Below are 57,671 nucleotides of genomic sequence, written 5' to 3'. Positions count from 1 at the left end.
TGTGTTGATAATCTAAATAAGGCTGAACGCGTATATACCCAAAGAAAAATGCTAACAAAATACTCATCTCTATGAATAATAATAAGAGCCATTTTGAGTAAACTTTCTGACCTCTAAAAAGAACGCTACCAAAAGCAAGGAGTGGGTAAACCATATTGGAACGATTGCTACTTAATATGCCCACCGTTGCAAGAAATAGCCATAGAGCAACATGAAAGGGACTGGATTTTGTTGTGACTCCATGAGAGGTTTGAGACCATATTAACATAATCCCAAATGGCCAAAATCGCTGCCCAATATTGGCCACAAAGCCAATAATAGAACCAGCTTGCTGCTCTAAAGTTTCTTGAGTAACATACGAAAAAATAGCACCTTCTACGTATTGCTGAATAGAGCCGTAGAGTGTTAGCAATGATATAAATGCAATACTGATATAAGCAAATGGCAAGATGCGACCATAATGGGAAGTAGTATAATGATTAGTAGTTGTTTTTCTATCTAAAATTAACCAACCAAGTAGAAAAGCCCCAAAAGATATAAGATAGATAAGGATTTCGGTCAAAATAGTTTGATTATCATAATATTCTGGTAAAATTTTATTGCCGACAGTAAGTATTTCGAGTGGAATGATAATCAGCTTGTGAAACCATATAAGTAGCATCATGTTTTTGGGAGTAATAACAACATCGTCGCTATCTAAGAAGTAAAAATTTCCCTTGATACAGCCCCATATCAAGGGTAGAAGGAGTAAGAGAGGTGTGGGAGAAGGATTGAAAGTAGGATCAAACGCCCATACAATCCAGATAACTGTACCCATCAAACCAATGACGGCTGACTGTCCCCACCAAGTTCGTTTTAGTGTAATTTTCAAAAGATAACAAAATTTGTAGTACCATTTGCCCCTTTTTTTGACCAGAAAATAAAAGAAAGTCACCATTTGATGAAACGGGGTTGCGAATGGGGCTAGAGCTGTATATTTTCGTAAAAAAATTTGAACGATATGACAAAGAAAAAAACAACCCCTCCGGAGAGCGCCGAAAAACCGCGCGTTCACAAAGACTTGGACGGTTTTGATATTCGTATCAATTCATTTGGTGAAATCACTTCAACTATCGATATCGATAAAATCAATCAATTTTTGAACAAACACGTTGACGACAAAAAACTGCGTTCGCGTGATGATCTTAACGAAAATCCTGAAGAATAATCAAATTATGAACTCTCACGAAATTGACTACAAAATCATCGGCGAGGATATTCAAATCGTCGAAATCGAACTTGACCCTAACGAAACCGTAATCGCCGAGGCGGGTTCCATGCTTTTTATGGAAGAAGGCATACAGTTTGAAACCAAAATGGGTGACGGCTCCAATGCCAATCAGAGCATCATGGGTAAGATTTTTCAAGCCGGTAGCCGCCTGCTTACTGGGGAGTCTTTGTTTATGACCCACTTTACCAATCGTGGCTATGGCAAGCGTAAGGTAGCTTTTGCAGCGCCTTATCCGGGTACGGTAATGCCTATCAATTTGTCCAATATTTACGGAAATTCGTTGATTGTCCAAAAAGACGGTTTTTTGTGCGCCGCCATGGGTACCAAACTTAATATACACTTCAACCAACGTCTAGGTAGTGGTCTGTTTGGGGGAGAAGGTTTTATTTTACAAAAACTTCAAGGAGACGGTCTGGCATTCGTTCATGCAGGTGGAGTCGTGATTGAGCGTCAACTAAACAACGAAACGCTTCGAGTAGATACGGGTTGTGTGGTAGCGTTTGAGCCCAGCATCAATTTCAGCGTGCAACGCTCTGGAAGCCTTAAATCAATGATTTTTGGGGGAGAAGGTATTTTCTTAGCTACTTTACAAGGAACAGGTAAATGTTGGATACAATCTATGCCAATCTCCAAACTCGTAGATAGGCTTTCGGTACATAGCCCACAAGCTCGCAAAGAAAGTGGGTCAGTATTGGGAGGATTGGGTAATTTGTTTGAAGATTAGTACTTATACCAAAAGCTTATCTTTAACCTTGACAAGGATGTAAAGCCTTGTCAAGGTTTTTTGTGAGAAAGAGTTAGTTTTTGCCCCCTCCGAGCGACGACGCAGTCCCGCCAAGTTGTTGGTTTAAGCTTACAATCTTATTATTTAAGTTTTCAATTGCTTTGGCATGACGAGCTTCAATATCGGCCAAATTTGCCGTGGATTTAAGTGAAGCTTCATACTGAAACGCCGGCAGCATCCAAGAAGCATAGCCACTATAAGGATCAGATGAAGCATACAGAGAGCGGTACCACGACCCATACGCCATGCCTTTGGGGTCGATGAAGGCTTTTTCGAGATTTCGTAATTCTTGGTTGATGGCTTTTAGTTTGCTTTTGTCCAATTTATCTTCACTCAAAAGGGCTTTTGCTTTAGCCTCAAATTGTTCGGCGTTTTGCTTCAGTGTTTCGACTTGTGCAAGCAACTTTTCAATAGAGTAGGAAGGAGAATACGCTTTTATAGCTTTTTCGGCGGTTTTGAGGTGAGTGGTAAGGTCGGTGGCATATCGGCTCACATCATAAGGCAAGATATCGGCATTGGCAAGTCGCAGTGACATGGTGCCTACTACCTGCTCTACCATAGGCCCCATTTTGTAGGTCGAATCCACAAACTTATGATAGAAAAATAAATCATCATAAAGAGAGTGATAAAGCGTAGGGCCGCCTACACCAGCACTTAGAGAAGGAATACCCACGTGCATATAGAAAGCAATATGGTCAGAGCCGCCGCCAAGGTTACCAATAGTGGGTTCGTTTTCGTGGGCAACAGGTGCCGAGCCACCGATTCCAACAGTGCTGGATTTTTTGGCTCCTTTTTGTGCTACCCAATGTTCATAAACAGTTTTGTTGGAATCTGGGTATTCGACAGATTGGGCAGCTTCAATGATTAATTTTTTGAGAGAAGGCGATGCACTACCACCAAACATTTTTCCTGATACGGCCGCGTCAAAATTCATGTAGGCAATGGCTTTGGCAGATAGCTCATCGCGCATTTGTTCTACCCATTCGGTAGAGCCTAATACCCCGTGCTCTTCAGCATCCCAATGACAAATTTTAATGGTACGTTTGGGTTTTTGGGGTAGTTTTCCCAAAGACTCGGCCAAAGTCAATAGCATGGCAGTACCACTATTGGGGTCGGTTGAGCCATATCCCCAAGCGTCATAATGACAGCCTGCGAGTATCCACTCGTCGGGGAGTTCACTTCCGGTCAATGTACCCACTACCTGATATACTCTTACAAACTCTTTATCTTGTTTTACTTTCAAACGGACTTTGAGCGTAGGCCCTCCTTCTAAGCGATAAGCCAGAGGTAGCCCTCCCTGCCAACCTGCCGGAACGGCTTTGTTGCCAGTCATTTTTTTGAATATCTCTACCGCCGACCCCCACGGTAGGGGCGTTACTGGGATTTTGTGGAAAGCAGCATCTTTAGGGTCAACTCGTTTGATTTTTTTGGGGCCATCGAGAGGCAAAGCAGGTTCAAAAGGAGTAAGAGGGTCGCCCGTGAAATCGACTGTGAGCAATGACCCTCTCTGGATGGTATTGTCGCTGGGCTGAGTACCTTCAGGAAAAGTAATGCCTTTCATATATCCACTATCTGAAGGGTCGGTGTAGATGATTACGCCCGCCGCGCCCGCTGCTTCGGCGTGTTTGGCTTTGTATCCTCTAAAGTTGCCCCCATAACGTGCCAAAACGATTTTCCCTTTTACCGAAATCCCTAAGGCTTTTAGCTGTTCGAAGTCTTCTTTGCGACCATAGTTGGCATAAACCACCTCTGCCGTCACATCTCCCGAACCTGAGTAAGCATTCCAGCCAGGGGTGAGGCGTGGGTCGCTTGAGTATTTGTCTTCGGGTAAGATAAACTCCCGATTGTTGAGTGGCATTCTGATGGGTTCTACCAACTCCACTATACTTTCTCCGGGAGATTTGGACATATAAATATCATGAGGAAATATCTCTACTTGTAAACCAGCTTTGCGCATCACGTCGGCGATATAGTCTCTCACTTTCTCGTTTTCGGGCGTTCCAGCCAAGTGAGGTTCACTGGTGAGTTTGTGAAGATGAAGCTTATAACGCTCTGCTGATTGTTTGGTGCGGTACTCTTGTTCTGTTTTTTGTTGTTTGGCCTGACTGGAAGGGGCAAATCCACTGAGGTTTTGCTGGGCTTGCGCACCCATGACAATCCCTAAAAGGCTGACAGTAAATAAAGAAATTTTCATTGAGGTGTTGGTTGATGATTATGGTTTTTTACCGATATAAATGAATAAAAAGCCCGAATACAGGCTCAGAAACAAGTTTTGAAGGATAGTTTAGGTTGATGTAGCAATTTAATAAAATCTTTTAAAATGTTGTTAACAATCATTAACCAAGCCATTATAAACCTTTCCAGTTTTTAGCGTTCTAAGAGTAAAAATCAGGAAATAAGTTTTAAACCAAAACAAACAAATAGCCATGAAAAATTTAGTTTTTGCCGCAGCCATGATTCTTGTCGCTTTCAGCAGTGCCAATGCCCAATGGGGTAACAACAACCGCGACCGTAGGTATGACGACCGCTATGACAACCGAGGCAATTATGACCCTCGTTATGGTAGAGGAAATTTAGGAGATAGAATTGATGATTTTCAGCGGGAAGCTCGTCGTCGTATTGCAGACGGTATTGCGCAAGGCTCGTTGAGTTCGAGAGAGGCAAAAGGTTTGATGAGAGATGCGGAGCGAATTGAGCGTAAGGAGCAGATTTTTTGGCGCGATCGTGTGCTTGACCCTCGTGAGCGTCGTGAATTGACGGATGACTTGTACGCTTTGAATCGCGAGATTACGAAAGAAAAAAGAGATAGAGAACGTTCAACCTACGACGATTATGGTCGTTATGGACGGAATAGAGGATGGTGATTAGCAACAAAGGGCCGAATTTTTCGGCCCTTTGTGTTTTAATGCTATTGAGTCTCAGTCTTTGGGCTTTCCCCATATGGAGCGAATGGCAGGTAAATATAGGTTCTGAGTCAGGCTGTCTTCGACAATAGGTGAGAGGCAAAATAGTAGGGGCGGGGCTTGCCTCCGCCTTGCCTCCGCCCCTACGGGGATTTTTTTTCGGTCATGCGGGATAATAATCTTTCTAAATTGTCTGAATCTTGTGACCATCTTTCAGGATTGCTGATAATGTAATTTTGAATATTATTATATTCTTGATGATTCCTGATAATCCTCTCCCAATAATTCCTCTGCCAACATTTGGCAATTTCATCTAAATGATTGTTTCTAATCAAATCATAATGCCTTTTGAATACCAATGATTTAAAGGCACATACGATATCTCCTAATGTTGAAGTAGGAGGGGTAGGGCCAATTTGTTCAGGTTTAAATTGGGGTGCTTCAAGTTGGGCAGACTCAAGGGCAGACGCAAGGCCTGCCCCTACTGCAATATGAATAATGCCGTGAAAATGATTAGGCATAACCACATATTCATCTAGGTCTGTGTGCGGAAAGCGGTGAGGGAGCGCTAGCCATTCCTGTTCAACCAATTGCCCCAAATGGCTCAAAATGGTTTTACCTTCTTTAATCTCTCCAAAAATACATTCTCTTTCTCTAGCGCAGATTGTGATAAAATAAGAACCTGATTGACTATAGTCGTAACCTTTCAAGCGAATGGACTGGCGATGATGCAACTTTGGATTGAACTTCATATGTATGTCGTTAATCTCAAAAAGGATTTTTAGAGATTGGACTGAAGTAGCACATAAGTGGTCACATAGTATGAGAATTCTGTAGAAAACAGGCCAATCCTGTATCGTTCGAAAAAGAGAAAATTTGTATCCGTAGGGGTAGGCCTTGCGTCTACCCCTATTGCGCGAATGAGTGCTAGTTGTTGCGTCTACCCCTATTGTGCGAATAAGTGCTAGTTCTTGCGTCTACCCCTATTGCGCGAATGAATCATGGACCCGATATGTATTGTACAAAAAACTTTTGGGTGGGAGATAAAGGTGTCAGAGGTAGAAGATAAATGGGCAGTGGCAAAAGAAAGACAAACGGAGCAGGGACAAAGAGGGCAGGGGGCAAAAGATAAATGGTCAGAGGCCAAAGATAAAAGGGGCAGAGGTAGAAGATAAATGGGCAGTGGCAAAAGATAAAGGGGCAGAGGTAGAAGATAAATGGGAGTGGCAAAAGATAAATGTGTCAGGGTAGAAGATAAAAGGGCAGGGGCCAAAGATAAAATGGGCAGTGGGAAAAGATAAAGGAGGTCAGGGGTAGAAGATAAATGGACAGGGCAGAAAGTAAGGAGGTCAGGGCAAAAGATAAATGTGTCAGGGTAGAAGATAAAAGGGCAGGGGCCAAAGATAAATGGGCAGGGGCCAAAGATAAAATGGGCAGTGGGAAAAGATAAAGGAGGTCAGGGGTAGAAGATAAATGGACAGGGCAGAAAGTAAGGAGGGCAGGGTAGAAGATAAAGGTGTCAGGGTAGAAGATAAAAGGGGCAGAGTTAGAAGATAAATGGGCAGTGGCAAAAGAAAGACAAACGGAGCAGGGACAAAGAGGGCAGTGGCAAAAGATAAAGGGTCAGAGGCAAGATAAAAAGAGGGCAGGGATAAATGGGCAGGGGCAAGCCCTGCCCCTACGATGATAATTCCAATTTTAAAAATTTGCCTGTAAAACTATCTTTTGCTTTGGCAACTTTTTCGGGTGAGCCTTCCGCTACGATACGCCCACCGGCATTGCCTCCTTCTGGCCCTAAATCTATTACATAATCTGATACTTTGATAACATCAAGATTGTGTTCGATGATTAAAACCGTATTGCCTTTATCGGCGAGCTTGTTGAGCACATCAAGCAAATGCTGAATATCCTGAAAATGAAGTCCAGTCGTGGGTTCATCTAAAATGTAAAGTGTTTGACCTGTATCTTTTTTTGAAAGTTCTTCGGCGAGTTTTACACGTTGGGCTTCTCCTCCCGAAAGCGTAGTGGCATGTTGACCCAAAGTAATATAGCCCAGACCTACGTCATTGAGAGTAGATACCTTTCGGTATATTTTGGGGATACTTTCAAAAAACTCCAGCGCTTGCTCTACCGTCATATCCAGTACATCGGCGATAGACTTGCCTTTGTAGCGAACTTCAAGGGTTTCGCGGTTGAAGCGTTTGCCTTTACAAGTATCACAGTCTACATACACATCAGGCAAAAACTCCATTTCTATTTTTTTCATTCCTGCTCCTTCGCAATCTTCACAACGCCCCCCTTTGACATTGAATGAGAACCGTCCAGGCTTATAACCCCTAATTTTAGCTTCGGGCAGTTCAGCAAAAAGGGTACGGATTTCTGAAAAAAGATTGGTATAAGTAGCGGGATTGGAACGCGGAGTACGACCAATAGGCGACTGGTCTACTTCGATTACTTTGTCAATATGTTCTAGTCCTTCTACACTTTTATAAGGAAGAGGTTCGCGTTTGGAGTTATAAAAATGGCGATTCAGAATCGGAAACAACGTTTCGTGAATCAAGGAAGATTTTCCACTGCCACTTACACCCGTAACGCACACCATTTTGCCTAAGGGCAGGTTTAACGTTACATTTTTGAGATTGTGCCCCGTCGTTCCTTTCAAGATGATACTCTTTCCGTTTCCTTCGCGGCGTTTTTTAGGAACTTCAATGGCCTTTCGTCCACTTAAAAAATCTGCAGTAAGTGAGCCATTTTTTAAGAATTCATCAGGAGTGCCTTTGCCTACTACCTGTCCACCATGCCGGCCTGCACCGGGGCCGATGTCGAGAATATAGTCAGATTCAAGCATCATATCTTTGTCATGCTCCACTACCAAAACGGTATTTCCTAAATCCCGTAGTTTTTTCAGGGAATCAATCAGACGCACATTATCGCGTTGGTGTAGTCCAATGCTTGGTTCATCCATGATATAAAGCACACCCGTGAGCTGTGTGCCGATTTGTGTAGCCAAACGAATGCGCTGAGCTTCACCCCCAGAGAGGGTTTTCAAAGGGCGATTTAGGGTCAAATAATCCAGCCCAACATCGAGCAAAAAACCAACCCGCTTTCGGATTTCCTTCAGTACTTCTTTTCCAATCAATTGCTGGCGTGGTGTGGCACGATCTTCTAGGCCGTTGAGCCAATTGGACAACTCTCTGATGTCCATTTCGGCCAACTCGGCGATGTTTCGACCGTCTATTTTAAACCAAAGTGCTTCTTTTTTGAGCCTTGCTCCTTGACAATCGGGGCAAGTATTGATGGTCATAAAGTCTTTGAGCCAATCCTGAATTTTTTCCGAACCATTTTCTTGTTGACGTCTCAAAAACGTAATGATTCCTTCGTACTTAGTATTCCACTCGGTACCTTCATATTTTTTGGAGGGGACGGGTACAGGCTCGTCGGTACCATTAAGCATGATGTCGATGGCCTCGGCTGGAAATTTCTCAATAGGCGTGCTGAGGGTGACCTTGAAAGGTTTAAGGATAATTTCAAGTTGTTTGAAAATCCATAAGTCGCGGTATTCGCCAATAGGAGCAATGGCTCCTCGGCTCAGACTCAGGCTTTTATCAGGAATGACACTTTCTTCAGTAATTTCTTCTACTACGCCTAAACCCTGACAAGTAGGACACCAGCCATAAGGTGAGTTGAAAGAAAAACTATTGGGTGCAGGGTCGTCATAGCTGATACCCGATTCGGGATCCATTAAGTTTTGAGAAAAATAATGTACCTCGTTTTTGGAGTCGAGCATCATCATCACCCCTTTTCCTTGTTTAAGAGTAGTTCCCACTGATTGACTCAGGCGAAAGCGGTCGTCTTTTTTAGGAATAAGGCGGTCTATTACAATCTCAATATCGTGGATTTTATAGCGGTCAAGTTGCATTTTGGGCGTTATGTCTTGAACTTCGCCGTCAACCCGCACTTTAGTATAACCTAATTTTGAAATTTGGACGAACAAATCACGATAGTGCCCTTTCCGACCTTTTACAACAGGGGCAAGGAGGGTTGCTTTTTGATTTTCAAATTGAGCTAAAATTTGGTCGATGATTTGGTCTTGCGATTGTTTGACCATCGGGCGGCCCGTAGCATAGCTAAAAGCATCGCCTGCCCTAGCATACAGCAGACGTAAAAAATCATAAATCTCAGTGACCGTGCCGACGGTAGAGCGCGGATTGCGAGAGGTAGTTTTTTGTTCAATACTAATTACAGGACTCAAGCCCTCGATTTTATCAACATCAGGACGCTCCATGTCTCCCAAAAAACCACGTGCATAAGCCGAAAAGCTTTCCATGTATCGGCGTTGGCCCTCGGCATAAATAGTATCAAAAGCGAGCGAAGATTTGCCACTGCCGCTGATACCAGTCACTACTACGAGCTTATTGCGTGGAATAGTGACGTCAATATTTTTAAGGTTGTGTTCACGGGCTCCCATGACTTCTATTTGGTCGTGGCCCGTGAGTTCGATGTCTGTTAGAATAGGTTTGTGATTGTCCATGAATTGGTAACGCAAAAGGGGAGCGTAAAGTTACCAATTCTATTGAGAACACCCCCGCCAAAGTTTTGTTAAACCTTGACGGGGGTTGTTTATTATTTTACTTCTTTCATCAGTTCCTCTACTGCGCGTTCGAGTTGTTGGTCTTTGCCTTTAATCACCACTTCATAGTCATTCCATACTTTGATGTTAGGCTCTGTTTGGGCATTTTCAAGATAGGTACCTGCCATGGTTTTTACGCCTACCGGAGGCACTCCCCAACGAATACTAGGGTCTTGGAGCATTTCCCAACCCGCAAAAGTACAAGTGCCTGGTACAGGCTGCCCCACGAGCTTGTTGAGACTGACGGCCTGCGTCATGTGTGCATAGCAGTGGCCATCAGAGTAATTGGCCTCATTGGCGAGCGAGATACTTGGTCTGCTCCAGCGGTAGCTAGGCTCAGAGTAAATGACTCGTTTGTCGGTGGCATTATACATGTAAGTTTTACCCGAAAAGAAGGTTGCTAGGTCGGATACCAAATCGCCTCCGCTATTGAAGCGCGTATCTACTACGATTCCTTTTTTGGTGGCAAATTTTCCCATCACTTCGTCGTAAGTTACTCGGAAAGGCCCATCAGCCATACCCGGAATATGAATATAACCCAAGGCTCCCTTGCTGAGTTTTTCTACTTCGTCTTGATTGCGACGAACCCAACGCTTGTAAAGTAATTGATTTTCTTCGCCGATACTGATGGGTTTAAGCACTACTTCGCGCCGAGTAGTACCTTCCAAAAGTGAAAGAAGTACATTTTTGCCTGCTTTACGATTGAGATATTGAGCCAAATCACGGTCGTTAGAGATAGTTTCGCCGTCGATAGCTTCGATGATAGTACCTTGCTTGAGATTCAAGCCTGCTTTGTCGGCGGGACCGTCTTTGATTACTTCTTCTATCCTAATGCCGGGGCCTGCAAAATTCCAGTCAAAAAATATTCCGAGCGAGGCCGTGGCATCGCCATTGGTAGAAGGTGGATTGTATGCCGCGCCACTATGCGATACATTGAGTTCGCCGAGTAGCTCACTTAGCATCTCCGCAAACTCATAGTTGTTGCTGATATGAGGCAACTGTTGTAGATAATCAGGTTTATAACTATCCCAATTTACCCCGTGGAAGGTGGCGGTATAAAATGTTTTTTTTGTGCGACGCCATACGTGTTCAAACATAAAGGCACGTTCGGCGGCGATGTCGAGATTCATGTCGCCACTTGTGCTAATGCTTTCTTGTTTTCCGGTTGCAGCGTCTATTTTATAAATTTTACCATCGGCATTCAAAAAGATATTTTTTTGCTCTTTGTCCCATACCATACTACCGCCGCCATTGGCATTGAGTGCGGTGAGTTGTTTGGTTTCTTTAGTGCGTAGATTGGTACTCCAGAGGTTGTAGCCTTTTTCAAAGCGCGTCAAATAATACAGCATATCACCGTCTTTGTTGATAAGAGCATCCGAAAGGTTGGAAGAGTGAATGGTCAATTTGGCCTTGCGCAATTCTAGCCCCTCCATTTCAATCACCACAGTGGTATCTTTTTTATTGTCTTTTTTCTTGGTAGTATCGGCTTTGGTGGCTTTTTCGTCAAGCTCTTTTGCTAAGGCAGCTTCATCTTTAGTGAGTTTGAATTTGTCGTAAGCCGCTTGCGTCAAAAACAAAGCATATACATCAGATTGGGTGTTGCCGCTTTGAGACAAGCTTTTGAGCCCTTCACGATTGCTAAACCACAGCATAGCCTTACCATTCAGTACCCATTTGGCGCGGTTGTCTTCAAAACCACTTTGAGTGAGGTTCGTGATTTTGCCTTTGCCATCGGTTGAAATAAGCCCGATTTCTCCTTCCCTCACATTGGGAAGATTATAATCCAACAAAAACCATTTGCCGTCGGGACTCCATTGGAAGTATTGGTCGTTGTCGCCCCAAGAAAACAATTCTTGGTCGGTTAGGATCGTCCGCGTTTGTTTAGTAGAAAGGTTAAGGATTTTGAGAGTAGCGCGGTTTTCGATAAAGGCGATTTCTTTGCCGTCGGGAGCGTAGGAAGGCTGATAACTTTCGTTGTCATTGACAATCAGCGGCGTTTCTTTCAAAACCGTAGAAGCATAAAAATAGGGCTCTTCTTTTCGACTGATGCGTGTCTCAAAAATTTTCCAACTATTGCCCCGCTCAGACGAATACAACAGGGCTTTGCCATCAGGCGAAAAGCTTACGCTACGCTCTTGCTCGGGAGTATTGGTGATACGTTTGGTGAGATTTCCCTCTACCGAGCTTACAAATACTTCTCCTCTAAAAATATAAGCGATTTCTTTGCCATTGGGGGATACAGCCATATCGCGTACGCTACCACTGACATTCACAACGCGCTCGTTGTTGACACGCGTATCAGCAGCGATGTTAATAGTGACTTTTTGGGGCTGAGCACCTGGTTTTAAAGTATAAATTTCGCCATCGAAGCTAAAACAAAGCGTACCATCAGTAGCCATGCTCAAAAACCGAACGGGATGTTTTTTGAAAGAAGTAAGAACTTGGGGCTGATTGGGCGAAGCTAAAGAAAGCTTGTGGACGTTGAAAGAGCCGTTGCTTTCGCTCAGATAATAAATGCTTTTATCTTCTTCGGCAAAAATAGGATTCCGGTCTTCGCCTGCAAAAGTAGTCAGTTTGGTGTGTTTTTGGGTTTTGGTATCATATGTCCAAATATCTCTTGCAATAGAGGAGGTATGATGTTTACGCCAAGGGTTTTCGCCACCTTTTTTGTCGTGATAGACCAGTTTACTGCCGTCTTTGCTGAATTTTACATCTTCGGCTGGTGTACTCAATACTTGCTGCACACGACCACCTTTGAGCGCAACGCTATAAAGCTCAGGTTGTGAACCAGTAGGATATTGGCGATTAGTAGCTAAATCCATCCGTAGGCCTCCAAAAACAACGCGCTGATTGTCAGGCGAAAAGTCGTAAGGGTACTCATTGGTCGAGTGGAAAGTGAGGCGTTTGGCTTCTCCCCCTTCAGCAGGAATCGTAAAGACATCAAAATTTCCAAAACGGTCGGATGCGAAAGCGATAGTTTTGCTATCACGAGACCATACGGGCATGAAATCGTGCGCTTCATGAAAAGTCAGCGGAATGGCACTGCCTCCCACAGCAGGGACTTTCCAAAGGTCTCCTTTGTAAGTAAATACGATGGTTTTACCATCAGGCGAGATACTCGGATACCGAAGCCATTTGGGAGACGACTGCGCAAAAGAAGTAATCGCAAAAAGGGTAGCAATGAAGATTTTAAGAGTAATTTTCACAATGATGATTGGGATTTAGCATGAATAAATGAAGTGAGAAACTCTCCCAAAGTTATCTAAAAACAATAGAAACCTACAAGCACCGTCTTTTAGAGTTGGAAAAGAAATGTTAGCTTGCTACTACTATAAAGCCTTCTAGGGTTAGCGCAAGAAGGTTTTCAGGCTGGTATATATGAAACAAAACAGGGTAACAAATTACCCTATCAATTTTTATAATGGATGTTTCACAGAAAAGGGGAAAAATAATATACTTATGCACAATTTATCCACAATGAGAGTCTTCGTTGGTGTATTTCTAGTAATGGCAGTTACTTTAACTGGTAAAGCTCAAAAAATTCCGGTCAATTATGACGAAACAAAAATGCCGCCTTATACCTTGCCCGACCCTTTGGTGGTAAAGGGAAAGCGCATTTCGACCAAAACAGCTTGGGAAAAGCAAGGACGCCCGGCAGTTTTGAAAGTGTTTGCAGAAGAGGTATATGGCATCAATCCTTTCCCGGCTTCCGTACAAATAGCCACTGAGGTAAAAACTATCAACGAAAATGCCCTTGGGGGAAAAGCCATTTCCAAACAAATTACGCTACGTTTTCCCGAAATTTCTCCCAATTTGGCCCTTCATGTATTGCTGTATTTACCCAAAAATGCGCAGAAAGTGCCGGCTTTTGTTAGTCTCAATTTTACCGGTAATCATACCACTACCAAAGAACAAGACATCTTTGTGACCGAAAATTGGGTAAATGCTGGCTTTGATAAATCTTACGTAAATAACCGCGCTACCGAAGCCTCGCGGGGGATAGCTGAGCGCCGATGGCCTATGGAAGCAATAATAGCCAGAGGCTATGCCGTGGCTACAGCTTACTATGGTGACCTCGAACCAGACCATGCCGAAGGTTGGAAAACAGGCCTGCGCTCGGTGCTTACGCCACAGCAGCGCGACAAATGGGGTGCATTGGGAGTATGGGCATGGAGTATGAGCCGTATGATAGACTATTTGATTCAAAACGAGACCCAAATTGATAAAAATAAAATCATTGGCGTAGGGCATTCGCGGATTGGAAAGGCTACCCTGTGGGCAGGTGCCGAAGACCCGCGTTTTGCCATTGTAGTTTCCAACGACTCCGGGGAAGGCGGAGCGGCTTTGGCGCGGCGATGGATTGGCGAAACCGTGGAGCATCTTAATACTCAATTTCCTCACTGGTTTTGTGCCAACTACAAAAAGTATAATAAAGCCGTAAACAACCTACCTATTGACCAACACGCTTTATTGGGATTGATGGCTCCGCGACCGCTCTACGTAGCAAGCGCTACCGAAGATACTTGGGCCGACCCCAAAGGTGAGTTTATGAGTGCATTGGAAGCCCAAAATGTGTATAGTTTGTACAAAAAAACGGGTTTAGGCACTGAAAAAATGCCTCTTCCCAATACCTCAATAGGACAAACTATAGGATACCATATAAGAGAAGGAAAGCATGATATTCTGATTTATGATTGGGAACAATACATGAACTTTGCCGATAAGCACTTTAAAATCAAATAAACCCACTATTTTTGCAAAGTAAATCACTAAAAAAGCTCCGTCTGTCGTGAACGATTCTGAAAAAAGTCCTATTCAGGCATGGGTACTATTGCTTCTAGTAGCACTTACTTGGGGGACGTCGTTCATTTTAATAAAGAAAAGCTTAAATACATTTAGTGTCATAGAAGTAGCAGCAGGGCGGTTATTTTTAGCTTCCTTGTTTTTTTTGCCTTTTATGTATCGTTCTTGGCAAAAAATACCCTCCGCCAAATATCGTTATTTATTGATTTCGGCAGTGACAGGCTATATACTTCCTGCGTTTTTGTTAGCCAAAGCAGGCACCAAACTCAATAGTTCTTTGGCGGGGATGCTCAATTCCCTTAGTCCGTTATTTACTCTTGTGATAGGTATTGTCTTTTTTGCGCAGCCTCGGCACATATTAAAAATCGCGGGCGTATTATTGGGGTTATTGGGTTCTTCTTTTTTGATTTTTAGCAAAAGTACAGGCGCGCTTAATATCGCCAATCCATACGCGTTTTTGGTGCTAATGGCTACCCTTGTCTATGGAATCAACGTCAACACGATTGCTCGGCATTTGAGCAAGCTACCCTCGTTGGCAATGACCGCCGTTACATTTATGTTTATTGGCCCTATTGCACTTACGACACTTTTGACCACCGATTTTTTTTCAAAAATTGTGGATTCTAGCCATGCCCAATCAAGTTTTTGCCTGATAAGCCTAGGAATGCTAAGTTCGGGGGTAGCAGCGGTACTTTTCAATCGTATCGTTCAGATTGCCTCGGGTTTGTTTGCTATCTCAGTGACTTATTTGATTCCCATTGTAGCAATAGGCTGGGGGCTTGCAGACGGAGAGCGCATCAGTTTTCAGCAATATTTAGGAATGGGAATTATCTTAACGGGGATTTATTTGGTCAATCGCCGTGAAGCTTCTCGCTCAAATGTAGCCCGCAATTAGTACTTTTTTCATTTTATCAACAAAGTATCATGCTCAAGGTAATCATCAACGAACAACAAACATTTGAGGTGCAAACCCAGCCAAAGCAAACCCTACTCAATGGGGAGTCTTTTGAGTGGGATTTGGTAGCTCTCAACAATGGTCATTTTCATATTATACAAAACAATCGCTCCTATAATGTAGAAGTGCTGGAAGCTGACTATACAGAGAAGAGCTTTAAGGTGAAGATCAACCAAAATATATATAACCTAGCGGCCAAAGACCGTTTTGACTTGCTGTTGGAACAGATGGGGATGTCGAGTACTGCCAAAAATAAAGTGAATAACATCAAAGCTCCAATGCCTGGTCTGATTTGGGATATCAAAGTCCAAGTAGGAGATACCGTGAAGGCCGGAGATGTGGTACTAGTGTTGGTGGCCATGAAAATGGAAAATGCCCTCAAATCCCAAGGAGAAGGGACCGTAAAAAATATTAAAGTAGCCAAAGGAGATAGCGTTGAGAAAAATCAAATTTTAATAGAATTTGAATAAAGGTAGTTATGCTTTTGGAAGATTTCATCAAACGCCACTCACTCATAAAATTGTAACTAATAAATACATTATGTCACAACCTAAATATAAACGTATCCTGCTCAAACTTAGTGGCGAAGCCCTAAGCGGCTCTGATAAGAAACAAGTGATTGATTTTGACATTCTTGAGCAATTTGCTAAGGAAGTAAAAAGTGTCGTAGATGCGGGAGTACAAGTGGCTATCGTAATTGGCGGAGGCAATATTTTCCGTGGGGCTTCGGTCGAAAAATCAGGAATCGACCGCGTCCAAGGGGATTATATGGGAATGCTTGCAACAGTCATCAATAGCATGGCGATTCAGAGTTCTCTCGAAAAACAAGGAATGTATACACGCTTGCTATCGGCTATAAAAATGGAGCAGGTGGCAGAGCCGATGATTCGGCGCCGGGCCGTACGGCATCTCGAAAAAGGCCGTGTTGTGATTTTTGGAGCAGGTACAGGAAACCCCTATTTTACTACCGACTCGGCGGGTGCGCTACGCGCTATCGAAATCAACGCTGATGCGGTCTTGAAAGGTACACGCGTAGATGGCGTATACACAGCCGACCCCGAAAAAGACCCAACCGCTACGCGTTATGAGAAATTGTCTTTTGATGAAGCACTTGCAAAAAATCTCAAAATCATGGATTTGACAGCTTTTGCGCTTTGCAAAGAAAATAGCTTGCCTATCGTGGTATTTGATATGAACAAAGAGGGCAATTTGCTTAAACTAATCATGGGAGAGTCGGTAGGTACTTTAGTGACCAATTTATAAATTTTGAAAAATTTGTTTTTTGACAACACAGGCGGATAAAACAAGGGTTATCCGACGAGATCTACGAATAACAATTAACACATTAACAATGGAAGAAATTGAGTTTTATCTAGAAGATGCTAAAGAAACAATGGAGCGTGCCATGAAGCACCTTTCTATTGAACTTTCGAAAATTCGTGCGGGAAAAGCTTCTCCGCAAATGTTAGATGGAATCCAAGTAGAATATTATGGCGTGATGTCGCCATTAAATAATGTGGCTTCGATTACGACTCCCGATGCTCGTACGATTGCTATCAAGCCTTTTGAAAAAAAGATGATAGGCGAGATCGAAAAGGCGATTCGTAATAGCAATGTAGGTCTTTCACCTAACAACGACGGAGAGAATATCCGCCTCAACATTCCAATGCTTACCGAAGAGCGTCGTCGTGATTTATTGAAAAGAGTAAAACAAGAGATAGAAACGGCAAAGGTCAACATTCGCAATATTCGCCAAAATACCAACGGAGATATTCGTAAATTGACCAAAGAAGGTGCTTCAGAAGATGATGTAAAAAAAGGCGAGGAGCGGGTACAAAAACTTACCGATAGCTTTATTGCCAAAGTAGACCAAGTATATCTTGTGAAAGAACAAGACATCATGTCTGTTTAATAAACCTTAAAAAGTATTGAGTATTAAATGCGATTCGCTAATACTCAATACTTTTAATATTGGCTTAGTCAAGCTCATTGTAGGCCAAAATACCGCCAATGACGTTACGAACATTCGTAAAACCTTGACTTTCCATGTATTTCTGAGCCGTTTCACTGCGTTTTCCTGAGCGGCAATGAACTAGTATTTCTTCATTTTTTAGATGCTCGATTTCGTTGAGGCGATGAGGCAAATCCCCCAAAGGAATCAAATAGCCGCCGATATTGTCGGCTTCGTATTCGTAGTCTTCGCGTACATCAATAAGATTGATAGGATCACCACTTTCGATACGCTGTTTTAATTCTTCTACTGTAATATCCATTGTTTCGAGTTTAATTAAAATGAGATAATTTAGAACGTCAAAGGTGTAAAATTACCGCAAGCTTACTACTTATTTGTGGCAATCTATCGTTGCAACAAAATTTTCTTTACAACAGTTTTGTGCTGATTTGATAATTGTAGCAAATAAACACCCGTAGGCAAATTCGATAAATCCATCGACTGTTCGGAGGCGTGAAAAGATTGCTGTTTGAGCAACGTACCACTGATATTATAAACACTAATACTCTGAATTTCATTGGTTTTCCAACGAATCAAACCAGAAGTAGGATTGGGGTATACGTCCCAATCCAAAGGATTTTGTTCAGGAACTGAAGTGATTGGTGGTGGTAAGGGTTTGTTGCCCATCACCGGTCTAATCATCAAACTACCTCTAAAATAGGCTAAATTGGGGTCATTTGCAAAAGAAGTATAAGGAACCCATTCACGACTCAGATTTACAAATATCTGATCTTCATGGCTATGGTTGCGATCCAGCCCAATCGGAACCCCATCTTGTCCAATTTGCAACCATCCTACATAAAAAGTATCTTTTACTGCGACTCCAAAATCAAAATTAAACTCTACAAAACCATTGCGTAAAGCAGAATATTCGACTTTAAAACTTTGCTGATACAAAAGCCTTTGGGGGGCACCGTTTCTATTATCCCAAACTTGAATCGTAATAGGCTGACCCGTCAAATCTTTTAAGGTAGGCACAACATTAACTCTTACGGCCGACAGGGTGTCTGGCTTATTTAAAAAATACCTTACAGCTGCTCGTTGTAGGGGTTGATTCATATACACCGCCGACTCAGCAGTACCATCATCATAAGCATAGTAATTATTTAGAATAGTCTTGCCAGAGATAGTGTCGTTTCGTTTCAGATTAATGTTTCCAATTAAAGAATCAGAGGTCGCCATCAAAAACTTACTTACAAGAGTGAATGGTTTAGTTGCATCTAAAATAGAGAGCGGAGTAAGTTTGAGGCGTTTTGGTTGAGAACTTGCCCCTGGTAGTGGATTAGGAGAAGTTTCTTGAAAATTTTGAAAAATCTGACCACTGTTTTCCTCTTTCAAAGTATAAGAAAAAGAAATCGAATTAGGGAAATTAAATAGATTAGTAATATCAGTACTAATAGAATCAGCAGTTTCGGCCGCAGGGTTAGCTATATACTGCTTTAAGGGCATGGAGGTGTATCTTTTTAAAAAAGAACTTACAGGGAGCCTACACGCTACATCTGCTATAAATCTGTCTGAACTGTTACGTCCTTTGTTGAGATATACATAATCAATATGCCATGCGTCAAATTGGCCAGAGAGGCGGGCAAAAGCTTGAAACCGAAACTGAAATTTAGCGTGAAAAAAGACAGTGTTCCTAATAGTCAAATTGGCAAAATTAAAATTATTGTCAGGTGTACCACCTGTTTTTGTCCATACAGTACGCCATTGCGATGTATTGTCTAAAAATTGCACGATTAGTGAATCATTGGCATCGGGTAGTTCATTAAGCCCTTTTAATTGCCAATAAAAACTTAAAAAAATAGAGTCCTTTGGGCTTAAATTTGATAAATCAATCGCGGCTGAAGTAAGGGTATCACCTGGCCCTGAGGCATTTTGATTGGTGAAATTGTAGGGCTTGCCATTGGCTCCTGCGCCGTCAAAAGTAACTACGTTTAGAGTGGGGTGATTGATGGTGGCTGTATTGTTAACATAAGTTCCGCCCGCTTTCCAAAGAGAAGGATCAAGACTTCCATTGATAACCAACGAAAAATCATCAAAAAAAGGAAGCTCCACCGCCTGAACGCGTGCTTTGCTAGGGAGGGTTTTGGATTGCACTGGCCCTGTCGGAAAGCCGACTAATTGGGCTTTAAGAGGAAACCCTAAAAAGAGAATACAAACAAAAATGCAAATGAAGTGAGAAAATGCTGAAACCTTGCTACTCGCTATGTCACTAATCCGGTAAAGTAAATTGTATTTTCTCACTTCTCTAAAATTATTCATTTTGTTGTTGTTCTGGTTGAGGTTCGTTTGTCCCCACTACCCACAAATCTATGGTTTCTCCTACTCGAATTTTATTACCAGCCCCTGCTTCAGGATTTTGTCTGACCACAGTTCCGGGTGGTTGACTAGCATCGTCTACATACTGAATCAAAGGTTTGGCAAGATTAGAGCCTTTGATAACGAAAAGAGCATCTTCTAATGTACTACCTACAACGTTTGGAACGTCAAATTCAGTATTTCCGATTCCGTTTCCTACTTCCAAATCTATTTTTGAGCCTTGTGGAACTAATGTTCCGGGCTGTATCGGACTACCATTATACAATTGACGCCTTACCGAGTTGTGAGCCAAATCGGGTACGTAGATGATTTTACCACGTTGCAAACCTAATCTAGCTAATTCGCCTTCGGCACTGCTCAAAGTACGGTCTTCGAGCTGAGGCATTTTGACATCTGGGGCGTTGAGAGAAGTGATATAAATATATATTTTACGACCTTCTTTGACCCGCATGCCAGATTTGGGATGTTGTCTGATGACACTCAGCGGTTTGGCGCCTACCACAAAAGTACAATCGGCTACTTCGTAGCGTAAATTGCGCTCATCCAAATAATCCTCAAGCTGCTCCACACTCATACCACTTAGGTCTGGTACCGTAATACTTTGCCCATGATTGGTAGTGAATGGTAAATACAGAAAGAAGAACCCCAAAAATAATGCCACAACTAAGGCAACAACGAGACTAATATGAACAAAAAGGTCTGTGCGCGAATTGGTACTAATTTTCATACAAAATTTATTGGTAGAATAAAGCGCTTAAAAACAAAGTTCTGAATAAATAAACGACTCTTACCCGCTATTAATGAGTTTCATGCAAAGAAAATCTAAATTTCTGAAATGGTAGTAAAATAGCTTTGATTTTGTACTTTCTTATGTGTTTTATGTGCTTGGTTCAACTTAAAGTACAAAAACACATCAAATGAATGAATGATGTAAAGCATGATCAAGCCAATCAAACGGCCTGATTGCCATTCATGTAAAATGTCTATCAAATCAAATTTGAGAAACAGAATTTTGTCTACACTTCATTAAGTAGTGTTTACTGTTAATCTTCCTACAGTCATGATGTTTTTTCGTCAAACTTACGAGAGTCTACGCTTTGCTTGGCAAGCTTTACGGTCTAATATCCTAAGAACTACGCTCTCGTTGCTAGGAGTGACCGTAGGAATTTTTGCTATTATTGGAGTTTTCACCATAGTAGATTCATTAGAGCGTAGCATTAGAAATAGCTTGGCCGAAATCGGAACCGACGTATTGTATGTACAAAAATGGCCTTGGGGGTTTGGTGGAGAGTATCAATGGTGGAAATATTTTCAATGGCCTGAAACTACCTATAGTGATTATAAATTTTTGGCGGAGCGTATAGAAGGCGCCGAGGCTGTGGTAGTGATGGATTTCATGGGTGGGTTGAGTGTCAAAAACGGCAACAACAGCATGGACGCCCTTCTGCAAGGTATATCGTATGATTATAACAAGATATCGGAAGTTGAAGTTGAAAAAGGTCGTTATTTCACTCCTCAAGAAATAGATGCTGGTCGAAGTGTAGCGGTGATTGGCGCCGATATAGCCGAGGCATTGTTTCCAAACAATCCCGATCCAGTTGGCAAATCATTTAAAATAAAAGGCCTCAACTACGTTATTATCGGGATACAGAAGAAAAAGGGGAAATCTCTTTTTGATATTGCGGGCAATCCAGATGAAAAAGTGCTGCTACCTTATTTGACCTTTGCCAAATCGTTTCAAAGTCGAATCGGCAACAGTGTCGATATAGTGGTGAAAGGTCGCCCTGAAGACGAAGGACTGATTGAGATGGAATCAGAGGTAATCGGAATCCTTCGTTCTAAACGTGGACTTAAACCTACCCAAGAAACCAATTTTTCAATCAATCGCCCCGAAGCCGCCACCAAAGCCGTGTCAGGATTGTTTGGCGTAATTACGCTGGCAGGGTGGGTAATTGGTAGTTTTTCTATTTTAGTAGGAGGTTTTGGAATCGCCAATATTATGTTTGTATCAGTAAAAGAACGTACAAACCTGATTGGAATTCAAAAATCGCTAGGTGCTAAAAATTACGTCATTTTGTTCCAGTTTTTGTTTGAAGCAATGTTTCTAAGTTTGATTGGAGGGCTTGTAGGAATCTTGCTGGTTTATTTTTTATCCTTTATTCCCCTCGGGAGCTTAGAGATTGTGCTTTCTCCCAAAAATATCATGCTAGGTTTGAGTGTATCAAGTATTATTGGTGTTCTTGCGGGGATTATCCCGGCTTTTGGGGCTGCTCGCATGGATCCCGTGGAGGCTATTCGCTCTAAATAAATGTTTTTTTATTCCGCCAAAATTTTGGGAAGTTTGTAGCTAGTATCTGCCAACTACTTCCCATGAATTATTTCTATTTATGTCTTGCTTTTTTGATTGGAGTTGCCAACTCTATTCAGTCGGGAGTTAACTCGCAACTTAGAATCGATACCAAAAACGCTCTTCTTTCTTCTGTTATTTCTTTTGGTACGGGCTTTCTGGCACTTGTTGTCTGCTATCTTTTTTTTAATAAAGAGCCCATACCGCCTTTCGAAACTTTCAAAAATATTTCTTGGTGGAAATGGATGGGGGGCTTACTTGGGGCTTTTTATATCGTGACCGTGATTATTACAGTGCGCGACATTGGCCCCGCCAATATGCTTTGCCTTATCATAGCAGGACAGCTCGTGGCGGGAGTATTGATAGATCATTATGGGTTGATGGGCTTTCCGGTACATACTATCAATACTTGGCGCATAGTAGGCGTAGGCCTGATTGTAGGAGGGGTATACTTGGTTCTTAAAAATTGATGTATTGTAAAAAAACTGTCTTATGAAATTGAAAATTTTAGGTCTCTGTTTATTGTTGCCGTTGATGTCTTTGGCTCAGCAAAACGCATATTTGTTTTCGTATTTCGTCAAAAATGGAGAAGATGGCCTTCACTTTGCTTACAGCACCGACGGGCTTCACTGGAAAGCATTGAAGGGTGGAAACTCTTTTTTGAAACCCGCCGTGGGAAAGGATAAACTGATGCGTGACCCTTGTATTTACCAAGACAAAACGGGGACTTTTCACATGGTTTGGACGAGTGGGTGGTGGGACAAAATCATCGGTTATGCCTCTTCAAAAGACTTGGTCACTTGGTCAGAACAGCGAGCTATTTCGGTGATGGAGCATGAACCCACGGCTAAAAATAGCTGGGCACCCGAAATTGCTTACGATGACAAAACGAAACAGTTTTTGATATTTTGGGCAACCACCATTCCTGGCCGACATACCGACGTGGCCGATTCGGAGCGCGAAAAAGGCTTGAACCACCGTATGTACTACGTTACAACCAAGGATTTTAAGACATTCAGTGAAACAAAGCTATTTTTTAATCCCGATTTCAGCGTCATTGATGCGACTATCTTGAAGCGGGGCAAAAACTACGTGATGTTTCTGAAAAATGAGAACCCCAATCCGCCCGAAAAAAACATCCGTATCACCGAAGCGAAAAGTGCACTGGGGCCATTTCCTACAAAAGTTTCTGAACCTATTACGGGAAAATACTGGGCCGAAGGACCTACCGCGATTGAGGTGGGAGATTACGTGTATGTTTACTTTGATAAATACACACAGCACAAGTACGGAGCGGTACGCTCAAAAGACCTGAAAACATGGGAAGACGTGTCGGAGCAGGTAACATTTCCTGAAGGTATTCGTCACGGCACAGCCTTCAAAGTGCCGATGACGCTGATGGAAGCTTTACAGAAATAGTGGTAGACATAAGAGAATGAAAATACAATAAATACCATAGTCGACCTAATATACCCTATTTGTAGATTTTGGTGTGTTTCTTGAGAGTATCTACTGATTTAGAGTGGCTAAATTGGTAAATACATGAAAGTTTCGTGGTATAATGTTGTTTTTTTGTGGATAAGTGCCTTGTTTTTGTTAGTAAATACAATAAATGCGCAACTTGTCAATAGCTTCACGAGCGAAAGCCCCGCCATTACTTGCCAACCCAACGGCGCCGAGACCGTAGTGACTATCACCAACGGAGCCACTGCTCTGACCAACGCGACCATTACGATTCAGTTGGGCGTAGGCATTCAAATGGTTCCAACTTCCACGCAGTCCTTGCAAGGTCCTGCGGTGGTCGGAACGGCAGTGAATCTAAATGCACCTAACTTTACGGTAGCTTCTTGGCCTGCGAATACGACGTTAAAATTTTCGTTTCGCAAAAAAGCAATTTGTGCTGCTCGTGCCCAAAAAATCAGCGGGGGTGGTTTCCAAGACGTGATTTCTATCAAAAATAGTAGCGGAACGACCCTCTCCATTTTAGGGACAAAAACGGTCAACTATGACGTGATTTATGCGTCATTGAGTATCACTTCGGCAAGTACTTCGCCCGTTTCGATTAATCCTGGCCAAACCGCCACCCGTAGCATGACCATCAGCAATGGGTCATTTGGGCAGTTAGAGGAGTTTCTTTTTGCCGACATTACCAGCGCGGGCAAGTTTACTTATAGCGATTTTCGCATCAATCCTGCCAACACCAACATCAGTATTCCCGTGTCGGCCATCAGCACGTCGGGCGATTCGGTAAAAGTAGCTTTCAACAAGGCGTTGATTAAATTTATTGGCGACGGTGATGAAGCGTTTGAATTGAATGAAAATTTTGTTTTACAATATAAAATCACCGTAAATCCTTGCTGCCCAGCAAGTACTGTGACATCGAAGCTGATTGCGCAATGGGGCTGCGATGGGCAAATTTGCCAAACGGCCACTGACAATACCCCTTCGATTTCGGTAACGAGCGTGCAACCTACGCTCACTTTTTCGACCCGAACGACCACGCCGCGCTGTTTTGATACGCCAGCCAAACAAACCATTGTGGTGGCCAATACAACGGCCTATGCCGCCACCAACGTGAAAGTGCAGTTTGGAACGGTCAATAGCTCGCCCAATTTTGACAACGCCCAGCAACTGTATTTAGCAGGGCCGTATTCGTACCGAATCAAAAATTTTGGAACACCCAAACGACGACGCCTACCCAATTAGCAACGGCAACCAATGCCTGCGCACCCGCTAATTCCCCGTCACGAATGGAAATCACCATTCCGACAATAGCACCTGGCGATACGGCTTTCATTGATTTTTATACCGTTTCTTGTTGTATTGCTACTTGTAACGCCGCTTATACGCCGCGCCGTTGGGGGTATTCGGGTACCTACAGTGGGGCTTGTGCTACTACGACATATACCCGTACGATTCAGTCGGGACAAAATGAAACCTACTCCGCAAATACGTTTTCGTTGGACTCGCCACTGCAAGTATATGGTGGTCAGACATTTACCATGGAGGTATTGTCGAATGGTAACGGTGTGCCGTCGTTGTATAATAGCGCGCCCGCCTATTTGGAATATAAATATACGATACCTTCGGGCTTTGTTTTTTCGGGCAATGCCGCTGATTTTTCGCTGATTGATGCTGGAGGAGTCACCCGAACGCCCAACTATTTTGACTTTTCAGGGGGTGTTTTGACCGTGCGCTTCAATGCCCCCATTAGTTTTAACCAAACCCGCTCGCGAACCCTCATTAAGCTTACTGCCCAATGTGGCACGGCAGGAAATAAGACGATTGGTTTTCAGTCGCAATTTATAACTGACCCGAGCTGTACAACAGGCTGTGGAGCTTTACCGCCGCAGTGTTCGAGCATTGTCACTGAATTGTTGTGTCCAGGCGGGGCATGTACGCACGGAATGAAATGGGCTTTGTACGACATTCGACGCATAACAACGGGCAGCCCTGATAATAATAACGACAGTAGCCCCGATGCCACAGGAAACCTTGATTTGGCTAAGTTAGACCGTTTTGTGGTTGGCGATACCCTTCGTGCCGTCTATGCTGGAAGAGTTAAAACTTCGGCAACCATTCCTAGTTTTACCTATGGATATGCCACGGCTTCCATCACCAACGCCGACGAAATAGCCGACGCGCGTTATACGGTTCAAATTATACGAGGGGCTAATTCTTATACCTGTACGAACCTCTCAGCAACGGTAACAGGTACGACAACCAAGGTATTTACCTACGATTTCAGCACGACGACCTTGATTTCAAGGTCATGTTTGCCCGCAGGTTTTACATTTGCCAATGGTGATTCGGTGGTGGTAACGGCCAAGTACATTGCTAATAACCTCACGGCCAATTCGTCAGTAGAGGAAGTGTTGGACATTACACCTGAGTTCTATGTTGCCAACGTTGTGGCACCAACTGCTGCCCAAAAGTACCAATGTGGAACGCGTAAAGGACGGGTGCGGCACTTTGATATTTTTAATAGCACTACTACATCAAACACCAATTTGAACGGGTGCGGCAGTTTTACGTTGGTCAATAACTTCAATTTTAGCGTTGGAACTTCTACCAGCACTACCGCAGGCGCTAACATTTTTACCAACGAATACCGCATTTTCCAAATACCCGCTACCTCCAAAACCCTGGCTTCGCCTGCCACTTATACCATTAATAAAGTCGATATATCGTTGACTCGCTCGGTAGGGTATAACACAACGACGACCAACATTACCATCCCAAGTTCGTATTATTTCTATTCGGGAGATACCCTGATTGTCAATCTTCAACAGCTTTTTGTGAACGGGCTTTTGCCTTATCCCGAAGAAGGCTATGCTTTCCGCGAAACTCTCACGCTTACGCCCATTGGGGCGGCAGGTTATGTTAACTCTTCCAGCTCAATTCGGACTTTTACGCAATACCGAAATCTGCCTCCACTCTCGGCTTTGACGGGAGCGACCGTCAACAGTACTAACTTGAGTAGTACGGTAAGCTACAATGCGCCTGTCTTAAAAATAAGTACTTCACAGCCTACAGTCAACGCCACGTCGAGTTCGGTGTCGTGGGATGTGGTGGTGAGCAATACCTCTACCTTGGCCGATGCGCCGTTTCCGTGGCTGACTGTTAAGAGCAAAAACGGGACGTTCGTTTTGACCCAAGTACAAGACATTGCGGGTACAGCAGTTAATATTGCTCCCAATGCGGGCGGAATTTACCAAGGAAGCTCAACCATTTCAAGGAATGGAAGTAGGAGGTACCGTATCACGGGGACGACCAACTTTTGCGGAAGAGATACCATTCAAGTTTTTACAAGTTGGTCATGCTTAGGGCTTTCCAGCGGTTCTACCTTAGCTACTGTTCCTTATATTTCAGACTCATTATCGCTTTATTACGAGGTAAAACCTTCTCAGATTTCGGCTACCATTACCAAAGCCGCTGGGCCTTTCGACATGTGCCAGCCGTTTGAAGTAGAAGTGCGCATTGTGTCGGGGCAGCCTACTTCGGTCAATAGCATTTTGGCTAACCTTGAGTTACCGACCAATAATGGAAAGATTGGGTTGGATTACATTGCGGGGTCAGGCACGATTGAATATCCCAAAGGAACAACAAAACGAATTTTCAGCACGGCAGGAGATAACTTAATTTTAGCAGCTCAAAATGCCCAAAACTCGACTTTGCCGTTTGATTTGGGCGTTATTGATCCCACCAACTTTGGTACTGGAAAAAGCCTGTCGGGGGTTGGTTCGGCACCTAACAACGAAGCTGTCATTCGTTTTAAACTTCAACCCAATTGCGATTTATTATCTGGACAACCCTTTGGGTTGCGGGTGTTTGGTAAAGACCCTTGTGCGAATCCAGCACTGGGAAATTCAGAATATGTTCAAGGGTTTGCCGTGAATATTCGGGGTGCCAATACGCCTTACAAAACGCAAGTGAGTCTTTCGCTGCCTTCCATTAATGCCTGTGCCAATGTCAATTATCCGATTGGAGTAAGCGTCCTAAATTTAGGTTTGTCAGTCACCAATGACAGTGGTTTGGTGGAAGTTCAGCTTCCTGTGGGTTATCTGCCCGTAGCGGGTTCGGTGGTATGTAGTTCAAGTTTTTGTCCGCCCAATTTGAATAGTTATACAGTTGTAAATTTGCCCAACGGTGGTAAATCACTGACGTGGCGAGTGGCGGCTGGAATGCCCATTGGAGGCGCAATGAATTTTACGTTCCAAGTACAGGTAAACTCCTCAACCTCTTGTAGTACCGAGCAAGTGGTTGCCCAAACATCCTTGCCTTTTGATGTATTTTGTGGAACTACGCTTTGCCCTGATTTTAGGGTATTGACGGGGCTTGTTTCGGATACTATTTCGGTTAAAAAGGCCAATTTTACCTACATTTCTCACAGTATCGCCTTTACGTGTAGCAGTGCAACGGGGCAATTTAAGTTTAAAAATACGGGAGCTCCTGTAGCTGCTGGAAATGCTACAACTGTTGAGCTTTACCAAGACAAAGACAAGAGCGGCACTTATACGGCAGGTGACGTATTGCTTCAAACCTATTCGACAACGCAGGCCATTGCCACCAACGAAACCCTCACTTTAAGCGGCGCTATTCCTTATTCGGAACCGATTCCGTGTCCGTTGGTGGTATTAGTCAAAGGCTGTGCATGTACGACTTATCAAAAGAATTTGGGAGGTGATTTTAAATACGAAAACGCGGGCATCGATGCTACTACTTGTAGCAATGCCCCCGCCCAAGTAGGTTGTAGCGCAGGCTTGGCAGGTTATACGTACGAGTGGACGCCCGTGGGTGCGGCATTGTTGAGTGAATTAAGTAGTACGACCGTGGCCAACCCAACTGTAACAGTGGTCAACAACGGAACGACGCCCATCATTCGCAAATATTTACTGAGCACGACCCATTCCAGCGGCTGCGTGACGACCGATGAGGTACAAATCACCATCAACCCAGCGCCCGTTGCCTACGACGCGACGCTCGAAAAGTGCGATGACGGCGACGGTCGCGTTGATTTTACCTTGACCAATGCCAGCGCCATGGTAACAGGCGGGCAAGCCAATATGCAGGTAACTTACTTTGCAACTCGGGCCAATGCCGCCGCCAACGTAAGTCCTTTGGGAAGTACGCGTTCGGCGGTGAATGGAGATTCGGTTTTTGTGCGCGTTTCAAGACTGAATGAAAACTGTTTCAGCGTCGGAAAAGTCACGTTGGTAGTCAACCCTTTACCTACTGTTTCGGCAGTAGCGACCAATGCCACTTGCTTTGGTGCGGCAACGGGTAGTGTTAATTTAACCCCAACGGGCGGAACGCCCAATTATACTTTCCTTTGGTCAAACGGGGCTACTTCAGAGGACATTAGCAACGTAGCTTCTGGTACTTATTCGGTCACTGTGACGGATGCAAAAGGATGTACCGCCACGGCTTCCGCTGCGGTAGGGCAGCCTACTCAGTTGACAGCTTTAATAGCTCGAACTCCCATTACGTGCAATGGTTTAACGAACGGTAGCCTCAATTTGACGGTAACAGGCGGAACGCCAAATTATACATTTGCGTGGTCAAACGGCGCAACAACTGAAGACTTATCTGTCTTATCGACAGATGTTTACAGTGTTACGGTGCGAGATGCCAACGGATGTACGGTGACCCAAAGCGATACCATTACCCAACCAACCGTTTTGCAATTGTCAACTACGCAAGTGGATGTAAAATGCAACGGTGCCGCAACGGGACAGATTGATTTGACCGTCACGGGAGGAACCGCACCTTATACCTACCAATGGAGCAACAGTGCGACAACCCAAGATGTAACGGGTTTAACGGCAGCTACTTATACTGTAACTGTAACTGATAAAAATGGCTGCCAAAAATCGACCCAAGTAAGCATTACGCAGCCTACGGTTTTGGCAAGTAGTAAAGTAGTGACCGATGTGAAATGTTACAATGAAAATACGGGAGCGACTGACCTGACCGTGACGGGAGGGACAGAGCCTTACACCTACGTATGGGATTCGGGGCAAACCTCACAAGACATCATAAGCCTGAAAGCAGGTACTTACCGAGTGACCATTACGGATGCCAACGGATGCGTAAAACGTGATTCGGCCACCGTGACTCAAGCGCCTTCTTTCTTTATTTTTGGTAGCCAAACCAACGTAAAATGTTTCGGTGAAGCCACGGGTTCGATTACTTTAGATGCCGTTGACGGCGCAACTCCACCTTATAGCTATTTATGGAGTAACAGGGCTACTACGCGTAATTTGACCAACCTAGCTGCGGGTGAATACACCGTCACGGTGACGGATGCCAATGGTTGTACGGTTAAAGGAAGTAATCATATACGTCAACCCGAACTTTTGGAGGTAGATGTGACTTCTAACGATGTAACTTGCCCAAATGCTTCTTCAGGCACGCTTATTTCATCTGTGACTGGTGGGGTAAAACCATATCGCTACGAGTGGCGCAATGCTAACAATGACATTGTAGCAACAACTTCAAGTGTTTATGGTTTGCCCATCGGCAGTTATACACTTTCGGTGATTGATTCCAACAACTGCATTAAGCAAACTTCCCCAATAATTATTAGCCAACCTTCCGCTTTTTCGGTACAGTACGACAAAGCAGATGTGTCATGTGCAAACAAAAACGACGGAACCATCACCGTCAATGCAAGTGGTGGAACGGGCGTGCTTACTTATACGTGGTCAGACGGAGGAACGGGAGCAACCCGTACGAGCTTAGTGGCTGGAAAATATTCCGTAGAAATTTCGGATGCAAACGGCTGTAAAATTACAGTATCGGACATTGAAATCACCCAGCCTTTAGTGCTCGAAGCAGAGGGAACAGATATTGACACAAAATGCTACCAAAATTCCGACGGTCGCATTGATTTGACCGTAAGAGGAGGAACCCAACCTTATAGTTTTGGTTGGTCGAATGGCAGTAGCATCGAAGACCCACAAAACCTAGCTGCGGGTACATATAATGTGACGGTGCAAGATAACAAAGGCTGTACCGTGACGACTTCTGTGACAGTTTCGGAACCTACGCCTTTGGACTTAACGATTGTTCCCCAAAATGTTACTTGTGCAGGAAGCAGTACGGGACAAGCCAACTTAACAGTGACGGGCGGGACGGGGCCTTATACTTATTTGTGGTCAAACAATGCCACTACCGAAGACGTAACAGGTCTATTAGCAGGCGTTTATACCGTAAATATAACCGATGCCAATGGCTGTAAAACCAACGGACAAACGACCATTGGGCAACCTGATTCCCTCAAAGCGTCGGCCACAACCCAACGCGTAAGCTGCTACAATGGCAATGACGGCAAGGTGGACTTGACCGTTCAGGGGGGAACGTCACCATATACATATCTTTGGTCAACGGGTGCGACGTCGCAAGACTTGACGGGCGTAAAAGCAGGTTTGTATTCGGTGATGGTGAAAGATGCCAACCAATGCGAAACCACCTTGTCGGTAACGGTGACTCAGCCTGATTCGCTACACCTTTCGTTTACCAAAACCGATGCCCAGTGCCGCAGTAAAAACGACGGCAAAATTTCAGTTTCGGTGACGGGCGGCGTAGCACCGTATCAATACGCGTGGTCAAACGGAGCGACCACTGCCCAACTTCAAAACTTGGAGGCAGGTTCTTATACCGTTACTGTCACAGACTCCAATCTTTGCCAAAAACAACTGACTATTACCGTAGCCGAACCTGATTCGTTAAAAATTGAAACCCTTTTGACGGCCGTAAAATGTTACGGAGGAACCGACGGTAAAATCGACCTCAGTGTATTCGGAGGAACGCAACCATACACCTACGCGTGGTCAAATGGAGCAACTTCTCAGGATATTTTGGCCACCAAAGCGGGAAATTATACAGTGACCGTCACCGACGCTCAAGGCTGTGAAAAAGGAGTAAATGTAACCCTGACGCAGCCCGATTCGTTGCATATTTCGGCGGCAGTGCAGAACGTTCATTGTAAAAATGGCACCGATGGTAAAATCAATTTGACCATCACAGGGGGGATAGCCCCTTACCAATACACTTGGTCGAATGGTAAGACCACCAAAGATATTGAATCCCTTGCCGTAGGTACTTATTCGATAACGGTGCAGGATGCTAACGGCTGTACTGCCTTTTTCCAAACGACGTTAACCGAACCTGATTCATTGATAGTCACTTACCAAGCTGCACCGATTTTATGCAAAGGGGCTACTACCGACGTCAACGTAAGTGTGCGCGGCGGAAAAGCACCTTACTCGTACCAATGGGCGCACGGCGCGACGGTCGAAGACCTATTGGCAGTCAAAGCAGGTACATACTCCCTGACCGTTACAGACTCAAATCTGTGCGTAAAAATGGTACAGCTGGTGCTTACTGAGCCCGACTCGCTCAAATTATCGGCCACTGCGCAAAGGGTAAGCTGTAAAGGTGGAGCAACAGGAAGTATTGATTTATTAGTAACGGGTGGCACGATGCCTTACAGTTATGAATGGTCGAATGGTGCTGTGATTCAAGACCTTGCCAACCTCAGCGCGGGCTCTTATAAAGTAAAAGTGAAAGATGCCAACGGTTGTGCTGATAGCCTGACAGTGGTCGTTTCGGAACCTGACCCGTTGAAAGCGACCTATGCTTCCAACGATGTAAAATGCAAAAGTGATAATACAGGACGCATCGACGTCTCGGTGATGGGAGGTTCACTGCCGTACAGTTATGCATGGTCAAACGAAGCAGTGAGTGAAGATATTGCGAGCCTTGCAGGGGGAGTTTATATGCTGATTGTTACTGATAAAAATGGTTGTAGCACCGATCTTCGGGTAGTGATTGGCGAGCCAGATTCGTTGAAATTGTCACTTGCACCCGAAAACGTGACTTGTAAGGGCTTAAGTTCGGGGACGATTTTATCGACAGTTTCGGGCGGAACAAAACCGTATCAGTACTTGTGGTCAAACGGTTCTACTTTGCCTAACGTCTATGGGTTGCCCGCAGGAACTTATACCTTGACCGTCGTGGATAGTAACAACTGCGTAGTTTCGGCTTCTGCCACTCTAGCCGAACCTGCCGAATTAGCCGCTAACGCCGAAATCAAGCACGTATCGTGTTTTGGCGGAAACGACGGTAGCATTGATTTTAATGTGCAAGGCGGAATGGGAACTTATACATATTCGTGGTCAAACGGGGCAACGACGCAAGATATTTCTAATCTGCAAGCAGGGGTTTATCGCCTAACGGTGAAAGACGAGAATAACTGTTCGATTGAGATAGACTTCACCATTACCCAACCGAATAACCCAATTTCGTTGACCTTAACACCTACTTCGCCTACCTGCCACAACGGCGAAAACGGAAAAGTAACGTTGGCCATTATGGGTGGGACAACGCCTTACAAGGTACGCTGGTCAAACGGTGCCGAAACGCAGGACATTGCTGATTTAAAAAGCGGTTGGTACAAAGTAATAGTTGCTGATGCCAACGGATGTACAACCACCGACAGTGTTCAACTCATGAATCCTGCATTGTTGTCGTTGGTAGCTAAGGGAGATACCGTTTGCGAAGGCGATACCGTGAAACTTTCAGCTACTTATGACCCAACGGCGCAAATTAGCTGGACGGGGCCAGTAGGATATGCTTCGGGTCATCCTAACCCGATGATTATTAACTCACAACTGTACCAAGCAGGAACCTACGTTGCCACCGTGACCAAAGGCGAATGTATCCACACTGATACAGTGCAAGTGGTGATTCATCAGCGTCCTTCGATGATGGTTATTTATGCGGGTTGTATTCCCAATTCATATGAAATTCGTGTGCAGGTATCACCAAACACCCAATTCTCGTCTGACGAAGGAACGGTCACTTACGAGGGTAATAATAAATACTATATTCGTTACATTCCAAACAACAAGATTGCTACGTTTACGGTTACGAATCAGACAGGATGTTCGATGTCTCAAAAAGTTGACCGTACGATTTGCGACGACAATCAGCCAATCCCATGTACCAACAATCCGGCTGGCCCCAATGCATTTATTTGTGAACCCACAGAGACGCATTCATTGCCCAAACCGACCAATGGCCGTTATTGGATTGCGTCGGCGTCAAATCCAAGTTCGGCCTTTGTGGATACCACAGGGCTAGTATCGGGGATGAGTGCAAATGGTGAATATCGCTTTATTTTGGTATCTCCGCTTGATAATTGTTTTGATACAGTGAGTATCACGCGGTCGGGTATCCCTAGTTTTGGAGTGTTATTGTCGCAACCGACCTGTGCAGGAAGTAATGCTAAAAAAGATGGTTATTTAAAATTAACTGATTTTGAAACATCGGCTACGTTTGGAATAACCCCAGGTACCATTTATGATGAGACAGTGATTCAACAGGCTATTCCGGCAAACGGGATATTATTACAGAATATTAGCAATCCAAGTAGCGTAGTAAATTATACTATTCGGGTGGTGTCAGCCCATGGTTGTTACACCGATAAAAAGGTTACTTTACAGCCTATTTATTGTGAATGCCCCGTTGAGCTTTGCATACCCTTTCAAATTCAGCAAAGAAGAAAAAAATAATACACTCCTACTATTTGCATTTCAGCACAGAGCTATCAATTTGGGTAACTCTGTGCTGAAAAATCAGTGGAAAATCACTAATATTTTAGCTATTCTACTGAATCATCTCAAATCCGCAGTAAGGCACCAACGCTTTCGGAATACGGATTCCTTCTGGCGTTTGGTTGTTTTCGAGCAGGGCAGCCAAGATACGCGGCAATGCCAAAGCTGACCCATTGAGGGTATGTAACAACTGCGTTTTTCCGTCGATTTTGTAACGTAGCTTGAGGCGATTGGCTTGGTACGTTTCAAAGTTAGAAACAGAGCTACATTCCAACCAACGACCCTGAGCACCTGACCATACTTCAAAATCGTAGGTAAGGGCCGAAGTAAAGCCCATATCGCCACCGCACAGGCGGATGATACGGAAAGGTAACTCCAACGCTTGAAGCAATCCTTTTACGTGCTCGGCCATTTCGTCGAGGGCTTGGTAAGACTCTTCTGGCTTCCGTACCTGTACAATTTCTACTTTGTCAAACTGGTGAAGGCGGTTGAGCCCACGTACGTGCGCGCCCCAGCTACCCGCTTCGCGGCGGAAACAAGGGGTGTATCCCACGTTTTTGATAGGTAACTCACTCTCTGCCACGATAACGTCACGATACAGGTTCGTGATAGGTACTTCTGCGGTTGGAATGAGGTATAAGTCATCGGCAGTGGCGTGGTACATTTGGCCTTCTTTGTCGGGCAATTGTCCTGTACCAAAACCCGATTCGGCATTGATTAGAATAGGCGGTTGCACCTCCATGTAACCTGCTTCAACGGCTTTGTCCAAAAAGAACTGAATCATCGCCCGCTGAATACGCGCCCCTTTTCCTTTGTAAACAGGAAAACCTGCTCCTGTGATTTTGGTGCCAAGTTTGAAATCAATGATGTCGTATTGCTCAATCAAGTCCCAGTGAGGCTTGGCGGTTTCGGGTAGCGTAGGTTTTTCTCCCCAAAGATATACTTCTACGTTTTCTTCGGGCGTACGGCCAGGAGGAACGCTTTCGTGGGGAAGGTTGGGGAGTAATACCAACGTCGCTTGAAGTTGCTCTTCTACCTCTTTCAGACTTTCTTCCAGCGATTTTGCGCGAACTTTGAGAGTGGATGTCTGAGCTTTAGCCGCTTCGGCATCTTCTTTCTTACCCTCTTTCATCAACTGCCCGATTTGCTTGGCTAAGGCGTTGGATTGTGCCAAGGTAGCGTCCAACTCACTTTGCGTATCACGACGCTGTTTGTCTAGTCCTAAAATAGTGTCCACCGCTTCGGTAGCACCTTTAAAATACTTGCGTTCCAACCCTGTAATGGTTAGTTCGCGGTTTTCGCGGATGAAGTTTAACTGTAGCATTTTTAGAAGTTAATTTTCCAAACGGTTATGGCAGTATTTGCCATTTTTTCTTGACGTTTGCGTAAAGTTTCGGGAGTCCACTCTGTATAGTCAATATATTCTTTAGTGATCTTATACTGACTGTTGCGATAAATAGACTTTTTATATTCAAATAATTTCGACCCGATTTTATTATTTAAGCTTTCCTCCAAAAGGGTATAATTGCCAAGGTATTCACAGTAAATATCTTGTTCTTCAGGTTTAAAATAATCATTCCATCCTTCTGCTGGGTTTTCGGGTAAAATATGCTCAATAGTTACCTTAGATTCTTCATAGGCAATATCAGTAGAAGACAATTGATTCTCTAATGATGTTAAAATATATCGAATAAGTTTTTTATTCCTTCCACTGTAAGGCATTGCCTTTGTCTTAAAATTATTTTTGAATCGTTCATCATCTACATATACTACTTTCAATTTATGAATAGCGTCTTTAGCTGTTTTTATTTCCTTGTTTGAGATTTTATTTGCAACCTCATTAAAAATATATTCTAATTCATTTGGGTTGAGATTACTAATAATATTATACCTGAATGAGATGATAGAAATAGCTTGCAATAACTTGGTAAATTGAGTGCTTGGTAAGTGTTTATAACCAGCTAAAAGCAGTGGATAACACTGAGTTACATTAAAAAGTTGAATATCTGCTATGTGTTTAGATTGATTGTTGTCTCTACTTCGATCCCAAATTTCAGCAGCTGAATTTGAAAGACTGCTATAAATCTCAACAGCCTCCTGCAAGTCATCAAGGAGTGTGGCGACTTGTTCAGGGTTCTTGTATACTCTTTTTATGGCCTTAAACAGGGTTTGCTTCCTTTCTAAAGAATATCTTGAATTCCAAAAATGTCGTAAAAAAGTAGAAAAGTCATCGCTACCTAATGCTTCGCTAATACTTTGCCATTGGGACTCTGCGCTTTTTAAATCAATATCACTTGTTTTAAAAGCAATTGAAAAGAGATAGTTTTTGAGTAAATCAGATGTCGAAAGTTTAATTCCTCTCGCATTTAATGTTTCAAAAATTTTATAAGCATTTAAATCATCTTGTACGTTTATTACTGTAAAAACTAGTCTTTCTGCTATAGATTTTTCAAGAAATATGGCTAATTTTTCAGCGTTTTTATCTTTTGAAAATTTCTCTTTTAGTTTATGTAAGAAAAATTCATAGCTTCTGAGAATGCGTTTGTTTGATGTTTTTTGGCGAGAAATATTGATTGGTTTGCGAAATTTGAGGATGTATTGTTGATAAAAGTCGTCGTTATTTCGATTTAGAGAGAGTTTGGGCGTTATGTTTATAGATGAGGCAGATTTATTGCCAATAAACCCTCTTTCTAATTCATTACGGCGTTCTTTTGTTATATCAGGTTCGATTCCTTCTTGTATCCAATCATCTAATAATTTTATTCCAGATAAATACAATAAGCTTAAAGTAGTAATACGTTGCTGACCATCTACAATAGTAAACGTTTTATTCTCTGTATTTTGCAGAACTAAATATCCCATATAATGATATTCTTCATCTGCAAGATGCATTATATCATACCACAAATCTTCCCATTCACTAATATCCCAAGAATAATCACGCTGATAGGCGGGGACGGTATAAAACCGTCCATTGCCTATCAATTCGCTATATGTTTTTGATTCAGTATTTAAGGTTAGTGCCATATTATTGTGCATTAAAGATAGTCTTCATCGCATCTTCATAATAGAAGAGGCGCTCATTTAGGACATTGAGAGCTTCGGCTTTGTCTTTCGTCCATACCAAAATCGAAAGGTTGTGCTCTGATGCCCCGTATGAAATCATTCGGATTGGAATGTGTTTCATAGCTTCGAATACTTTCAGAGCGATTCCTTCTTTGTCGGCTTTGAAGTCACCTACGATACAGATAATCGACAAGTCGCGGTCGTGTTCTTCCAAATCAGCGATTTCGCTCAAATCCGCCGTGATTTCGTTCAAATGCGTATCATTGTCGATTGTTACAGCCACCGAGACTTCCGAGGTTGTAATCATATCTACGGGCGTTTTATATTTTTCGAAAATATCAAATACCTTTTTCAAAAATCCGAAAGCATTCAGCATACGAGTTGAGTGGATATAAATAGCCGTAAGGCCATCTTTGGCGGCAATCGCCTTGATTTCGCGGTCGGTCGTAGTGGTGGCAATCAACGTGCCAAAGGCTTTGGGCTCCATGGTATTTTTCAAACGAACGGGTACTCCGCGCAATTTGGCGGGGGTAATGGTGCTTGGATGTAAGATTTTTGCTCCAAAATAAGCCAATTCTGCGGCTTCTTCAAACGTCAACTCACGAATGGGGAACGTACGTTTTACAATGCGTGGGTCGTTGTTGTGCATTCCGTCGATGTCGGTCCAGATTTGGATTTCTTCGGCACGAATTGCGCCCCCAATCAACGAGGCGGTGTAGTCAGAGCCACCGCGTTTGAGGTTGTCTACTTCGCCACGAGGGTTGCGGCAAATAAACCCTTGCGTAACGACGATTTGTTTTTCTGGATGATGACCGAGCATATCGCTCAACAACTCTTCAATTCTTTCTAATTCGGGCTCGCCATCGTGGTCAATACGCATAAAATCCAAGGCAGGCAATAGTACTGAACTTTCGCCTACTTCTTCCAAATACGCTTGGAACATCTGCGTACTCATAATTTCGCCTTGTGCCACCAATTCTTTGTCTTGCTTGAGGCCAAAAGGGCGACTTTTTAACACTGAGCGAATAAAGTTAAACTCATTGTCAACCACTGCTTGACCTTTTTTGAGTCCTTCTTCGGTACTGTATAATTCTTTGATAAACGCGTCGTAGTGCGCTTTCAAAGCATCTACTTTTTCTTGTATTTCGGCTTCGTTGTTTGCCTTGGCCGAATCGCCCATCGAAATCAACGCGTTGGTGGTTCCCGAAAGCGCCGATAATACTACGATTTTGCGGCCACTATCTGCCGTAATTAGACTTCTGATTGAGTGCATCCGTTCGGGTTTTCCTACCGACGTACCGCCAAATTTCCAAACTTGCATTTTGTTACTGAATGATTATTGGTGAGTTGTGTTTGAATCAAATCTGATGTTCTATGATATTACTGATTTCTGTTGCCCTGTTTAAAATCATTAAGTGTCCTCCGCCTGCAATTATTTTTGCCGAGTGAATGTATTTACTCGGAAGAATTCGGTCGTTGTTTCCATGAATGTGAATCACATTTGGAGGAATAATCGTATTTTTCCAATGAACAATTTGAATTAAAGCCCATTTTAAAAAGCTACTATCTGTCCTTTGTAATATGGATGCCAGTAGAAGGCTTTCTTCTTTGTTTTTAACTCCAAAAAACCAGTCTGTAATTTTTGTATGATACTTGAAAAGTTGAATAGGGGTGAATTTTAAAATATTCAAATAACCAAGGATACGAAAATAAACAGGGATTTCTTTAAAGGTTTTTGCACTTGATATAATGAATACTTTTGCCTTCGGTTTCAACTTCGCTATTTCTGTCGCCAACATACCTCCGAATGAAACGCCGACAATAATCGGGTCGTTTTCAGGGATAAGTTGGGTCGCTAGTCGTTTGGCATAATCGGCTAAAAGCTCATTGCGAAAGGGGGATAGCCATTGAACAAAAACTTGTTCAAAAGAGGAGAGAGTGAGGTGTTGAAAAACTCGCTCATCTGCTCCTAACCCCCCAATCAGAAAAACCTTTCTCATGTTCAGTTATAAATCATGAAACAGACTTTCCTTTTTCTTGCTTAAACATTCCCCAAAGTGCAATCCCTACCCAAATGATATTGACCATTGCAGACGGAATAGCGCCATAGGTAAGGGTATTGACAATGAGAAAAGCACTTCCAACCAAATTTGCCCATAAATAAGCCTTGGTAGTGGCATGTAATTTGCCGCTGATATTGAGAGCATAAGCCCCTACCACCAGCACCGAACCTACCCATCCGAGGATATCTATGATAAGACGCTCTGACATTTTTCTGAAATTTTCCGCAAAATTACACGATAAATCGGTACTATCGTGCGCCCTTTACCAATACTTGAAAATTGTCGTGATAATCTTGTAACCCGCTAAGACGACGCCCTTTACCGTACCTGATATTTTAGAAAATCCAATTCGTTTACGATACCTCACTGGCACTTCTGTACTTTTAAGCCCCTGTTTGGCCGCCTTAAGCTGCATTTCGACTGTCCAGCCATAGGTTTTGTCTTGCATATCAAGTGCCAAAAGTTTATCCCATTTAATAGCCCGAAAAGGTCCCAAATCAGTATACCGAACTCCGTACAAAAGACGTAAAAGGAAGGTAGCCAGCCAGTTGCCAAATACTTGCTGTGGTGTCATAGAACCTCGCTCACGCTTCCCCAAGGCCCTCGAACCAATGACCATATCGTAATTTTGTTCCAAAATAGGTTTTACAAGATGAGGAAGTTCTTCGGGATAATCGGAATGGTCGCCATCCACAAAAACAATAATATCAGGGGGTATCGCCAAAGACGCAACATATGCCATACCTCGAAGACAAGCACGTCCATAAGCGGGAAGAGGCTCATGTACTACGGTCGCACCAGCTGTAGTGGCATTGTGAGCCGTATTGTCAGTTGAACGATTGTCAACTACCACAATTTCGCGGACCCAATCTTTGGGTATTTCAGCAATAACTTGTCCAATAGCCGACTCTTCGTTATAGGCTGGAATAATGACGATAATATTCAAATTGAGTCCTGTTTACAATTTTCAATTAGGAGAATGCAAAGATAGGGAAACTTTACCGCTAAGTGTTTGGTTTAGGGATTTAGACACAGGACGTTTGATGGAAAATAGCCTACTTTTTTAGTATTCTAACATCAACTAGCCTATCTCCAACTTTTCTCAAAAACATGCACTGTCAAGCTTTACCACTCGCATCAACGGGCGCGTTTCCACCGCTTTTTTTAGATTATATTTCGCAAAAAGCTCAGCTTCAGCCATTTTATGGGCATTTTCCTACTCTTGCCAATTTTGAAAAACAAATAGCTCTTAAAAGTTCTTTTGAGGCACGGCATAGAGAGGTGTTGGTAGAAGCTCTTGAAAGGCAGTACAGTGAGTTAAGCTCCAAACCCGACTTTTCGGTATTGAATGACTCTAAGACCTTTGTGGTAACTACCGGGCACCAACTCAATATATTTACAGGGCCTCTGTATGTGATTTATAAAATCATCACTACCATCAATCTGGCCCGGGCTCTTCAAACGGCTTATCCAGCATATCGATTTGTACCAGTTTATTGGATGGCCACCGAAGACCATGATTTTGAGGAGATTAGCTACTTTAGTCTTTTTGGTAAAAAATATACTTGGCAAACCCAACAGAAGGGCGCTGTAGGTCGGATGACCCCACGTGAACTAGGAGAAGCACTTAAGATTTTGCCTGAGCGAGTACCTGTATTTGAGAAAGCCTACTTGCAGTGTCACAACCTCGCCGATGCCGTAAGATGCTACATGAATGATTTGTTTGGTGCCGAAGGGCTAGTGTGTATTGATGGCGATGATGATGCCCTAAAAAGGTTGTTTTTACCTGTCATCAAAGACGAGCTTACCTCTTCTCATGCCTATACTTTAGCTACTCGGACTACTCAGCAAATCGAAGATTTGGGCTATCATACGCAAATTTCGCCGAGAGAAATTAATTTGTTTTATTTAGACGAGGGGATAAGGGAGAGGATTGTCAAAGAAGGAGAGGCGTATCGAGTGCTCAATACCGATTTGGTATTTTCGGAAGCGGAGATATTGGCGATGGCCGAAGAGCATCCTGCACGTTTTAGTCCCAATGTAGTGTTAAGACCCTTGTATCAGGAGGTTATTTTGCCCAATTTGGCCTACATTGGAGGCCCTTCTGAAGTACCTTATTGGCTACAGCTGAAAGGCATTTTTGAGCATTTCGACGTACCTTTTCCGATGTTATTGCCGCGCAATTTTGCCCTTTATATCAACGCAGCTAACCACAAACGGGCCGAAAAACTGGGCGTAAGTGTTGAGCAGTTGTTTTGGGATGATGTAAAACTTCGTAAGACTTTTGTGGAAAAAACCTCTACTGCTTCTTTGGAACTAGCTACCGAAAAAAAGGCTATTGAAAAAGTATTTGTGGAGATTTTATCTAAAGCCTTGGTCATTGATAAAACCTTAGAAGGTGCAGTAAGCGCCGAAAAAACAAAAATTCTGAATTCTTTAGAAAACCTAGAGAAACGTTTACAGAAAGCCGAAGAGCGCAACTATGAAACAGAAGTGAATCAATTGCTAGGATTGAAGGCAAAGCTATTTCCGAATGGAGTCTTGCAAGAGAGAAGTGATAATTTCCTGAATTTTTATTTGAATGACAGTGCCTTCATTCAAAAACTATTGCATCATTTTGACCCGCTAGATTTTAGTTTTAACATTCTAACGGAAGATGAAACCGAAGCGGATAGTGAGGTAAATCTGCTCAATGAATTAGAACAAAAGAAGTAAAAGTTATCAAAGCAAAAGGATGAGCCAAAGGCTCGTCCTTTTGCTTTGATAACCAATGATTTTATGAATAAATAGCTTCTTTCCCAAACTTCTTAACGAGCAAATAGTAAAATACAACGCGTAATTTACGATTTATTCCTTTTAAAGTCACCACAGTTTCAGCAATAGCGGCATCCAAATCGGGGCCATCTTCTAAACCTAATTTCCCAATCAAAAAATTGTTTTTGACGCGGGCGAGTTCTTCTGGGTCAGAAGAAGCAACCAGCGACGAATCTTGATTGTAAATAGATGGGCCTAAGCCTTTTGCTACGGCGGTTAAAAGGGCTTCGTCTACACCCACTCCAACGCTGCTTAATTGTTCGATTGATTTTTCTATCACTTCAGCAAATGCGCTCATGTTTCTGGGTCTTTGTTTAAGGTGAAAAATTGATTAAACTGAAAAAAGGAATCGAATAATCGAAAAAAGCTATTAATTCTGCAAATTTTCTGGATTATTTTTTGATTTTCTTATACATATTCCAACACTGCAAAACCTCATAAGTGAGGTCATAGTCGGTAGAAAGTAATAAAAACTCTTCCGAAAAATCACAAAAATAACGAAACCGTTCAAGCTGCGTACCGCTTAGGCTTGTAGCTTGACCTGCGATAGCCCCAAATCGATAATGAGCCAAATCACGTCGCCTTTTTTCTTGCATGAGCATAGCTACTTTGCGGTCTTCTTTGGCCGATTTGCTAAACAATTCGTATAAGAGAGAAATGGGAGACTGAGCCAAAGAAAGGGCATCTCCAAAAGAAAGGTTTTTGCGGGCTTCGGGTTCAGCTAGTACTTTTTCTATTTCTTTTTGGAGTTGTTGTTCGCGTTTAGACGTCACCTTAACCTCCGGTAGCTCAATGGCTTTGTCTAATTTTTTGACGAAAATTTTGACTTCTTCATCACTACCATCCCACAAAAAAGCGCCACGGTGATGGGTGAGACTGCTGATTTCGATAGAATCGCCTTTGGAAGCATCAATAAAAAACACCCCGTTTTTGTTGGTACGAGTCATTTTTTTATTGGTCAAATTAGTGACGGTTGCCAGTTCAATCCCTTTTTTTGATTCTACATCCAATACATGTCCTATGACATATTTGTTTTGGGAATGTGTACTCAAAGACCACAAACAAAAAATAATAAAGATATATCTAGGTAAGGTATTCACAGGTTAGCGAAAGGGGGTATGTCAGACAAAAACGTATGAAATGGTGAAATGTTGCTACTTATTCATAATCCATTTTCGATAGTCACCTTCTGTGATGAGGGTAAAAGCTTGAACAGGACGGCAAAATAAATATGTCCAGCATTCAATTTGCTGACCAGAAGGGAGTATGACGGGGACTTGTTGGCGAATATACTCAGGATTTCGAGAATAAGTACCTTCATAACGATCCAAGGCTACTATATTTTTCTGGAAATCACCCAATTCCCAGATTTCTCCGTGTATGCACAATGGACTGTCGGGTAGATAAATAGCCCCTGGATAATGCCCCAAATCATACAGTTTGCCCTTCAATAAAGCTTTTCCGTGCCAACGAGCATTTTTTTGTAGCTTACGCGAAAAAGGATTGTCAAATCCCTGCATCAGAGTGCCATACACAAAAAGCAAGTTAGGGTTGAAAGATAAGTCTGTGTTCACGGTCAGGGGTTATTTTTGAATAGCTAAACCGATAGTCCACCGAAAATCATTGGTTTTGCGGCCGGGCACTACAAAGCTTTCATACGTATTTTCAAATTTCGTTCGGAGACTAATCGCATGGGTCATCTTATAGGCCAACACTAAGTTGCCATTCCAACGGAAATTGTTGCGCATTGAGAAAGCAGGTTGCAAAAATACGACCGAGGTAATATTAAACTTTCCGGCTTTGTCGGGGGCAAATTCGCCCAATAAACGGGTTGAATTGCGCCAAACATCAATATCTGTACGCTCCATAAAATCGGTATTTTCGTATAATATCAGATTGGTGATTGAAAAATAAGCATTTTTTTTCTGAACCAATTTGAACCCTATACCAGCCGCTTGTATCCAACGACTGCGGATATTGCGTAGATTGCTCCGCTCCCAAGAGATAAATCCCAACCCATAAATGGATTTCTGATGCCAAAAAGAACCCCTTATATCTGCCGTAAATTCTCTTTCGGCAAGCTTTCCGCTTTGTTGACCATAAATGAAAGAAGGGCTACTTGATAACTTAAATTGTGAGGTAGGTTTCCAATCAAAAGCGCTAGTGAGCTGAAGCAGCAAACGCGCTACGTTGCCACTAGAGGCAGTTCCGTCTGCCGAAAAGCGGTAGAAAAATTTTTGAATACTATCTTGTTCGGCTTGAGCTACTACAGGCGTATCTTCGTCAATAGCAGCACTATCTTGGGGAGCTACTTGAAGGGAGTCGGTAGACACTTGAAGTGAATCGGGGACGTTTTGAGCCACAACAGAACTGCAAATAATCAAACCCAATAGCCATAGGTATAAGAAAAAGCGTAGCGTCATAAGTTGAGTAAAAGAGATTTTTAGGTCTCCAAAATAAGCTCAATCTAGATGTTTGAGGCCACAAAGATAGCTTAAAACTTGATGATTACGCCAGTTGAGTTGAAAGCGACTTTATCGAGCAGCTGATGCAACTTTGGGTTTTGGGAGCGATGAATCAATAAATTTGTTACGTCAAAAAGAAGTAAAAAACCCCCTTGCACTACAATAGCTTGCCCAAAACCTCGGAACCGATCATGTCGCTTGGGGTCAGATTCGGTCTTGGATTTGTCCATGAGCCATAGTCCACTCGTCACATATGCTACATCCAATCCAGAGTTGAGAAGGAGGCTATTTTGTAAGCCATAATGCTCCCTTACGACCGAAGACAGAGTAGGAGCGTCTCTTTTTTTGTAAAGATGTACTAACCCCAGCCCTGCAATACCTGCATTGACAGCATTCCAATAAAGATTCATTTCGTGAAAATACTTCGTGCTTCCCTGAGCACTTCCGATGCCGATACCACTCACCGCCAAATTGGCAACTGACCAGCCAGCCAATGTCCAAGTACTTACTTTTTGGAGTTTTATTTGCTTTGAAAATAAATCTTGGGGGGAATTTTGGGCAAAGACACAAAAAGTATTGACCAAAAATACTAACAACGTAGAAAAGAGCCTTTTCATGAGATTGAGTCCTGATTGATGAGGTAAAATCTGACCACTTACTATAGGCCACTCAACCAGATTTTTTGGCTGACTCGTTGGCCTTCGTAGTATCCTACTATCCAATACCAGCCAGTGGGGGCAATTGTTTTGAAAATATAATCATCTCCTCCTAGCGGCTGCCATTCAAAAGGCACCAACTGCCCACTCAGACTTACTAATTGGAGATCGGAAGGCACAAAGCGGAGCAGACGCACACGAATATTAGAAGAGGAGGTGGGATTCTGATAAAAACCGATGTGAGGGCTACCTTCGCCAAAATAAACAGCCACAATTTTGGAATAAACAAATTTGCCGTCGCGGTCTACTTGGCGGAGGCGATAGTAGTTTACGCCTAGCAAGGGTGACTCGTCAGTATACTGATAACGACTCAACGTACGTGTATCCCCAACGGCACTTTGGCTAGTAAGTGTCGAAAATTCATGTAGGTTATGACTCCGCTGCACATCAAAAAAATCGGCGTTTTTCTCCCAAGCAGTTTGCCAATGAATCTCAATATTTTGGGCCAAACGTTGGGCTTTGAAAGAGATAAGTTCGACAGGTAAAGGCACCAACAAAACAGTACCATTGAGGCGGAGGTTATCGATGCGCAGCGTACCTAAATCATCCCCAGCGGCATACCCATAAAGTCGGAAAGTAACGGTGTTTTCTAATTCGGTGAAGGCTACCGAAAAACTTGGATTACTTGTAGATTCGCTCACCGACGCCGTACCGATGTTGTTGCTAAATCCGTCTTGACTGGAGCGTAGTGCTACTTGGGTAGGCCCTTGAGCGGAGCGGTTGCACTCAAAAGACACGGAAGTAATAGAAAAGCGATAGTTTTGGGGAGTTACCGAAAATTCAACATACTTTCCAGTATTTAGGCCGCCCGTTGTCCAAAGTCGAATACTGATAGCATTGCTTGGATAGCCCGCCAAATTGGTACCTGTAAGGCTGGCTGATGAAGCCGTCACATTGGCGTTGTTGACACTGCTATTGTTGTTGCCGTCAAAATTCCAAGAAGCTGTAAAGGAAGTTTGAGCTTGCACGGAGAGTGCTAGAAAAGCAAAAAACAAAATACGTGCTAAAAGTCTCATGTTTTCAACTTCTTTGAAAGGTTTTCTATGTCAAACTAATGCCTTTATGAATTTCTAAAAGCAATATTTATGACGGGTTTATTTCAAAGAAGTCACTACTTTAACCAAAAATGGATATGACTTTTAGCGAGAAATTACAAGGTCTTGGCCTTGTTCCAATATTCATCCATCTCTGCCAATGTCATCTCAGTTAGATTTTTGCCATCGGCGCGCGATTGGGTTTCGAGATACGTAAATCGCTTGATGAATTTTTTATTGGTACGTTCGAGGGCGGTTTCGGGGTTAATGTCAATAAAACGAGCGTAGTTGACGAGCGAAAACAATAAATCTCCAAACTCGCCTTCGGCTTTTTCTTTGTCAATGACAGAATCATCTTCGGCGTTGAAATGCTCTTTAAATTCTTGCATTTCTTCTTCCACTTTCTCCCATACTTGTTGTTTTTGTTCCCAATCAAAACCCGCCCCCCGTGCTTTTTCTTGAATGCGCATGGCTTTCACCAAAGCAGGCAACGAAGCGGGTACTCCCCCCAACACAGACTTATTGCCTTCTTTGAGTTTGATTTGTTCCCAGTTTTGTTTTACCTGTTCTTCGGTATCGGCCTGTACATCGCCATAAATATGAGGATGCCTTACAATCAACTTTTCACAAATCCCGTGCAATACATCCGAAATATCGAAAGTGTTGGTTTCGGAAGCAATCTTGGCATAAAATACTAGGTGGAGCATAATATCCCCTAGCTCTTTTTTGATTTCGGGCAAGTCATTTTCCAAAATCGCATCCGAAAGCTCATAGGTTTCTTCTATCGTCAGGTGACGCAAGCTCTGAATAGTCTGTTTTTTATCCCAGGGGCATTGGGCACGGAGGTCGTCCATGATATTGAGCAGACGGTCAAAGGCGAGCAATTGTTGGATGCGTTCGGCAGGGAGTTCTGCCAAAGACGAACGAGTTTCGGCGGGCATAGTTTTTACTTGTTTTTGGGAAAAATTACTTTTCAACAATCACATCTTCGAGCATCTTGATATACTGAGCGATGCCTTCCTCGATTTCGTGAAGGTAAACAAACTCATTGGCGGTGTGCGAGCGGCCCGAATGCCCAGGCCCCATTTTCAGAGAAGGACAGTCAATCAGGGCTTGGTCGGAGGTGGTCGGAGAGCCGTAGGTATGCCGACCTAGCTTGATGCCTGCTTGTACGATAGGGTGCGCTATCGGAATACTCGAAGGCCGCAGCCGAATCGACCGAGGTTGCACTTCCGACTGAATATGCTGACGAATCGTATCAATGATTTCTTCCAAAGTATATTGTTCTGTCACACGCACATCTACCGTAAATTTACAGGTATCGGGTACTACGTTGTGTTGGCTACCCGCGTTGATGATAGTCACCGACATCTTGATAGGCCCAAGCGTAGGCGATACCTTCTCAAATCGATAGTTTCTAATCCACTCAATATCTTGGATGGCTTTGTAAATAGCGTTTTCGCCTTCTTCGCGTGCGGCGTGGCCCGATTTGCCATGAGCCACACAATCCAGCACCAAAAGCCCTTTTTCGGCTACGGCTAGGTGCATCTCAGTAGGCTCGCCCACAATCGCAAATTCGATAGGGGGCAAGTCGTCGATAATCATCTCTAGCCCTTCGCGTCCGGAGATTTCTTCTTCGGCGGTAGCTGCCAAAATAACATTATGACTCAAAGAAGGGTTATTATAAAAATGACAAAACGTAACGATAAGCGAAGTAAGACACCCACCGGCGTCGTTGCTACCTAAGCCATAGAGCTTGCCATCTTCTACCAAAGGTTCAAGGGGATTGAGCGTCCACGAAGGATTAGGCTTAACGGTGTCGTGGTGGGAATTGAGCAAAATCGAGGGCTTGGAAGCATCAAAGTGCTGATTATAAGCCCAAATGTTGTTTTTTTTACGATGAAAAGGAATACCTTTTTGAGTCAGAAATGCTTCAATCAAAGCGGCGGTTCCTTCTTCTTCGCGGCTGAAAGATTGCGTCGAAATCAATTGCTTTAGGAGCTGTATAGCCTCTTGAGCCAACGTAGTATAGGGAGAAATTATCGTATTTTCAGACATAAAGAATGAGTTTGTCTCGGGCAAAGGTACGGTTTTTATACCATAGTCCATACCAAGCACCTTTTCTGATAACAATGTATATGATTGAACAACGTAAAACAAATATGTCTATTTCAGAACAAATCCAAAACGAAATCCTGAGACCTATTCTCAAATCCCAAAATAGTTTACTATTGCTTTTGTTTGAAAACTATCTGCGAAAAAAGAAGGTAGACTGGGAGCGTTATGCTCAAGAAGACAAAGTAAAGTACATCGAAAACACCCTCCGCAAAGATTTTCAGTTTAGGGGCGTTTTGTTAGGGACGATTGTAGGACATTTTACCCCTGCTCAATACCAACTCTACCAACCGCTCGAAGAAGAGCTTAATAAACGCATTATGAATATGATGAGCAAGCGACTTTGTTCTCAATTAGAGATAGTTAGGGCAGGAATAGGTGATCAAGCTTGACTTTATAAAGAGCAAATGTATCCAAATGACGATGATGACCGTTGGGTAAGGTCGTAAGCTGAATTTTGGAAGGATAAAGTCGCTGTAAAATCTGACTATTTTGATAAGGCACGGTGCGGTCGCGCGTTCCGTGAAAAATATAAATAGGGCAACTAACATAAGCTAGACAGCTATCGGTTCGAAACTTATAACGCGTGAGCCATTCGTACGGAAAAAGGGGTAATTGGGTTTCCCCCAAAGTAGGTATACTCGCATACGGTGCTTCCAAAATGAGCATTCGAGGGTGATTGTGGGCGGCAAGATGCGCCGCCATGCCCGTTCCTAACGAATAGCCGTACACAATAATCGAATCTTCGGAAATGTGTTTTTTGAGGTAATCATACATCAGTTGGGCGTCTTGGTGTAAGGTTGCTTCGGAGCGAGGGCCAGTGCTTTTGCCATAGCCTCGATAGTCGTACATGAGCACTTCATAACCTCGGTCTAAAAAACGCGGGGCGTATTCTTTTCCCCAGCGAGCTAAATTGTCGCGATTGCCATGAAAAAACAAAACCGTCCCCCGGCGAAGCGAGTCAGGAGCGGAAGGCTTGGGAAACCAAAGTGCATTTAGACGCGCTTCACGATTTGCGAAATTCAACTCTTGAAATGACTCCGGAAACTGAAAACGATAATCGCTTGGGAGCGTAGTCGGCTGAAACAAAACGAGCGGATGTAGCCACCATATCAGTACAGTTAGGAGAAGATAACCTATCGCACCAAACCGAAAAATCTTTGTCATTAGCAGGATGAAGTGGCTTTACTATGGCATTGAAAAAGTTAAATGTAGGATTTTTTTGGAAAACAAAATAGGGCATAGGCTTTTGAAAGTCAGTATAAGCCCTTAACTTAGTGGTAATTGATGAAACTTTCTGGAAAACAAATAAGTTATTAAAAGCCTGACAAACGCACAAATAGCACTTCATAACCAATTTTCGCGTATTTGGCGGGTGTTCAGTGATTATAGAATATGATATCAACTGCAAAAAAACAAGAAACAGCCGTATTAGTAGCTGTAACTACCCAACGCCAAACCGCCGAGCAAACCCAAGAATATTTGGAAGAGTTGGCTTTTTTGGCTTCTACTTTGGGGGTTCAGACCATCAAGACCTTTACCCAAAAACTCGAATATCCCGACAATCGGACGTTTGTAGGAAAGGGGCGCTTAGAGGACATCAAAATCTTTGTGACCGACAATCCCGTCGATATGATTATTTTTGATGATGAGCTTATCCCGTCGCAAGTACGAAACCTTGAAGCTGAGTTTAAAGACATAAAAGTACTTGATAGGAGCTTGTTGATACTTGATATTTTTGCGATGCGCGCCCAAACTGCCCAAGCAAAAACCCAAGTAGAATTGGCTCAGTATCAGTATATGTATCCTCGTTTGACGCGGATGTGGACTCACTTGAGCCGCCAAAAAGGGGGCGTGGGGATGCGTGGACCGGGGGAGAAAGAGCTTGAGACCGACCGCCGGATTGTGAAAGACAGGATTGCGTTTTTGAAAGAAAAATTGGAGAAAATCGACAAACAAAGCATTACGCGTCGTAAAGAACGTAGTCGCTTGGTGCGGGTCGCTTTGGTGGGTTATACCAACGTGGGCAAATCTACGCTGATGCGTCGTTTGGCCAAAGCCGATGTATTTGCCGAAAACAAATTGTTTGCTACCGTCGACTCCACCGTCAGGAAAGTAGTGCTCGACAATATCCCTTTTTTGCTGACCGATACCGTTGGGTTTATCCGAAAACTACCCACTACGCTCATTGAGTCGTTCAAATCTACCCTGGATGAGGTACGCGAAGCCGATGTGCTACTGCACGTGGTCGATATTTCACATCCTTCTTTTGAGGAGCAAATCGAGATTGTGAATCAAACGCTGACCGAAATCAAAGCCGCTGATAAGCCTACGGTGTTGGTTTTCAATAAGATAGATGCCTACCACCCAAAAGAAGAAGCTTTTGACGAAGTAGTAGAAAACGAAGGCGTGGAAGTAGTGATCCAACAGACCAAAGCCCTGAGTTTGGAGAAACTCAAAAAGAGCTACCTTACCGGAAAAGCGGACCATGTAGTGTTTGTATCGGCCCAAAACAAAGAGAATTTAGATGAGCTACGAACCAAAGTATTTGAGCTTGTGAAGAGCAAACATTTCATGATTTATCCAAATTGGTTGAATATGCCCTTCACAGACTTTGATTTTGCCGAATAGTTTTCTGAAATTTGCGGGCAAATAACCCAAAGGTTAGACCTCGTAGTTCAACGGATAGAATAAGCGTTTCCTAAACGCTTGATATGGGTTCGATTCCCGTCGAGGTCACTTTTTAAGTTCATGGCAATTCGTGGTGATACAAAAAACCCCTTAAATGAGCAGTTTAAGGGGTTTTTTGTTTATTTTCGCATCGCCACGCATCACCATAAATCTAAAAATGTTTCAGTAAAATGTTTCAGCAGTTTCGTGATTTTGAGGTGACCTTCAGGCGGTATTGGAGGCTTTGGTTTTTTTGGGGGGGTATCTTTCATGTAGTATATTGTTCATAGTTTTAGAGTTTGGGATTAAATTCATTGGTTCAGAGGGCAAGCTTTTCAAGCCGAGTTTAAAATTTGCTATCAAATAGTTTTGCGGAATATTAGAGTGAACTATTTCTCAATAGAAACATCGCTTTCTGAAATCTATTATCTTGGCTTTTTATTATAATTATTTTTATAAAGTATAAAAAAATACCGTAAAACCAGTATTTTTTTATACAATTCTTTCACCTACCTTTGAATAGCATTTCTTAGTTATAGCCTCCCTACTTTCTATTTGTTTGACTTGCCAAGTTTTGGCTAAATAGCCTACTAATTATGGTTCTTTCATAAAGCCATAATTGATAGGCAAGGAATATTATTGACTTAATTTATCTAATTTATTATGAAAAAGTTTCTTTGCTCCCTGTATTTTTACATGGTAGCGTGTATCCTACCGACCTCGATTCTTTATGCCCAGTTAAACAGCAATGTAAAAAATTTTAAATGGGAAATTTCAACAGCCATCACACCTATTCTTATCAAAAATTCTGATTATGAGTTGGTATTAAGGAAGTACAAAACAAAAAATGATAGACTAAGTGCCCTTCGTTTACGGTCAACGATTCACTTTGTGGCAAAAAACACAAATTTAAGTACTTCGGATTACATCAATCTGGCAGATGGCCCCTTAAATGCAAAGATTACTTTAGGAATTGGAAAAGAGTTTTACAAGAAGATAGACAAGCTCTTGATTTATACTGGCCCCGAAATAATAGGAGGGTATTATTCTGTAAAACTTTATAAGTTAGACCCTTTAAATATCCCCACACATTATTTTGAAGAAGGGTTTTTAATGGGTGCGAATGCAGTTTTAGGAGCTAAATATATCATGCTCCCGAATGTAACTATAGGTGTGGAGTCGATGTTACACTATCATTTTCAAAATTTTTCAGAGGATGGACTTTATGTCGAAGCTAATCGAAAAAATCGAACAAGAATCCTTACGCACAGAGTGGAATTGCGCCCACTTTCTTCAATAAACCTAAGTATCATTTTTTAACTTTTCTAAATGTAAAACAATTATGAAAAAGGTATCATTTATCTCTTGTAATACTATATTTCATATGGGTAATATAGTTAAAAGCACTGTATTTTTGTTGATTTTTATGAATGCATTAAGAGTTTCTGCTCAAACTCTAACGATAGTTCCAATTCCCTACTCGGTTTCTATTCCACCTAAGGATATTAACGTATATACTCTTAGTAGCACCACTGCTTTTGCCTCTGGTTGTAATTTTGATTGGGAAGTAACAAATGGGTGGATTCAGTATATTGGGGGACAAAGTACAAAAACTGTTTCATATGATGCTGGAGGGTATGTACAAAACATTTATTTCAAGAATGAGAATGGAAATGGAAAAGTAAAAATCACTGTAAAAGACTGCACAGGAGGTGCTGCTGCTAATAATGGTAAATCGTCGGAGCATACTATTGCCATTCGATATCTTGGGGCAGTAGGTGATATTAAAATCAATGGCTCACCTGTGGGGTCTTCTGCATCAGTATCATGTGGCTCTTTTACAGCTTCTGTAGATGCTGTTACTAATGCTACTGGATATGTATGGGAACTTCCCAGTGGTTGGTCAGGAAGTAGTTCTACAAACTCTATTAATGTTACAACTAGTGGTTCGACTGGTGGTAATCTTAAAGTAACTGCTAAACGTTCAGATGCGCCAGATTTCAATGACCAAAATAAAACCACTAATTTGTCAATTAATAATTTCCCAAGTACGCCAAGCATCAGTTTTAGCGGCTCCCCTAGTAGTACACATCTTTGCGCTTCAGAGAGTGCTACATTAACGGCTTCTGCTTCAAATGCCACTTCTTACAATTGGACAGCTACGGGTAGTGCTAGAGTAAATGGTAGTACCTCGGCTACAGGTTCAAGCGTTACATTAACAGGGGCAGGAAATGGCCCAGGAACGTACTCTGTCAAATCTTATTCATCCGCCTGTGGAGCCGAAAGTAATAATGCGGCTTCCGCCCAAATACATTTAGGGCTCCCTACCTACTCAAGTATGCTCGCAAATGGTAGCCCATTTTATGGAAATATGTGTAATGGGGCAAGTATCTATTTTACAGCCCTTAATGAAGGGGCGACCAGTTATAATTGGGAAATCACTAGCGGTAACGGCTCTAACGCTTATTTAACCGGTTATAGCAATGGAACAGCATATTTCAATTCTTATGTTAATGATTGCTATGGCATAGACATAGATTTCACAAATCGATGTGGTACATATAGTGATGGTATAACGGTCTGTGTAGATAATTGTTTTGCCAGATATGCAGTCTATCCAAATCCAGTTACCAATCAAATTAGTATTGAATTAGGAGAAACTAAAAATAAAAAGACATTACCTCAACGGGTGGATTTATTTGAGGAAAAATCAACAAAAAAAATGCGAACAGTTGATGTAAGAGATGCGTTTGAGAAAAAATCTTTAAAAGCGGACGGCATTCTTACTATTAATGTTGAAGACTTACCTAGAGGGGTATATTATCTTCACATAACAAATAATGAAACGGCTGGAGATAAGTTAGTTGTTCAGCGAGTTGTGCTAAATTAAAATAATAAGGCGTAAGGATTTTTTACCCGCTTCAATGAATTTGAGGCGGGTATTGGCTATTGGCCGTTCTAAACTATAATTTTATGATGTAACCTCTTGATTTTAATTGTTTGTGATTTAGTTAAAAAAATCCGACTGAGGTTACTTTTTAAGTTTATGGCAATTCGTGCTGATACAAAAAACCCCTTAAATGAGCAGTTTAAGGGGTTTTTTGTTTATTTTCGCATCATCGTCAACTCATTTTTAATGATGTCAAGTTGGTAGGCAGTAGTGTCATTTTTGTTGAATAGTACCAAATCTAAGGTATTACCTTGGTCGCCGTATTTTGTGGGTTTAATTATTGCGAAATCAAAGTATTTATTCTTTCCCCATGTGAAATCTGATGCTTTAAAAAAAATGGTGTCGTTTGAAATCTTGAATGTTCCCGTAACTTCTGTAATACCAAAGCAAACATTTCGTTGTCTAAAATCGTAGTTTTCTTTTAGCTTTAAAATCGTAGTACAATTACCACCGCCTTCGCGTGTTGCGATTAAGATATCAGCGCCTTTAAGTTCGTCAAAATCTACCAAACCATTTGGTTTAAGTATTGTCAGTGTCAAAACAATTGCCAACGCGATAATTTTATAATTTCTTTCGGGGTCTTTAAATTTTTCTTTTGTTGCGGTGTAGAGTTGCCTAAGCAAAGTGATAAAAAGCCAAACGAAAACTATGGATAAAAATATAAAAGCTGGGAAGGTCAAAAGTCCAAGTTTTCCTTCCCAATAGTAAGTTGTATTTACTAAAAGAAAGAAAATAATGGTTATAATAAGAAACCGTTTGTTCTTCAAGACTCTTTGTTGTTATTTTTTGAGTGACAGCTAATGGCTGTCTGGGCGACCATGATTTGTCAGAACACCCTTCTCATAAGTGCTTTTGAAAAATCCTCTTTACTCAATTGCCTTTCCGCAGAGTATAGGTAGGAAAATGGACTGTTTCTCAACTTTTCTGCCTTATCTGCATTGTAGGAAACGATTGATGAAATAAGTGAAACACCCGCTCCTGCAATTAATGCTTGTGGAATACTTGCACCTAACATCAAAGTTGGAACAGCCGTAGCACCTGTCGAGAAAAATGATATTTTCATTACATTATCCGCAATCCACTTAAATCTTGAACCTTCCAATGCTCGTTTAAGATTATTGTAGGAGGGAACAAATTCATTTATGTATATATCGTTTACTTGCTGTTGCAATTGTTCAAATGATACATTTTTTGGAATATCTTTGACCAATTTCGTTAAATTTGCTCTGAACAAACCTAGTTCGTCTTGATGGTTTCTCTTGAACCGAATTACATCGGTTACATTGGTATCAGGAGAAAATCGAATTCCTCGAACTGCAAGATTTGAAAGCAAACCTTCACTTAAATGTAATGTAGTTCTTTCATCTCTTTCATAAAAATGTTCTCGGCTTCGGATTACTTGCATTTGATTATCAATTCTTGCTTTTTCCGTTAAATTTGATGCTTGTTCGTCATCAGTCAACAAAACCAACCGCTCGGTATCACAAATTTTATTTGCAAGTAAACTCATATAAAATCTTGCAAAGCGTCTATCAACACTCATCCAGCCACTTTTCGAAAGATTTTCTCTCAATACTATTTGAATTTCATAAGGCATTTTTTCTGGGTGAATATCTACAATCCTATCTAATTCTCTTGGTAATTTGTCTTTATGGATAAAAGTTTCATTTTCTTTTCCTTTTACCATAAAATCAAAACCCTCATTCGTTTGGAGAAATCTTTGAACATCTCCTGCCAATTCGTTTATAAGTCCCATTTCTGGGCTGACGTTTAATGGGAGAAGCACACCTTCATCACGCATTGCTCTTGTCACGTTACTTGTGTACGGGTCATTCATTGATTGAGGGACAATTGTATGGATAGTATCCCAAAATAAAGCGGCTGACTTTGCCCAATCCCAATTACCAATGTCAATTGTCGGATAGTATAATGCTCTTGTGAAACCCATTTTTATTTATTTATGTTGCTTCCAACTTTTTTGGGCTTGGCGTTCGTGCGGGATTTCAGGGCAAAAAACTGTCAACCCAGCACAAAAGTTGATTTGAAAAACTGCACTTGAATTTAAGCACTTCACCCCGCATGACGCCAAACCCATGTTAGCGGCTGGCATACTGTCTGTCCGAAGTGTAGTATCTCTATTTTTAATTATTGCTTTTTCTGTCATTAGGTTGTCGTTGGAAGTATTTGTTGCAAGTCAGCACTGATTTTTATTTTGTATTTGTTGCTAAGTTCGGCAATATGGATACCGAATACTTTTCTTAGCTCTGAAAGTGTCGTTACAAACTTTATCCAATCAGGGTTTTTACTGTCGCACCGAAGTTGGTCAAGGTCAATGTGGTTGAGTTCATTGTGAAATTTTTTGCAGGCGGCTAACATTTGCTCAATTTTTAAATACAAAGATGTTGCTTCACCAAGTTGTTTTTTGATATTTGTTAACTCTGCTCTAATTGCTAAAACAGAACGAAGTCCATGTGAAGGAACCTCCTTTTCATATAGGTCATATAAAATTCTACGGTCGTCAAAAAAATTGAGTAGTTGCTTGCTTAAATCAATTTCAATTGTCGTTGGTTTGAGAAGTTCAAGAGTTGATGCAAAACCTTTTGTCTGCAATGTTTTAATAAACTCCTCATGAGTTTTTTTCCATTGTCTGAGCAAAGTCGCTGGATAATACTTTTCGTCCTTGTCAACCATGTCGCTGCAATCATGGCATAGCCAAATTCCATTGTCAATACTTTTTCGTTCGTCTGAAGTTTGGTTTTTGTCGTAACGAGGTGATTTTGCTCCGTCTTTCGCCCCACAAATATGGGCAGCAATTCCTGTTATGGTTGACTTGTTTGGGTCGGTATGTGGACCAACAGTCATTTTTTTACAGTCAGGATTACTGCAAATGTAATGTGCCCTTTCTGCTAACTTTTTCACTGTCGGTTTGGGAAAATTGTCTCTGCTCATGTTCTATTTTTATTTCAAAAATGTCTGCTTGCCAATGTCGTCAATGCTTGCCGCTAACGGTTTCCGGCTTGGCGATGTGGCGGATTATTAGCACAAAAGTTCATTAGAATTACTGCTGTTGAACCTTGCACCAATGTTTCATAGAAGCACTTCAGCCGCCATATTGCCAAACCGATGTTATGTGCCGTTTTTCCTCTCGTCATTCCTTACTTGCTAATATTGTTGTCAGCCTATTTATAATTTGATTGAATTTTATCGTCATCCCATTTGCTTCCAAATGTTCAACTATTTCATTTGTCAAAAGTCTAACTTTTTTATAGGTGCTAACTTTTTGTTTCCATACATTATCAGTTCTTTCGTGCAAAAGGTCTGTTACATTTACAAATTCGTCTTCATAATCAAGAATACACGTCAAGATTTTGTTGTCATCACTTTTTACAGGTATAAATCTGTCTATTCCTGTCAATTTAGTCGAGTAGTCACGAAATGAAAGAATGAGTTTGCCATTTTTGTCCAATGACTTTACAATGTTTGATATAAAAGTTTTAATTTCAATTTTGTTGTCCAAATGTGATAAAGTGTCCCCGCAACAAATAATCAATTCTGGTTTATCGGCAAATGTTTCTACATTTTTAATGTCGTCATTGATTACTGTTACATCTAAATCTTTTGAATTTACTTTAAG

At 42.4% G+C, this 57,671-nt stretch carries 46 protein-coding genes and 1 tRNA gene (2 of these 47 running past the window's edge); 20 read left to right on the top strand and 27 right to left on the bottom strand.

Annotated elements, in window-relative coordinates; genetic code table 11:
• Positions 1–871, bottom strand: partial view of a hypothetical protein gene (locus G563_RS0103375; protein ID WP_157585038.1) — the 5' portion only. Its footprint begins 521 nt before the window's first position; 871 of the gene's 1,392 nt are visible here — the first part of the coding sequence; the start codon lies at positions 869–871; the stop codon falls past the left edge of the window.
• Positions 872–1,000: 129 nt separating this feature from the next.
• Between G563_RS0103375 and G563_RS33630 the strand changes: the two genes are divergently transcribed.
• Both G563_RS33630 and G563_RS0103365 read left to right on the top strand, forming a co-directional pair.
• Positions 1,001–1,207 carry a hypothetical protein gene (locus tag G563_RS33630; RefSeq protein WP_037325831.1) on the top strand — a complete coding sequence of 69 codons (207 nt, stop codon included), beginning with the start codon at positions 1,001–1,003 and terminating at the stop codon, positions 1,205–1,207.
• Positions 1,208–1,214: 7 nt separating this feature from the next.
• The gene (locus tag G563_RS0103365; RefSeq protein ID WP_028664058.1) at positions 1,215–1,994 is read left to right on the top strand and encodes a TIGR00266 family protein; all 780 of its coding nucleotides are present in this window, start codon (positions 1,215–1,217) and stop codon (positions 1,992–1,994) included.
• Between the two features lie 73 nt (positions 1,995–2,067).
• Here the strand turns inward: G563_RS0103365 and G563_RS0103360 are convergent, their stop codons facing one another.
• A complete protein-coding gene (locus G563_RS0103360) occupies positions 2,068–4,248 on the bottom strand; it encodes a M28 family peptidase (protein ID WP_028664057.1) in 2,181 nt (726 codons plus the stop codon).
• Positions 4,249–4,480: 232 nt separating this feature from the next.
• On the opposite strand from G563_RS0103360, the gene G563_RS0103355 reads away from it, so the two are divergent.
• Entirely contained in the window at positions 4,481–4,918 is a 438-nt protein-coding gene (locus tag G563_RS0103355; protein ID WP_028664056.1) for a hypothetical protein, read from the top strand.
• 182 nt (positions 4,919–5,100) lie between these two features.
• Here the strand turns inward: G563_RS0103355 and G563_RS33625 are convergent, their stop codons facing one another.
• Entirely contained in the window at positions 5,101–5,709 is a 609-nt protein-coding gene (locus G563_RS33625; protein ID WP_037325830.1) for a transposase, read from the bottom strand.
• Between the two features lie 249 nt (positions 5,710–5,958).
• Between G563_RS33625 and G563_RS37875 the strand changes: the two genes are divergently transcribed.
• The gene (locus G563_RS37875) at positions 5,959–6,132 is read left to right on the top strand and encodes a hypothetical protein (protein WP_157585036.1); all 174 of its coding nucleotides are present in this window, start codon (positions 5,959–5,961) and stop codon (positions 6,130–6,132) included.
• Positions 6,133–6,635: 503 nt separating this feature from the next.
• On the opposite strand, the gene uvrA is transcribed toward G563_RS37875, so the two are convergent.
• Together uvrA and G563_RS0103335 are read right to left on the bottom strand one after the other, a co-directional pair.
• Positions 6,636–9,488 (bottom strand): excinuclease ABC subunit UvrA, encoded by a 2,853-nt coding sequence (gene uvrA, locus G563_RS0103340; RefSeq protein ID WP_028664055.1) that lies wholly within the window; start codon positions 9,486–9,488, stop codon positions 6,636–6,638.
• A gap of 92 nt (positions 9,489–9,580) precedes the next feature.
• On the bottom strand, positions 9,581–12,793 hold the full coding sequence (locus tag G563_RS0103335; protein WP_374754479.1) for a S41 family peptidase: 3,213 nt from the start codon (positions 12,791–12,793) through the stop codon (positions 9,581–9,583).
• Positions 12,794–13,094: 301 nt separating this feature from the next.
• Here G563_RS0103335 and G563_RS0103330 point away from each other — a divergent pair, with 301 nt between their 5' ends.
• From G563_RS0103330 to frr, 5 genes are all read left to right on the top strand, one after another.
• Positions 13,095–14,330 carry a glucuronyl esterase domain-containing protein gene (locus tag G563_RS0103330; protein WP_229598432.1) on the top strand — a complete coding sequence of 412 codons (1,236 nt, stop codon included), beginning with the start codon at positions 13,095–13,097 and terminating at the stop codon, positions 14,328–14,330.
• Positions 14,331–14,376: 46 nt separating this feature from the next.
• Entirely contained in the window at positions 14,377–15,285 is a 909-nt protein-coding gene (locus G563_RS0103325) for a DMT family transporter (protein ID WP_229598431.1), read from the top strand.
• 29 nt (positions 15,286–15,314) lie between these two features.
• Positions 15,315–15,815, top strand: a complete 501-nt coding sequence (locus G563_RS0103320) for an acyl-CoA carboxylase biotin carboxyl carrier protein subunit (protein WP_028664051.1) — start codon at positions 15,315–15,317, stop codon at positions 15,813–15,815.
• Positions 15,816–15,885: 70 nt separating this feature from the next.
• Positions 15,886–16,608: a UMP kinase gene (gene pyrH / locus G563_RS0103315; RefSeq protein WP_028664050.1), complete on the top strand. Its 723-nt coding sequence runs from the start codon at positions 15,886–15,888 to the stop codon at positions 16,606–16,608.
• A gap of 88 nt (positions 16,609–16,696) precedes the next feature.
• Positions 16,697–17,257 (top strand): ribosome recycling factor, encoded by a 561-nt coding sequence (gene frr / locus G563_RS0103310; RefSeq protein WP_028664049.1) that lies wholly within the window; start codon positions 16,697–16,699, stop codon positions 17,255–17,257.
• Positions 17,258–17,321: 64 nt separating this feature from the next.
• Here frr and G563_RS0103305 read toward each other — a convergent pair whose 3' ends face one another.
• The 3 genes from G563_RS0103305 to G563_RS0103295 all read right to left on the bottom strand — a co-directional run bounded on the left by G563_RS0103305 (position 17,322) and on the right by G563_RS0103295 (position 20,402).
• Positions 17,322–17,618 carry a rhodanese-like domain-containing protein gene (locus G563_RS0103305; RefSeq protein WP_028664048.1) on the bottom strand — a complete coding sequence of 99 codons (297 nt, stop codon included), beginning with the start codon at positions 17,616–17,618 and terminating at the stop codon, positions 17,322–17,324.
• An 83-nt stretch (positions 17,619–17,701) separates the two neighbouring features.
• Positions 17,702–19,618: a T9SS type A sorting domain-containing protein gene (locus G563_RS33620; RefSeq protein WP_051210730.1), complete on the bottom strand. Its 1,917-nt coding sequence runs from the start codon at positions 19,616–19,618 to the stop codon at positions 17,702–17,704.
• Positions 19,611–20,402, bottom strand: coding sequence for a PASTA domain-containing protein (locus tag G563_RS0103295; protein WP_028664047.1), 792 nt, complete (start codon positions 20,400–20,402; stop codon positions 19,611–19,613). Before G563_RS0103295 ends, G563_RS33620 begins: the two co-directional genes overlap by 8 nt.
• 333 nt (positions 20,403–20,735) lie before the next feature.
• Here G563_RS0103295 and G563_RS0103285 point away from each other — a divergent pair, with 333 nt between their 5' ends.
• The 5 genes from G563_RS0103285 (at position 20,736) to G563_RS37870 (ending at position 34,102) form a co-directional block, all read left to right on the top strand.
• Positions 20,736–21,983 carry an ABC transporter permease gene (locus G563_RS0103285; RefSeq protein ID WP_028664046.1) on the top strand — a complete coding sequence of 416 codons (1,248 nt, stop codon included), beginning with the start codon at positions 20,736–20,738 and terminating at the stop codon, positions 21,981–21,983.
• A 62-nt stretch (positions 21,984–22,045) separates the two neighbouring features.
• Positions 22,046–22,492 carry a DMT family transporter gene (locus G563_RS0103280; RefSeq protein WP_028664045.1) on the top strand — a complete coding sequence of 149 codons (447 nt, stop codon included), beginning with the start codon at positions 22,046–22,048 and terminating at the stop codon, positions 22,490–22,492.
• 22 nt (positions 22,493–22,514) lie between these two features.
• Positions 22,515–23,441 carry a glycoside hydrolase family 43 protein gene (locus G563_RS0103275; protein ID WP_028664044.1) on the top strand — a complete coding sequence of 309 codons (927 nt, stop codon included), beginning with the start codon at positions 22,515–22,517 and terminating at the stop codon, positions 23,439–23,441.
• A 123-nt stretch (positions 23,442–23,564) separates the two neighbouring features.
• Positions 23,565–24,728, top strand: a complete 1,164-nt coding sequence (locus G563_RS0103270; protein WP_028664043.1) for a hypothetical protein — start codon at positions 23,565–23,567, stop codon at positions 24,726–24,728.
• Between the two features lie 44 nt (positions 24,729–24,772).
• Complete coding sequence (locus G563_RS37870) at positions 24,773–34,102, top strand: SprB repeat-containing protein (protein WP_037325828.1); 9,330 nt, start codon at positions 24,773–24,775, stop codon at positions 34,100–34,102.
• Positions 34,103–34,196: 94 nt separating this feature from the next.
• Here G563_RS37870 and serS read toward each other — a convergent pair whose 3' ends face one another.
• Genes serS through G563_RS0103235 form a run of 6 tightly spaced genes read right to left on the bottom strand, consistent with a single transcriptional unit; the run spans position 34,197 to position 40,219 of the window.
• A complete protein-coding gene (gene serS, locus G563_RS0103260) occupies positions 34,197–35,468 on the bottom strand; it encodes a serine--tRNA ligase (RefSeq protein WP_028664042.1) in 1,272 nt (423 codons plus the stop codon).
• 2 nt (positions 35,469–35,470) lie between these two features.
• On the bottom strand, positions 35,471–37,171 hold the full coding sequence (locus tag G563_RS0103255) for a DUF262 domain-containing protein (RefSeq protein ID WP_028664041.1): 1,701 nt from the start codon (positions 37,169–37,171) through the stop codon (positions 35,471–35,473).
• A 1-nt stretch (position 37,172) separates the two neighbouring features.
• A complete protein-coding gene (locus G563_RS0103250; RefSeq protein ID WP_028664040.1) occupies positions 37,173–38,531 on the bottom strand; it encodes an aspartate kinase in 1,359 nt (452 codons plus the stop codon).
• A 37-nt stretch (positions 38,532–38,568) separates the two neighbouring features.
• Positions 38,569–39,210, bottom strand: a complete 642-nt coding sequence (locus G563_RS0103245; protein ID WP_028664039.1) for an alpha/beta hydrolase — start codon at positions 39,208–39,210, stop codon at positions 38,569–38,571.
• A gap of 13 nt (positions 39,211–39,223) precedes the next feature.
• Positions 39,224–39,481: a CBU_0592 family membrane protein gene (locus G563_RS0103240; protein ID WP_028664038.1), complete on the bottom strand. Its 258-nt coding sequence runs from the start codon at positions 39,479–39,481 to the stop codon at positions 39,224–39,226.
• Between the two features lie 54 nt (positions 39,482–39,535).
• Positions 39,536–40,219 carry a glycosyltransferase family 2 protein gene (locus G563_RS0103235; RefSeq protein WP_028664037.1) on the bottom strand — a complete coding sequence of 228 codons (684 nt, stop codon included), beginning with the start codon at positions 40,217–40,219 and terminating at the stop codon, positions 39,536–39,538.
• Positions 40,220–40,383: 164 nt separating this feature from the next.
• On the opposite strand from G563_RS0103235, the gene bshC reads away from it, so the two are divergent.
• The gene (bshC, locus tag G563_RS0103230; RefSeq protein WP_028664036.1) at positions 40,384–41,988 is read left to right on the top strand and encodes a bacillithiol biosynthesis cysteine-adding enzyme BshC; all 1,605 of its coding nucleotides are present in this window, start codon (positions 40,384–40,386) and stop codon (positions 41,986–41,988) included.
• Between the two features lie 61 nt (positions 41,989–42,049).
• On the opposite strand, the gene G563_RS0103225 is transcribed toward bshC, so the two are convergent.
• The 8 genes from G563_RS0103225 to G563_RS0103190 form a co-directional block, all read right to left on the bottom strand.
• Complete coding sequence (locus tag G563_RS0103225) at positions 42,050–42,385, bottom strand: DUF2853 family protein (RefSeq protein WP_028664035.1); 336 nt, start codon at positions 42,383–42,385, stop codon at positions 42,050–42,052.
• A gap of 94 nt (positions 42,386–42,479) precedes the next feature.
• The gene (locus tag G563_RS33610; protein ID WP_051210729.1) at positions 42,480–43,187 is read right to left on the bottom strand and encodes a peptidase associated/transthyretin-like domain-containing protein; all 708 of its coding nucleotides are present in this window, start codon (positions 43,185–43,187) and stop codon (positions 42,480–42,482) included.
• 54 nt (positions 43,188–43,241) lie between these two features.
• A complete protein-coding gene (locus G563_RS33605; protein WP_157585032.1) occupies positions 43,242–43,661 on the bottom strand; it encodes a gamma-glutamylcyclotransferase family protein in 420 nt (139 codons plus the stop codon).
• A gap of 9 nt (positions 43,662–43,670) precedes the next feature.
• Positions 43,671–44,510: a DUF481 domain-containing protein gene (locus G563_RS0103210; RefSeq protein ID WP_028664034.1), complete on the bottom strand. Its 840-nt coding sequence runs from the start codon at positions 44,508–44,510 to the stop codon at positions 43,671–43,673.
• Positions 44,511–44,581: 71 nt separating this feature from the next.
• Positions 44,582–45,169, bottom strand: a complete 588-nt coding sequence (locus G563_RS33600) for a DUF6992 family protein (protein ID WP_051210727.1) — start codon at positions 45,167–45,169, stop codon at positions 44,582–44,584.
• 41 nt (positions 45,170–45,210) lie between these two features.
• Positions 45,211–46,284: a T9SS type A sorting domain-containing protein gene (locus tag G563_RS0103200; protein WP_028664033.1), complete on the bottom strand. Its 1,074-nt coding sequence runs from the start codon at positions 46,282–46,284 to the stop codon at positions 45,211–45,213.
• Between the two features lie 134 nt (positions 46,285–46,418).
• Entirely contained in the window at positions 46,419–47,243 is an 825-nt protein-coding gene (mazG, locus tag G563_RS0103195; protein ID WP_028664032.1) for a nucleoside triphosphate pyrophosphohydrolase, read from the bottom strand.
• Positions 47,244–47,268: 25 nt separating this feature from the next.
• Positions 47,269–48,360 carry a M20 family metallo-hydrolase gene (locus tag G563_RS0103190; RefSeq protein ID WP_028664031.1) on the bottom strand — a complete coding sequence of 364 codons (1,092 nt, stop codon included), beginning with the start codon at positions 48,358–48,360 and terminating at the stop codon, positions 47,269–47,271.
• A 104-nt stretch (positions 48,361–48,464) separates the two neighbouring features.
• Here G563_RS0103190 and G563_RS0103185 point away from each other — a divergent pair, with 104 nt between their 5' ends.
• Positions 48,465–48,809, top strand: coding sequence for a hypothetical protein (locus G563_RS0103185; RefSeq protein WP_051210740.1), 345 nt, complete (start codon positions 48,465–48,467; stop codon positions 48,807–48,809).
• Here the strand turns inward: G563_RS0103185 and G563_RS33595 are convergent.
• Positions 48,781–49,584: an alpha/beta hydrolase gene (locus G563_RS33595; RefSeq protein WP_037325826.1), complete on the bottom strand. Its 804-nt coding sequence runs from the start codon at positions 49,582–49,584 to the stop codon at positions 48,781–48,783. The genes G563_RS0103185 and G563_RS33595 overlap by 29 nt on opposite strands.
• 228 nt (positions 49,585–49,812) lie before the next feature.
• Between G563_RS33595 and hflX the strand changes: the two genes are divergently transcribed.
• The 4 genes from hflX (at position 49,813) to G563_RS0103160 (ending at position 53,977) form a co-directional block, all read left to right on the top strand.
• Complete coding sequence (gene hflX / locus G563_RS0103175) at positions 49,813–51,048, top strand: GTPase HflX (protein WP_028664029.1); 1,236 nt, start codon at positions 49,813–49,815, stop codon at positions 51,046–51,048.
• Between the two features lie 36 nt (positions 51,049–51,084).
• A tRNA-Arg gene (locus tag G563_RS0103170) sits at positions 51,085–51,156 on the top strand.
• Positions 51,157–51,750: 594 nt separating this feature from the next.
• The gene (locus G563_RS0103165) at positions 51,751–52,407 is read left to right on the top strand and encodes a hypothetical protein (RefSeq protein WP_157585030.1); all 657 of its coding nucleotides are present in this window, start codon (positions 51,751–51,753) and stop codon (positions 52,405–52,407) included.
• 22 nt (positions 52,408–52,429) lie between these two features.
• Complete coding sequence (locus G563_RS0103160) at positions 52,430–53,977, top strand: PKD-like domain-containing protein (RefSeq protein ID WP_028664027.1); 1,548 nt, start codon at positions 52,430–52,432, stop codon at positions 53,975–53,977.
• Positions 53,978–54,192: 215 nt separating this feature from the next.
• Here the strand turns inward: G563_RS0103160 and G563_RS0103155 are convergent, their stop codons facing one another.
• The 4 genes from G563_RS0103155 to G563_RS0103135 form a co-directional block, all read right to left on the bottom strand.
• The gene (locus G563_RS0103155; RefSeq protein ID WP_028664026.1) at positions 54,193–54,804 is read right to left on the bottom strand and encodes a hypothetical protein; all 612 of its coding nucleotides are present in this window, start codon (positions 54,802–54,804) and stop codon (positions 54,193–54,195) included.
• A 59-nt stretch (positions 54,805–54,863) separates the two neighbouring features.
• Entirely contained in the window at positions 54,864–55,985 is a 1,122-nt protein-coding gene (locus G563_RS0103150; RefSeq protein WP_028664025.1) for a DUF6236 family protein, read from the bottom strand.
• A 215-nt stretch (positions 55,986–56,200) separates the two neighbouring features.
• The gene (locus tag G563_RS0103140) at positions 56,201–56,956 is read right to left on the bottom strand and encodes a DUF6650 family protein (protein WP_157585028.1); all 756 of its coding nucleotides are present in this window, start codon (positions 56,954–56,956) and stop codon (positions 56,201–56,203) included.
• Positions 56,957–57,185: 229 nt separating this feature from the next.
• Positions 57,186–57,671, bottom strand: partial view of a class I SAM-dependent methyltransferase gene (locus G563_RS0103135; RefSeq protein WP_028664022.1) — the 3' portion only. It continues 237 nt past the right edge of the window; 486 of the gene's 723 nt are visible here — the last part of the coding sequence; its start codon lies beyond the right edge, outside the window; the stop codon is at positions 57,186–57,188.

The sequence above is a fragment of the Runella zeae DSM 19591 genome (assembly GCF_000423565.1).
Classification (GTDB): Bacteria; Bacteroidota; Bacteroidia; order Cytophagales; family Spirosomataceae; genus Runella; species Runella zeae.
The sequence above is the reverse complement of the archived record's forward strand: the minus strand, read 5'-3'. Positions and strand labels throughout refer to the sequence as shown.

Bases quoted from the DNA above. Each gene is read 5' to 3' on its own strand.
- G563_RS33630 (WP_037325831.1), top strand. From the start codon at position 1,001: ATGACAAAGAAAAAAACAACCCCTCCGGAGAGCGCCGAAAAACCGCGC.
- G563_RS0103365 (WP_028664058.1), top strand. From the start codon at position 1,215: ATGAACTCTCACGAAATTGACTACAAAATCATCGGCGAGGATATTCAA.
- G563_RS0103360 (WP_028664057.1), bottom strand. From the start codon at position 4,248: ATGAAAATTTCTTTATTTACTGTCAGCCTTTTAGGGATTGTCATGGGT.
- G563_RS0103355 (WP_028664056.1), top strand. From the start codon at position 4,481: ATGAAAAATTTAGTTTTTGCCGCAGCCATGATTCTTGTCGCTTTCAGC.
- G563_RS33625 (WP_037325830.1), bottom strand. From the start codon at position 5,709: ATGAAGTTCAATCCAAAGTTGCATCATCGCCAGTCCATTCGCTTGAAA.
- G563_RS37875 (WP_157585036.1), top strand. From the start codon at position 5,959: ATGGACCCGATATGTATTGTACAAAAAACTTTTGGGTGGGAGATAAAG.
- uvrA (WP_028664055.1), bottom strand. From the start codon at position 9,488: ATGGACAATCACAAACCTATTCTAACAGACATCGAACTCACGGGCCAC.
- G563_RS0103330 (WP_229598432.1), top strand. From the start codon at position 13,095: ATGGCAGTTACTTTAACTGGTAAAGCTCAAAAAATTCCGGTCAATTAT.
- G563_RS0103320 (WP_028664051.1), top strand. From the start codon at position 15,315: ATGCTCAAGGTAATCATCAACGAACAACAAACATTTGAGGTGCAAACC.
- pyrH (WP_028664050.1), top strand. From the start codon at position 15,886: ATGTCACAACCTAAATATAAACGTATCCTGCTCAAACTTAGTGGCGAA.
- frr (WP_028664049.1), top strand. From the start codon at position 16,697: ATGGAAGAAATTGAGTTTTATCTAGAAGATGCTAAAGAAACAATGGAG.
- G563_RS0103305 (WP_028664048.1), bottom strand. From the start codon at position 17,618: ATGGATATTACAGTAGAAGAATTAAAACAGCGTATCGAAAGTGGTGAT.
- G563_RS33620 (WP_051210730.1), bottom strand. From the start codon at position 19,618: ATGAATAATTTTAGAGAAGTGAGAAAATACAATTTACTTTACCGGATT.
- G563_RS0103295 (WP_028664047.1), bottom strand. From the start codon at position 20,402: ATGAAAATTAGTACCAATTCGCGCACAGACCTTTTTGTTCATATTAGT.
- G563_RS0103285 (WP_028664046.1), top strand. From the start codon at position 20,736: ATGATGTTTTTTCGTCAAACTTACGAGAGTCTACGCTTTGCTTGGCAA.
- G563_RS0103280 (WP_028664045.1), top strand. From the start codon at position 22,046: ATGAATTATTTCTATTTATGTCTTGCTTTTTTGATTGGAGTTGCCAAC.
- G563_RS0103275 (WP_028664044.1), top strand. From the start codon at position 22,515: ATGAAATTGAAAATTTTAGGTCTCTGTTTATTGTTGCCGTTGATGTCT.
- G563_RS0103270 (WP_028664043.1), top strand. From the start codon at position 23,565: ATGAAAGTTTCGTGGTATAATGTTGTTTTTTTGTGGATAAGTGCCTTG.
- G563_RS37870 (WP_037325828.1), top strand. From the start codon at position 24,773: ATGGAAATCACCATTCCGACAATAGCACCTGGCGATACGGCTTTCATT.
- serS (WP_028664042.1), bottom strand. From the start codon at position 35,468: ATGCTACAGTTAAACTTCATCCGCGAAAACCGCGAACTAACCATTACA.
- G563_RS0103255 (WP_028664041.1), bottom strand. From the start codon at position 37,171: ATGGCACTAACCTTAAATACTGAATCAAAAACATATAGCGAATTGATA.
- G563_RS0103250 (WP_028664040.1), bottom strand. From the start codon at position 38,531: ATGCAAGTTTGGAAATTTGGCGGTACGTCGGTAGGAAAACCCGAACGG.
- G563_RS0103245 (WP_028664039.1), bottom strand. From the start codon at position 39,210: ATGAGAAAGGTTTTTCTGATTGGGGGGTTAGGAGCAGATGAGCGAGTT.
- G563_RS0103240 (WP_028664038.1), bottom strand. From the start codon at position 39,481: ATGTCAGAGCGTCTTATCATAGATATCCTCGGATGGGTAGGTTCGGTG.
- bshC (WP_028664036.1), top strand. From the start codon at position 40,384: ATGCACTGTCAAGCTTTACCACTCGCATCAACGGGCGCGTTTCCACCG.
- G563_RS0103225 (WP_028664035.1), bottom strand. From the start codon at position 42,385: ATGAGCGCATTTGCTGAAGTGATAGAAAAATCAATCGAACAATTAAGC.
- G563_RS0103210 (WP_028664034.1), bottom strand. From the start codon at position 44,510: ATGACGCTACGCTTTTTCTTATACCTATGGCTATTGGGTTTGATTATT.
- G563_RS33600 (WP_051210727.1), bottom strand. From the start codon at position 45,169: ATGAAAAGGCTCTTTTCTACGTTGTTAGTATTTTTGGTCAATACTTTT.
- G563_RS0103200 (WP_028664033.1), bottom strand. From the start codon at position 46,284: ATGAGACTTTTAGCACGTATTTTGTTTTTTGCTTTTCTAGCACTCTCC.
- mazG (WP_028664032.1), bottom strand. From the start codon at position 47,243: ATGCCCGCCGAAACTCGTTCGTCTTTGGCAGAACTCCCTGCCGAACGC.
- G563_RS0103190 (WP_028664031.1), bottom strand. From the start codon at position 48,360: ATGTCTGAAAATACGATAATTTCTCCCTATACTACGTTGGCTCAAGAG.
- G563_RS0103185 (WP_051210740.1), top strand. From the start codon at position 48,465: ATGTCTATTTCAGAACAAATCCAAAACGAAATCCTGAGACCTATTCTC.
- G563_RS33595 (WP_037325826.1), bottom strand. From the start codon at position 49,584: ATGACAAAGATTTTTCGGTTTGGTGCGATAGGTTATCTTCTCCTAACT.
- hflX (WP_028664029.1), top strand. From the start codon at position 49,813: ATGATATCAACTGCAAAAAAACAAGAAACAGCCGTATTAGTAGCTGTA.
- G563_RS0103165 (WP_157585030.1), top strand. From the start codon at position 51,751: ATGAAAAAGTTTCTTTGCTCCCTGTATTTTTACATGGTAGCGTGTATC.
- G563_RS0103160 (WP_028664027.1), top strand. From the start codon at position 52,430: ATGAAAAAGGTATCATTTATCTCTTGTAATACTATATTTCATATGGGT.
- G563_RS0103150 (WP_028664025.1), bottom strand. From the start codon at position 55,985: ATGGGTTTCACAAGAGCATTATACTATCCGACAATTGACATTGGTAAT.